At 58.5% G+C, this 57671-nt stretch carries 49 protein-coding genes and 1 rRNA gene (1 of these 50 running past the window's edge); 21 read left to right on the top strand and 29 right to left on the bottom strand.

Features of this window, described 5'->3' with window-relative positions; genetic code table 11:
• A protein-coding gene (locus BMZ66_RS24985; RefSeq protein WP_143079988.1) for a PorT family protein crosses the window boundary here: on the top strand, positions 1–664 show its final stretch. 1091 nt of this gene lie to the left of the window's left edge; 664 of the gene's 1755 nt are visible here — the last part of the coding sequence; the start codon falls outside the window, past its left edge; the stop codon is at positions 662–664.
• Between the two features lie 17 nt (positions 665–681).
• Here the strand turns inward: BMZ66_RS24985 and hutI are convergent, their stop codons facing one another.
• Positions 682–1956: an imidazolonepropionase gene (gene hutI, locus BMZ66_RS00240; RefSeq protein ID WP_092668004.1), complete on the bottom strand. Its 1275-nt coding sequence runs from the start codon at positions 1954–1956 to the stop codon at positions 682–684.
• Between the two features lie 59 nt (positions 1957–2015).
• Entirely contained in the window at positions 2016–3137 is a 1122-nt protein-coding gene (locus BMZ66_RS00235) for a spore photoproduct lyase family protein (protein ID WP_092668003.1), read from the bottom strand.
• A gap of 193 nt (positions 3138–3330) precedes the next feature.
• On the opposite strand from BMZ66_RS00235, the gene BMZ66_RS00230 reads away from it, so the two are divergent.
• Positions 3331–3864: a 2'-5' RNA ligase family protein gene (locus tag BMZ66_RS00230; protein ID WP_092668002.1), complete on the top strand. Its 534-nt coding sequence runs from the start codon at positions 3331–3333 to the stop codon at positions 3862–3864.
• A gap of 341 nt (positions 3865–4205) precedes the next feature.
• Here BMZ66_RS00230 and BMZ66_RS00225 read toward each other — a convergent pair whose 3' ends face one another.
• The 4 genes from BMZ66_RS00225 to BMZ66_RS00210 all read right to left on the bottom strand — a co-directional run bounded on the left by BMZ66_RS00225 (position 4206) and on the right by BMZ66_RS00210 (position 9169).
• Positions 4206–6089, bottom strand: coding sequence for a gamma-glutamyltransferase family protein (locus BMZ66_RS00225; protein WP_092668001.1), 1884 nt, complete (start codon positions 6087–6089; stop codon positions 4206–4208).
• Between the two features lie 138 nt (positions 6090–6227).
• Complete coding sequence (locus BMZ66_RS00220; protein WP_092668000.1) at positions 6228–7775, bottom strand: glycosyltransferase family 39 protein; 1548 nt, start codon at positions 7773–7775, stop codon at positions 6228–6230.
• 78 nt (positions 7776–7853) lie between these two features.
• Positions 7854–8870 carry an alpha/beta hydrolase family protein gene (locus BMZ66_RS00215; RefSeq protein WP_092667999.1) on the bottom strand — a complete coding sequence of 339 codons (1017 nt, stop codon included), beginning with the start codon at positions 8868–8870 and terminating at the stop codon, positions 7854–7856.
• 53 nt (positions 8871–8923) lie between these two features.
• Positions 8924–9169: a hypothetical protein gene (locus BMZ66_RS00210; RefSeq protein ID WP_092667998.1), complete on the bottom strand. Its 246-nt coding sequence runs from the start codon at positions 9167–9169 to the stop codon at positions 8924–8926.
• 54 nt (positions 9170–9223) lie between these two features.
• Between BMZ66_RS00210 and BMZ66_RS00205 the strand changes: the two genes are divergently transcribed.
• On the top strand, positions 9224–10573 hold the full coding sequence (locus BMZ66_RS00205) for a YfcC family protein (RefSeq protein WP_092667997.1): 1350 nt from the start codon (positions 9224–9226) through the stop codon (positions 10571–10573).
• Positions 10574–10770: 197 nt separating this feature from the next.
• Here BMZ66_RS00205 and BMZ66_RS00200 read toward each other — a convergent pair whose 3' ends face one another.
• Entirely contained in the window at positions 10771–11178 is a 408-nt protein-coding gene (locus BMZ66_RS00200) for a DUF6960 family protein (protein ID WP_092667996.1), read from the bottom strand.
• 131 nt (positions 11179–11309) lie between these two features.
• The gene (locus BMZ66_RS00195; RefSeq protein WP_092667995.1) at positions 11310–11987 is read right to left on the bottom strand and encodes a hypothetical protein; all 678 of its coding nucleotides are present in this window, start codon (positions 11985–11987) and stop codon (positions 11310–11312) included.
• A gap of 198 nt (positions 11988–12185) precedes the next feature.
• On the opposite strand from BMZ66_RS00195, the gene BMZ66_RS00190 reads away from it, so the two are divergent.
• Positions 12186–14075: an alpha-amylase family glycosyl hydrolase gene (locus tag BMZ66_RS00190; protein ID WP_234794923.1), complete on the top strand. Its 1890-nt coding sequence runs from the start codon at positions 12186–12188 to the stop codon at positions 14073–14075.
• 111 nt (positions 14076–14186) lie between these two features.
• Here BMZ66_RS00190 and BMZ66_RS00185 read toward each other — a convergent pair whose 3' ends face one another.
• Positions 14187–14816, bottom strand: a complete 630-nt coding sequence (locus BMZ66_RS00185; protein ID WP_092667994.1) for a nitroreductase family protein — start codon at positions 14814–14816, stop codon at positions 14187–14189.
• Between the two features lie 230 nt (positions 14817–15046).
• Between BMZ66_RS00185 and BMZ66_RS00180 the strand changes: the two genes are divergently transcribed.
• The 7 genes from BMZ66_RS00180 to trpS all read left to right on the top strand — a co-directional run bounded on the left by BMZ66_RS00180 (position 15047) and on the right by trpS (position 22220).
• Positions 15047–16885 carry a glycosyltransferase gene (locus tag BMZ66_RS00180; protein WP_092667993.1) on the top strand — a complete coding sequence of 613 codons (1839 nt, stop codon included), beginning with the start codon at positions 15047–15049 and terminating at the stop codon, positions 16883–16885.
• A gap of 40 nt (positions 16886–16925) precedes the next feature.
• Positions 16926–17669, top strand: a complete 744-nt coding sequence (locus tag BMZ66_RS00175) for a hypothetical protein (RefSeq protein ID WP_143079987.1) — start codon at positions 16926–16928, stop codon at positions 17667–17669.
• A gap of 114 nt (positions 17670–17783) precedes the next feature.
• On the top strand, positions 17784–18623 hold the full coding sequence (locus BMZ66_RS00170) for a DUF4198 domain-containing protein (protein WP_214606933.1): 840 nt from the start codon (positions 17784–17786) through the stop codon (positions 18621–18623).
• A gap of 70 nt (positions 18624–18693) precedes the next feature.
• On the top strand, positions 18694–19068 hold the full coding sequence (locus BMZ66_RS00165) for an STAS domain-containing protein (RefSeq protein WP_046246220.1): 375 nt from the start codon (positions 18694–18696) through the stop codon (positions 19066–19068).
• Between the two features lie 172 nt (positions 19069–19240).
• Positions 19241–20152, top strand: a complete 912-nt coding sequence (locus BMZ66_RS00160; protein WP_092667990.1) for a ribonuclease Z — start codon at positions 19241–19243, stop codon at positions 20150–20152.
• 104 nt (positions 20153–20256) lie between these two features.
• Positions 20257–21003, top strand: coding sequence for a queuosine precursor transporter (locus tag BMZ66_RS00155; protein ID WP_092667989.1), 747 nt, complete (start codon positions 20257–20259; stop codon positions 21001–21003).
• 242 nt (positions 21004–21245) lie between these two features.
• Positions 21246–22220 (top strand): tryptophan--tRNA ligase, encoded by a 975-nt coding sequence (gene trpS, locus BMZ66_RS00150; protein WP_092667988.1) that lies wholly within the window; start codon positions 21246–21248, stop codon positions 22218–22220.
• A gap of 182 nt (positions 22221–22402) precedes the next feature.
• On the opposite strand, the gene BMZ66_RS25915 is transcribed toward trpS, so the two are convergent.
• The 5 genes from BMZ66_RS25915 to BMZ66_RS00125 all read right to left on the bottom strand — a co-directional run bounded on the left by BMZ66_RS25915 (position 22403) and on the right by BMZ66_RS00125 (position 26832).
• Positions 22403–23407: a hypothetical protein gene (locus tag BMZ66_RS25915; RefSeq protein ID WP_234794922.1), complete on the bottom strand. Its 1005-nt coding sequence runs from the start codon at positions 23405–23407 to the stop codon at positions 22403–22405.
• A 63-nt stretch (positions 23408–23470) separates the two neighbouring features.
• A complete protein-coding gene (locus BMZ66_RS00140; RefSeq protein ID WP_092667987.1) occupies positions 23471–24616 on the bottom strand; it encodes a CaiB/BaiF CoA transferase family protein in 1146 nt (381 codons plus the stop codon).
• A 210-nt stretch (positions 24617–24826) separates the two neighbouring features.
• Positions 24827–25516: an ATP-binding cassette domain-containing protein gene (locus BMZ66_RS00135; protein WP_092667986.1), complete on the bottom strand. Its 690-nt coding sequence runs from the start codon at positions 25514–25516 to the stop codon at positions 24827–24829.
• Between the two features lie 196 nt (positions 25517–25712).
• Complete coding sequence (locus tag BMZ66_RS00130) at positions 25713–26051, bottom strand: hypothetical protein (protein ID WP_143079986.1); 339 nt, start codon at positions 26049–26051, stop codon at positions 25713–25715.
• Positions 26052–26097: 46 nt separating this feature from the next.
• Positions 26098–26832, bottom strand: a complete 735-nt coding sequence (locus BMZ66_RS00125; RefSeq protein WP_092667984.1) for a class I SAM-dependent methyltransferase — start codon at positions 26830–26832, stop codon at positions 26098–26100.
• 246 nt (positions 26833–27078) lie between these two features.
• On the opposite strand from BMZ66_RS00125, the gene BMZ66_RS00120 reads away from it, so the two are divergent.
• Positions 27079–28785, top strand: a complete 1707-nt coding sequence (locus BMZ66_RS00120; RefSeq protein WP_177204613.1) for a DEAD/DEAH box helicase — start codon at positions 27079–27081, stop codon at positions 28783–28785.
• 80 nt (positions 28786–28865) lie between these two features.
• Here BMZ66_RS00120 and BMZ66_RS00115 read toward each other — a convergent pair whose 3' ends face one another.
• The 6 genes from BMZ66_RS00115 to BMZ66_RS00090 all read right to left on the bottom strand — a co-directional run bounded on the left by BMZ66_RS00115 (position 28866) and on the right by BMZ66_RS00090 (position 37443).
• The gene (locus tag BMZ66_RS00115; RefSeq protein ID WP_143079985.1) at positions 28866–29249 is read right to left on the bottom strand and encodes a hypothetical protein; all 384 of its coding nucleotides are present in this window, start codon (positions 29247–29249) and stop codon (positions 28866–28868) included.
• A 131-nt stretch (positions 29250–29380) separates the two neighbouring features.
• The gene (locus tag BMZ66_RS00110; protein WP_092667981.1) at positions 29381–30277 is read right to left on the bottom strand and encodes a 1,4-dihydroxy-2-naphthoate polyprenyltransferase; all 897 of its coding nucleotides are present in this window, start codon (positions 30275–30277) and stop codon (positions 29381–29383) included.
• Between the two features lie 239 nt (positions 30278–30516).
• Positions 30517–31101 carry a glutathione peroxidase gene (locus tag BMZ66_RS00105; protein ID WP_092667980.1) on the bottom strand — a complete coding sequence of 195 codons (585 nt, stop codon included), beginning with the start codon at positions 31099–31101 and terminating at the stop codon, positions 30517–30519.
• A gap of 73 nt (positions 31102–31174) precedes the next feature.
• Positions 31175–31756: an LOG family protein gene (locus tag BMZ66_RS00100; protein WP_092667979.1), complete on the bottom strand. Its 582-nt coding sequence runs from the start codon at positions 31754–31756 to the stop codon at positions 31175–31177.
• 132 nt (positions 31757–31888) lie between these two features.
• Positions 31889–33685: an arginine--tRNA ligase gene (gene argS / locus BMZ66_RS00095; RefSeq protein ID WP_092667978.1), complete on the bottom strand. Its 1797-nt coding sequence runs from the start codon at positions 33683–33685 to the stop codon at positions 31889–31891.
• Between the two features lie 191 nt (positions 33686–33876).
• The gene (locus BMZ66_RS00090) at positions 33877–37443 is read right to left on the bottom strand and encodes a PAS domain S-box protein (protein WP_177204527.1); all 3567 of its coding nucleotides are present in this window, start codon (positions 37441–37443) and stop codon (positions 33877–33879) included.
• Between the two features lie 323 nt (positions 37444–37766).
• Between BMZ66_RS00090 and BMZ66_RS00085 the strand changes: the two genes are divergently transcribed.
• Positions 37767–38933 carry an alpha/beta hydrolase family protein gene (locus BMZ66_RS00085; RefSeq protein ID WP_234794921.1) on the top strand — a complete coding sequence of 389 codons (1167 nt, stop codon included), beginning with the start codon at positions 37767–37769 and terminating at the stop codon, positions 38931–38933.
• A gap of 71 nt (positions 38934–39004) precedes the next feature.
• Here BMZ66_RS00085 and BMZ66_RS00080 read toward each other — a convergent pair whose 3' ends face one another.
• Positions 39005–39979 (bottom strand): arginase, encoded by a 975-nt coding sequence (locus BMZ66_RS00080; protein ID WP_092667975.1) that lies wholly within the window; start codon positions 39977–39979, stop codon positions 39005–39007.
• A gap of 325 nt (positions 39980–40304) precedes the next feature.
• Here BMZ66_RS00080 and BMZ66_RS00075 point away from each other — a divergent pair, with 325 nt between their 5' ends.
• Both BMZ66_RS00075 and BMZ66_RS25425 read left to right on the top strand, forming a co-directional pair.
• Positions 40305–41702 (top strand): type III PLP-dependent enzyme domain-containing protein, encoded by a 1398-nt coding sequence (locus BMZ66_RS00075; protein ID WP_092667974.1) that lies wholly within the window; start codon positions 40305–40307, stop codon positions 41700–41702.
• 95 nt (positions 41703–41797) lie between these two features.
• Positions 41798–41953, top strand: a complete 156-nt coding sequence (locus tag BMZ66_RS25425; protein WP_177204526.1) for a hypothetical protein — start codon at positions 41798–41800, stop codon at positions 41951–41953.
• A 93-nt stretch (positions 41954–42046) separates the two neighbouring features.
• Here the strand turns inward: BMZ66_RS25425 and BMZ66_RS00070 are convergent, their stop codons facing one another.
• Complete coding sequence (locus tag BMZ66_RS00070; RefSeq protein WP_092667973.1) at positions 42047–42562, bottom strand: D-glycero-alpha-D-manno-heptose-1,7-bisphosphate 7-phosphatase; 516 nt, start codon at positions 42560–42562, stop codon at positions 42047–42049.
• A 74-nt stretch (positions 42563–42636) separates the two neighbouring features.
• On the opposite strand from BMZ66_RS00070, the gene hemG reads away from it, so the two are divergent.
• The 3 genes from hemG to BMZ66_RS00055 all read left to right on the top strand — a co-directional run bounded on the left by hemG (position 42637) and on the right by BMZ66_RS00055 (position 45975).
• Entirely contained in the window at positions 42637–43974 is a 1338-nt protein-coding gene (gene hemG, locus BMZ66_RS00065; protein ID WP_092667972.1) for a protoporphyrinogen oxidase, read from the top strand.
• A gap of 122 nt (positions 43975–44096) precedes the next feature.
• Positions 44097–44840, top strand: coding sequence for a polyprenol monophosphomannose synthase (locus BMZ66_RS00060; RefSeq protein WP_092667971.1), 744 nt, complete (start codon positions 44097–44099; stop codon positions 44838–44840).
• 208 nt (positions 44841–45048) lie between these two features.
• On the top strand, positions 45049–45975 hold the full coding sequence (locus tag BMZ66_RS00055; RefSeq protein ID WP_092667970.1) for a TerC family protein: 927 nt from the start codon (positions 45049–45051) through the stop codon (positions 45973–45975).
• Positions 45976–46278: 303 nt separating this feature from the next.
• On the opposite strand, the gene BMZ66_RS00050 is transcribed toward BMZ66_RS00055, so the two are convergent.
• Positions 46279–48396 (bottom strand): transglycosylase domain-containing protein, encoded by a 2118-nt coding sequence (locus tag BMZ66_RS00050; protein WP_177204525.1) that lies wholly within the window; start codon positions 48394–48396, stop codon positions 46279–46281.
• A gap of 164 nt (positions 48397–48560) precedes the next feature.
• Here BMZ66_RS00050 and purB point away from each other — a divergent pair, with 164 nt between their 5' ends.
• From purB to BMZ66_RS00035, 3 genes are read left to right on the top strand one after another with little or no spacing between them, the layout of a single operon-like run.
• Positions 48561–49901, top strand: a complete 1341-nt coding sequence (gene purB / locus BMZ66_RS00045; RefSeq protein ID WP_092667968.1) for an adenylosuccinate lyase — start codon at positions 48561–48563, stop codon at positions 49899–49901.
• A 58-nt stretch (positions 49902–49959) separates the two neighbouring features.
• Positions 49960–50463, top strand: a complete 504-nt coding sequence (locus tag BMZ66_RS24980) for a DUF6252 domain-containing protein (RefSeq protein WP_143079983.1) — start codon at positions 49960–49962, stop codon at positions 50461–50463.
• Between the two features lie 48 nt (positions 50464–50511).
• Positions 50512–51627: a glycosyltransferase family 9 protein gene (locus BMZ66_RS00035; protein WP_177204524.1), complete on the top strand. Its 1116-nt coding sequence runs from the start codon at positions 50512–50514 to the stop codon at positions 51625–51627.
• A gap of 45 nt (positions 51628–51672) precedes the next feature.
• On the opposite strand, the gene BMZ66_RS00030 is transcribed toward BMZ66_RS00035, so the two are convergent.
• From BMZ66_RS00030 to rrf, 6 genes are all read right to left on the bottom strand, one after another.
• A complete protein-coding gene (locus BMZ66_RS00030) occupies positions 51673–52827 on the bottom strand; it encodes a glycosyltransferase (protein WP_092667963.1) in 1155 nt (384 codons plus the stop codon).
• A gap of 90 nt (positions 52828–52917) precedes the next feature.
• Positions 52918–53895, bottom strand: coding sequence for a glycosyltransferase family 2 protein (locus tag BMZ66_RS00025; RefSeq protein ID WP_092667961.1), 978 nt, complete (start codon positions 53893–53895; stop codon positions 52918–52920).
• On the bottom strand, positions 53888–54424 hold the full coding sequence (locus BMZ66_RS00020; protein WP_092667958.1) for a DUF4199 domain-containing protein: 537 nt from the start codon (positions 54422–54424) through the stop codon (positions 53888–53890). Before BMZ66_RS00020 ends, BMZ66_RS00025 begins: the two co-directional genes overlap by 8 nt.
• 23 nt (positions 54425–54447) lie before the next feature.
• A complete protein-coding gene (locus BMZ66_RS00015; protein ID WP_092667955.1) occupies positions 54448–55005 on the bottom strand; it encodes a DUF4199 domain-containing protein in 558 nt (185 codons plus the stop codon).
• Positions 55006–55080: 75 nt separating this feature from the next.
• On the bottom strand, positions 55081–57150 hold the full coding sequence (locus tag BMZ66_RS00010; protein WP_092667953.1) for a BatA domain-containing protein: 2070 nt from the start codon (positions 57148–57150) through the stop codon (positions 55081–55083).
• Positions 57151–57406: 256 nt separating this feature from the next.
• Positions 57407–57518 (bottom strand): 5S ribosomal RNA (gene rrf, locus BMZ66_RS00005).
• Between the last annotated feature and the right edge of the window lie 153 nt (positions 57519–57671).

Here is a 57671-nt window from a genome sequence, read left to right as displayed (position 1 = left end):
GCAGGCGGCCTTGGGCAACTCGCCCTATGTAACACCATCGGCCTTTAGCCGCTTCCTCGATAATGTCGCACCCAATCAATTAGCTCAAGAGGAGAAAGCCAGCGCAGGGTTTGGCATTCAGGTGCAGGCCCACCGGATGCTGAATGGCCGCTGGAGCCTCAGCACTGGCTTGGGCTATCAGGAGTATGCGACCCAAACCACTTACTACTATTATCAACCGGTAACTACCGGTGTTCCTGGCCTCGGCTCTACTCCTATTTCTCCGGCCAGTATCGGGCCCAATCGGCTTACTCACCGCGATATCTACCGCTTCCTGACGGTGCCGGTGCGGCTGGGCTATGGCCTTGGGCAGGGCAGCGCCAGCCGCTGGTATTACGGCGTGCTGGCCGGCGCCGACGCTGCCATTTACGTCGGTGGCAAGAGCACCGGGGCCGATACTTCTCCCCGAAACTGGAGCAGCAGCGGCGCGCCGTACCGCCCTGTCAGCCTTAGCATTAGCGCGGGGCTCGACTTACGGTATCGGGCTACTTCTCGTGTAGAGCTGTTGGCACAGCCCACGGCTACTTACTTCGTGAACTCGCTGATGAAATCAGATTCGGAGCTAACGCCACGCTACCTTGTGGGCACGGGGGTTCTGTTTGGCCTTTCCTACGGGCTGCGCTAGCGCACAAACTGGCTGGCTTACGCTATCAGGGCACCGCCAATTACCACGTCGCGCACCGGATTCTCGCCCAGCCAGTACGGGACTTCAGCCACGCTGCTCACGTTTAGCACCAGCACATCGGCCCGCTTGCCGGGCTCCAGGCTGCCGCAGTCGTGCTGCTGTGCAATGGCCCAGGCGGCGTTGAGCGTCACGGCAGCTACTGCCTCCTTCGCGGTAAGGCCCATTTTGAGGCAGGCCACGGAGAGGGCGAGCCAAAGATTTTTGCTGGGGCAGGAGCCGGGGTTGAAGTCGGTGCTCACTGCTACCGGCAAGCCGCTGTCGATGAATTCGCGGCCGTCGGCAAACTTCTGCTGCCGCAGGAATAGCGGCACCAAGGGCAGCAACACCGCCACCGTGCGGCCAGCCGTCTGCTGCGCAATACGGGCCGCCGCGTCGGGCATGAGGTAGTCGCAGTGGTCGATGCTGGTGGCTCCTAGTTCGGCAGCCATTTCGCAGCCGCCCAAGTCGTGGAGCTGTTCGGCATGAATCTTTAGGCCAAATCCCATTTTGTGGGCCTGCTCCAGGTAGTACCGCGATACGTCGAGCGGGAAAGCCCCGTCCTCGCAGAAAATATCCACGAAAGCAGCTTCTCCTTTCAAATCCGAGAGCACCTCGCGCAGGATAAAATCGACGTAAGTCCGCGGGCCAGCCTCCTTGAACTCGGGCGGCACCACGTGCGCGCCCAGAAAGGTGGGCACCACCCGCACGGCCTGCTGCTGGCCGGCCTCGCGAGCCACCCGCACGAGGCGAAGCTCGGTGTCGCGGTCGAGACCGTAGCCGCTTTTGGCTTCCAGGGTGGTCACGCCGTAGCGGCGAAATCCTTTCAAGTGGTGCAGGGAATGGGCCAACAATTCTGCTTCAGAAGCGGCGCGGGTGGCCCGCACCGTGCTCAGGATGCCGCCACCCCCGGCCAGGATGTCCAGGTACGACTCGCCGCGCAGCTTGCGCTCAAATTCATCGGCCCGATTGCCGCCGAATACGAGGTGGGTGTGGCACTCCACCAGACCGGGCATAACCACGCAGCCGGAGGCATCGATGAGGCGGGTGTCGGGGCCGAGGTGGGCCAGGTTCAGTTTGCTCATGCGACCCACGGCCACAATCTTGTCATCAACGCACGCCACGTAGCCCTGCTCGATGATGGTCCAGCTGCTCAGGTCGGGGCCCGCCAATGGGCGGTCGGGGGGCCCGCCGGCCAGCGTCAGGACTTGCGCGGCGTGTTGAATGAGCAGCGTGTAGGGAGCGAAATCGGACATGGCGCGGACAGAGGGTGGGCTGGCAAATTACAACCCATCCTCTGAGTCCAAAGCCTGGCTTAAGTCCAGTACTGCACCGGCGCGTGTGGGAAGCGGCGCTGCCACTCGGTGTAGAACCACGCCTTCATGACCTTCATCTGCTCGGGCTGGTACACGTATTTAAGGCCACCAAACTTGTTGCGCTTCACGGCGCGGCCCTCCTCTTCGAGGTCGAGGCTGGTGTTGGGGTACCATTGCAGGAGAACGTCCTTCGAGCCCGGTGTGAAGCGGTGCGTGATGAGCTCCACGGTGAGGTCGCAGTCGAAATCGAACGCCACTTGCAGGCGGTCGAGCAGCTCGGTGTAGTGCTGCTGCCAGTCGGGAATGGGCATAATGGGGGCCAGCACCACGCCCACCGGGTAGCCAGCGCCACCTGCAGCCACGGGCAGAGCAAGCTTGCGCATGGCCTGAATCCGGGCCTCGACGGAGGCCGTACCACCCTCCAGGCGCCGGACCACAGGCTCGGCATTAAGGGAAAAGCGGGCGCGGGTGCGGCCGTGGTGGGGCACATCGAGCAAGGGGCCGATGTGGTCGTATTTGCTCACAAAGCGCAGCTGAGCGCCTTCGCGGGTGCTGAAATGGCGCACGGCCTCGGCCAAGCTGCCGGTGAGGTGCTCGATGCCCAGCACGTCGGTGTAGCAGCTGGCTTCGAAGCTCACCACGCGGCCGGGCTGCTCATACGTAGTGGTGTTGGCCAGCAGCTGGGGCAGGTTGGCAAAGGCCTTGACCACGGGCGGGCCGCTGAGGCTGCCGGCCAGGTAGCAGTACTGGCAGTGGGCGGGGCAGCCTTCGGCCAAGTTCAGCTGCCAGTCGGCCGAGGGGGGAGTGGGCTGCAGGCGCAGGGCCCCGGGGGGCGCCTTTACTATAGCCAAAGTGTTTTTGGCGGTGCGGTAAGTGGCGCGCACATCGTCGCCGCGCAGGCCGGTGAGGCGGTTGCTTTTCAACAGCTCCACTTCCAGGTTTTGGGCCGATACGCGGGCCAGGATTTGCTGGCCAAACTCCTCGTCCAAAGCATCGGGTGTGAACACCACGCGCTGCGGCAGCCAGAGCTTGGCCGAGTGCGTGCGCGGGGCCAGAGCGGGCGCGGGCTGGTCGGTGAGCAGGGTGTCAGAAATGGAAACGAGAGAGCCAGCAGTGAGCATAAAATCGGATTGGTGACGGATATTTTAGTAACGCTTTCCACCCCGAATTAAGTCCTCAAAATGCGTCTTTTTGGGCTTTTTTGGCAATATCCACACATGCAAAACCTTCTGCATTGCCGGTAGTTAGCCCGAGCCAAAATCAGCGAATTTTAACCGCTTCACGTAATTCTAGACGCTTCGTTTTCTTCTGCCCATGTCCTACCCCACTGCTGCCCCGCTCATTCTGACCCTGGCGTTGGACGATGCGGCCCAGACCTACTTCAACGCCCTGCGGCGCGAGCATTTTCCGCCCAAAATCAATTACCTGGCGGCGCACCTCACCCTCTTCCACCACCTGCCCGGCCGTGACCTTGAGGCCGTGGTCGAGGAGCTGCGCAGCTGCTGCCTGGCGCAGTGCGAACTTATGCTGCAAGTCACGGGCCTGCGCTCGCTGGGCCGCGGGGTGGCGTTCACGTTGGAAAACGAGGAGCTGCGCGCCTTGCACCGCCAGCTGCAACAGACGTTTTCGGCCCACCTCACACCCCAGGACCAGCAGAAGCTGCAGCCCCACGTCACCATTCAAAACAAGGTGGAGCCTGCCGCGGCCCGGGAGCTGCTGGCCCAGCTTCAGGCCGACTTTGCGCCTTTTTGTGCCGTGGGCACTGGGCTGCAGCTTTGGGCTTATCAGAATGGGCCGTGGGAGGCGCTGGAATATTTTCCGTTTAAGGCCGCGGTCAGCGTGTTGTAGCTGAGATTGATGCGAGCTTTTTATTGAGCTCGGCTTTTCCAGCGTGTCTGAGCTGTTTGGGAATACAAAAAACCTATCATTCTGAATAAAGCGAAGGGGATTGGAGCAGTGCCAGCATCGGTGGGCAGTAGCGCGAACTCTGTAGTTCGCGTCCCCGGCGGAAACCCGAACGAATTTAATGGCGCGGGGACGCGAACTACAGAGTTCGCGCTACTGCCCACTTACACCAAAACCACGCTAAGCCCCTTGAATGGCCAATATTCGGACGTGATAAGGTCCTTCGCTCTGCTCAGGATGACAGAGGTTCAAAAAATCTCCTCAGTAAGTTCTACCCCTTCCTCCTACCACCCAATTCCATAATCCTCGCCGTGGTTGCTGGAGCCGCCCCAGAGGCTGCCGTGCTGCCAGTCGAAGTAGATGGCATTGATGGGGCCGCTGGTGCGGTCCTCAAAAGTCATGGTGTAACCCAGCTTTTTAAGCTCTTCCCGCACCTGTTCGGGGGTGCTTTTATTGAGTAGTATGTGGCCGGGCTTGGGTTTGCGGTCGTCGGTTTTGGAGCCGCCCAGCGAGAGCCACAGCTGGTTGGTGTTGAAGTTGGCGGCCTCGGAGGCTTGCTGCACGGTCATGCCGAACTCTACTACATTGAGGAAAAACTGCAGCAGGTTCTGGTCCTGAGTGTCGCCGCCTTGCACGGCGAATGACAGGAAGGGCTTGCCGTCTTTGAGGGCCATGGAGGGCGTTAGGGTCACGCGGGGCCGCTTGCCAGGGGCCACTACGTTAAATGGGTTTTGAGTGGGTTCCAGCACGAAGCTTTGCATGCGCTGGCTCATGCCCACGCCTGTGTTGCCGGCCACGCAGGCCGGCAGCCAGCCGCCGCTGGGCGTGATGGACACCACCCAGCCTTCTTTGTCGGCGGCTTCCATGGTGGTGGTGCCCAGCCACAGGCGCTCCTGGTATTCGGCGGCAGGCGAGTTGTTGCTGCCCAGGTCGTGCTTGGGGGCAAAGTTGCGTTTTGTGGTGTCCATTTCATAACCCCGGGCCTTGAGTTGCTTGAGGTAGGGGTTTTTCTTGCCCTCAAACGGGTAAGGGTCGCCGGGGCCGATGCGGGGGTCGTTTTGCTGGTATTGGATGAGGCGGGCCCGCTGCTTGGCGTAGGCCTTGCTGAGCAGGCCCTTCATGGGTTCTTCGGGAGCGGCGTAGTTGTCACCGTAGTAAAAGTCGCGGTCGGCAAATGAAAGGCTCATGGCCTGGTACACCGTGTGGATGTACTTGGAACTGTTGTAGCCCATGGCCTTCAGGTCGAAGTTCTCCAGAATGTTGAGCCCCTGCAGCATGGCGGGTCCCTGGGTCCATTGCTGCAGCTTGTACACGTCCACGCCTTTGTAGTTGACCATGAGCGGCGCCTCTTCCAAGGGTTTCCAGCGGGCCAGGTCTTGCATGGTAATCAGTCCGCCCTGCTCTTTCGAGCCGCGCACAAATTCCTGGGCAATGTCGCCAGTATAGAACCGGTCGTAAGCGGCCATGATGGCATCTTTCCGGCTTTTACCCTGTTTTAAGGCTGCTTTTTCCGCGTCTACCAGTTTGGTCAGCGTTTGCAGTAGGTCTTGCTGCACAAATATTTCGCCGGCCTCGGGTGCTTCCCGCTCCTGGCCGGGGTGCGTCAGAAACAGTTTTTTGCTGTAGGGCCATTGTTTCAGCAGCGCTTTGTTTTTCTCGATGCTGTTGGCCGTCTGCGCCTCAATGGGGTAGCCGGCAGCCATTTCCATGGCCGGGGCCAGCACCTGCTCCAGGCTGAGAGTGCCGTAGTTGGCCAGCATGTGCATGAGGCCGCCCGGGGTGCCGGGCGTGGTGGCGGCCAATGGGCCGTTCTCAGGCGGAAAGTTGTACCCTTTGCTTTTAAAGAACTTGGGAGTAGCTCCGGTAGGCGCCACGCCCATGGCATTGATGGCAATGACCTTTTTGGTGTTCGGGTTGTAAATCAGCGCCTGGGTTTCGCCGCCCCAGCTCAGCACGTCCCACATGGTGCAGGTGGCGGCCAGCATGGCGCAGGCCGCATCGACCGCGTTGCCGCCTTTTTGAAACGTCATGGCCCCAGCCGTCGCGGCAAGGGGTTTGCCCGTTATCGCCATCCAGTGCTTGCCGTGCAGCGGGGGTTTCTGGGTTTGTTGGGCGAGACCAGGCAACGAAAAGGCAACCAATGCCAAGAGTACGTAGAGCCGTTTCATAAAATCAACGTCGGTAAAGCGTTTGTGAAGCTAAATGTACTGGAAACCAAAGTCACGGCTTTTAGCTGCTGAAGGAAGCTCAGCAGTTACGTTTTGGGCAATTCGTAAAATCAGGGGCAGTGGTCAGCGCTTAGAGGTTTACCGAGCACGGGCAAGCTTGGCTTCGCCTTCCCACAACCCCAGCGCGGTGCGCCGCTCACGCGCTATCAGGTTCAGCACGGCGCTGTCGGGGCGAATGCCGATGGTGATGTGTGTGCCTTGCTCGCGAGCGAAGGAGTCGGTGACGGTGCCAAACCGACGGTACGCGGCAAAATGCGGGGCGATTTCATCGTCGGGTTCGTCGTCGACAATAATGATGGCCTGACACTGGCCCACCGGCGGGTACCAGTATATAAAGCTGCCGTTGAGGCTGTTGGCGGCAGGCAGGGCGCGGTGGCGGTTGTAGTAGTTGATGGCACTGGCCTGGCCGTAGTTGGCGCAATGGATGAGGGTGTGGCGCTGGACGGAATCGGGCAGGCTGCGGTAGGCGGCCCAGGTTTTGTCGGCCATTTCGCGCCAGCCCAGCATGTCGGCGTAGTCCTGGGGCAGCTGGTGCTGCTGGCCGTCTTCCCAGCGGTACACGCCCAGGCTTTCGTATTTGGGGCGCAGCGCCGCCATGGCAGCCGGGCTGCTCAAGGGGTACACCAGCGGCAGAAACGCCAGGTGGCAGGCCAGCGGCACGGCCAACAGTACCGGCTGCGCCAGCCGCTTCCATCGAAACCGGGTCAGCAGTTGCTCCCACCACACGGCCCCGAACGCGAACAGCACCGGGTAATAGCCCAGAGCGTAATAATCCTTACCGTGCAGCGCGGCCAGCAGGCCTACGCCCAGCACCGCCACCAGCCCCACCGCTCGGTACGGCCGAAACTGTCGCGCTAGCAGCACGCCCAGCAACCCCGGCACCCAAATCAAGAGCGCCGGAAAACACATCCGCAACTGGGTTCTCCAGAAATCGGCGGCTTCAACGTGCACCAGCTGGCTTTCCTTCAGCAGGGCCATGTGGTACAGAAAAGGAATGCCGTGGCTGATTTGCCACCCCAGATTTGGCAGCCACAGCAGCAACGCCAGGCCCGCCGCTCCCCAAAAGTGGCGGTTGGTCAGCAGCCGCCGGGCTGGCGTGAGCAACAGCGCCCCGCCCAGCGCGGCAATGAAAAACAGCGTGGTGTATTTGTTCAACAACCCGAAACCCAGCCCCAGGCCCAACAAATACAGGTAGCGCGGCCGCTCCTCCTGAAAAAAGCAGACCAGCCAATAAAGGCACGCCAAAAACCCAAATACCTCGAACGAATTGGGCTGGAACAACAGATTCAGCCGCGCAAATGCTGTGGTCAGATAGCAAATACCTGCCAGGGTTTGCGCAAACCAACCACCGCCCAACCGCCTGGCCAGCCGCACCACCAGGTAAATAGTGGCCGCGCCCCAGAGAAACGGCCAGAATTTCACCCAGCCCTCGGCCCCGCCCAGCGCCATCGTGGCCCATCCCTGCGCCGCAATGAGCGGCGGCACTTCCAGGTAGCCCCAGGCCAGGTGCTGGCCGTGGTTGAGGTAGAGGTATTCGTCGCGCTGCAGCTCATAAGCGGGGCTGATGAGGAAGTAGCCCAAGATAAATTTGAGCAGGGCGAAGGCCAGCGGGAGGAACCGTTTCATGCGAAGCAAGGTAGGAAGAGTTGCCGCGTAACCATAGCGGTTTGCGCATATAACCTTTCCTTGCTTCGGCAGGCAACCCTACTTCATAATTCCGGCCCAGTGCAGAAAGTCCCTCCCCACTTTATCCCAATACCAGTCATCGTAGTTAATCTGTCCGTCTTTAAAGCCGAAGAAGTTGTGCTCGCGGCCAGGATACGCGCGAAAGGTGAAGTTGGCCTTGTGCAGCCGCATGGTTTCCAGCCGCAGGTAGTCGTTGGCCACCGCAGCGTGGTCCCGGGTGCCGTAACCAATAAATACTGGCACTCGCGCAGCGAGCAGAAAGGGCAGTAGTGACTCCCCAAACGAATACACGTTTTTGTTGCTGTCCGCATACTGACGGCAGTCGGACTGCGTGGGACTGTCTACTCCTCGCTGCCACTTCGCGAATCCTGCTTCGGCGTCGGCTGCGGTGCTTTCAGTGTCGTTCGGGTCGCGGGCAACTTCGGTGAGGGCCCGACCCAGGGGGCTTCCGCTCAGGTACACGGCGTGGCTCACCAACCCCGGCACGGCCGCCAGCCGCGCCACCACCGCGCTGCCCTGCGAGTGGCCCCCAACCAGCACCCGTGCTTTATCCACCCAAGGCTGCTTTTTCAAATAGCGCAGCACGGCTTCTTCGCGCCGTGCGTAGTACTCGAGATGATTCCGCTCGCAGTAATACGGCGTCAGGCCCCCCTGCGAAAACATCTTGTTGGGGTCACGCCCTTCCACATCTGCCATTAGCGGAATGCCAGGTTTCCCAATAATGGCCAGGTGGCAGGTAGCAGCCAGCGAGTCGAGCCCGGCCTTGCCCGCAAACGGAAACACGCTATAGGGCCCCTGCTTATCGTATAGTATCAACGGCTGTGGCAGCGAGCCTTGCAACCATAGTAGCAGCGGCTTGCGTACCAACTCCTCGCCTTTTTTGGCCTTCACCAACACATTCACGCTGTCTTTGCCAAACATCACCACCTGGTGGCGGTAGCCAAAGTCCTCGGGGGTGCGGGGTTTGGCGTTTTGAGCGGCCGCAGGCAACTGCAGCCACCCCAGCAACACGGCAATCAGGAATAACACCCGCATTCGGTTCTTCAATTCAATCTTCCTGGCAACGTTATCCAGGCGTAGCAAGGACGCTAAAGATTGCCCGGCAGTCGCACCAGTTTCAGATAATCGCTCAATCCGTTCGGCGTTTGAAACACGTGGATGAAGAGAATCTGCTCCTCTCCGCGGCTGCGCCAAATCTCCGCATAGAAGCCCTCCACGGCGAACAGCGTCAGGTCGAAGCTGTCCTCCTGGCGCTCGGCCAGGCGGTGGCCGTGCCGGGCAAGGTGCTCGGCCTGGCGGCGCTGGTGCAGGGCTTTGAAGTCCGTAATGGTCATGGGTGCGGAACCGTGGTTTTGCAAAGTTCGTGCGGAGCCGCCCTACTTTGTGCCATGAACACCTTTCGCTTTCCCCACCCGCTGGTGCTGCTGGTGGGCTTCATCATACTGGCGGCAGCGCTGAGCTACGTGCTGCCCGCCGGCCGCTTCGACCGCCAAAAAGACCCCGTGACCGGCCGCGACGTGGTGATTGCCGGTTCCTACCACCGCGTGCCCTCCACGCCCGTAGGCCCGCTCGAGATGTTGGTAGACATTCCCAAAGGACTGGCCGATGCCGCGGCCGTGGTGTTCCTCATCTTTCTGGCCGGCGGCGCCTTCACGGTAGTGGACCAAACCGGAGCGCTGCGCCACGGTGTCGACTGGCTGCTGACCCGTGCCCAGGGCCGCGAAGTGGTGGTGATACCGCTCGTGAGCATTCTTTTCGCCACCATGGGCGCCCTCGAAAATATGGGCGAGGAAATCATCCCGCTGGTGCCGGTGCTGCTGGTGCTGATGCGACGACTGGGCTACCCTACTCTCACGGCCGTGGCGGCCAGCGCAGGGGCAGCGTTTGTGGGTGCCTCGTTCAGTCCCATCAACCCGTTTCAGGTGGGCATTGCCCAAAAGCTGGCGCAGCTGCCGCTACTCTCGGGCGGCGCCTGGCGCATGGCCTTCCTGGCCGTGGCCGTCACCATCTGGATAATCGGCACCATGCGCTACGCCACTCGCCACCGCGTACAGCCCGAAATCACGCCCGATGAAATTGAGGCCGACCGGCGCGGGGCCGGGCGCCACGGGCTGGTGCTGCTGCTGATGCTGGTTACGTTCGCCGTGTTTGCCTACGGTGTATTGAAGCTGGGCTGGGACTTCGAGCAGATGTCAGCGCTGTTTTTCGTGCTGGGTGTGAGCGCCGGTTTACTGGGCGGCCTCGGCGCCACCGGCACTGCCGAGGGCTTCGTGGCGGGCTTCCGTGACATTGCCTTTTCGGCCATTCTGATTGGTTTCGCCCGCGCCATTTTCGTGGTGCTGGAGCAAGGCAACATCGTGGATACCATCGTCAATGGCCTCGCCTCGCCCCTGGCCCACCTGCCCGTCACTTTCGCCGCGCTGGGCATGATGGCCGTGCAAACGGCCCTGCACGTGCCCGTGCCCAGCGGCAGTGGGCAGGCCACCCTCACTATGCCCCTGCTCACACCCTTGTCTGACCTCATCGGCCTCTCGCGCCAGGTAATGGTGCTAGCGTTTCAGTACGGCGCCGGCCTCTGCGAGCTGATTACGCCCACCAATGGCACCCTCATGGCCATGCTGGCGGCGTGCGGCGTGCGCTTCGAGCAGTGGCTCAAGTTTGTGTGGCCGCTGTATGGAATTTTGATTCTGTTGGGCATTGCCAGTGTGGTGGGCGGCATTGCGGTGGGACTGAAATAGGGCGCGTCGCGTGGTGGAAACCTCACCCCCGGCCCCTCTCCCGCGGAGAGGGGAGCCATAGCACAAGAAATCAGTAACTTTTAAAACTAAAAGCCCCACTGCTAATTGCAGTAGGGCTTTCGGTTACGGTTGGATTCGTCAGGCTCCCCTCTCCGCGGGAGAAGGGCCGGGGGTGAGGTTCCCCGCGTAAGAGCCACCTAATCAGCCCGCAGCTCCGAAGCTTGAAATATGCGCGGCAGCTTGCGCTTGCGCTCCACAATCTGATACGACGCCGTATCAGTGCTCTCATCCCAGAATACATCCGACACGTGCCCGAAGTGGCGGTATTGCCCCGGCTCGGGCGTCACTTCCTCCACCGAATCGCCGAAACTGAACTTGGGCTTGTGGTAAATTTCCTTGAACAGCTCTGGCCGCACCAGAAACTGCTGCTCGTCGTAGCGGATGGTGACCCACTCCCCTTCTTCGTCCTCGCTGATTTTCTCAAACAGCTTGCCCACCGGCTCCAGCAGCTCAAACGAGCGGCGGTTGGCAGGATGAATATACCGGAAGCCGTACTCAGGCGACCAGCCGTAAAGACCAAAAATGACAGGTTTGGGACGACGCATTCTTCTTTTTCAGGGACCAAATTATTCAGAGAGTCCACAACAAACTGAAGGCCAAAATTGCTCATTCCCGCGCCAAATCCTTGCACATTGTAGCCCTGTTTTGTCGTAATTCTCACAGTAGCTGTGCGCTGCTAGCTGTTGATGGCTTTGCGCAGGTGGGCCAGCAAGCGGTCGCGGTGGGCGGGGCCGTCGTGCAGTTTGTCGAATGCGATGCGGTGCTCTTTGCCATCGGTACGGCGCACCACTACGCCGGTGGCCCCGTCGGGGTCGGCGCTGGCGATATCCGACCAATTCAAAGTATGCTCCTTGCCAAAGCGGCCCGTGCGCACGGCAAAGCCATCGGCGTGCAGGTGCAAATAGGTGCGGCCGGTGAGCTGCTGCATCCGGAAGGCCAGTACCACATACGCCACCCCCACGGCGGCATACACCCACGGCAACGCATGGAACCGCGGCGCAGCGCCGGCCAGCTCGGCCTCGTGGTGGCGGTGCCAGATGTGGTAGCTCTCAATGAAGAGAATAGCCGCCGCCGCCAGCTCCAGCCACGCCACCCGCTCGGTATGAAACGGGTTGTGCCGCAGGTGCCGCAACTCCCGCACCAGCAGGCTCAGGTAGGCCACACCCACCATTATTTCGAGGGCGACGAGTAACGAAAAAGGCTCCCGGCCCGAAAGAATGGGCACCACGGCGAGCACAAAGACGATGGCCGGCCCGATGTGCCCCAGAGATTTAGCGACCTGGCGCCGAAGATGGCGCTGGTGAAAAAGCGTGGTGCGGGCCTGCGTTTCGGGCGTGGGGTTGGCAGCATTCATGCCCGAAAGTCGGCAAAAAAATACCGGCGCTGCAAGGCCCCTGGCCGGCCCCGCCACACGGGCCAGGCAGGGAGTGCTTTGTAGGTGGCATACGGAGCCATTTTGGCCGAAACCCGGCCGTTCTCGTATTGTCGAGCTATCACCGTCCTGCATCGGCCGTATTTTCGGCTGCCCGGGCGGCGAACTTCTTATTCTTCAATGCCTCCCGCTCACGCTTCCGTACCCGGCCGCGCCAAAGTCGCGCCTCAACCCCCTGTTAAAAAACCAACCAAAAAAGCTCCTTCGCTGCCCTCTGCTACCCTGCAGCCGGGCATGGGCGCCATGCCCCACGCCGCCGGCACCACGTTCCGCGTGTGGGCGCCCCACGCCGAAGCTGTAGCCGTTATCGGCTCCTTCAATGACTGGGATGCTTCGCGAAACGCCCTGCAGCTGGAGGGCGACGGCTACTGGGCCACCGACGTTGCCGGCGCTGAGCCCGGCGACGAATACAAATACCACATCACCTACCAGGGCAAGGAGTTTGACCGCAACGACCCCTATGCCCGCCAGGTGACCCATTCGGCCGGCTCCTCGGTGGTGCACGACCCGCATTTTGACTGGGGCAACGACAACTTCCAGATGCCCGCCTGGAACGAGCTGGTGATTTATGAGCTGCACGTGGGCACCTTCAACGCCCCCAATGCCAGCCATGTGGGCACGTTCCTCAGCGTGGCCGAAAAAATGCCTTACCTGCGCGACTTGGGCATCAACTGCATCGAGTTGCTGCCGGCTACCGAGTTTCCGGGCAGCCGCTCGTGGGGCTACAACCCTTCCAACCCCTTCGCGCTGGAAAGCGACTACGGCGGGCCAATGGCTTTCAAGGAAATGGTGAAAAAAGCCCACGAGCACGGAATCGCCGTGGTGCTCGACGTGGTGTACAACCACTTCGGCCCCGGCGACCTCGACCTGTGGCAGTTTGATGGCTGGAGCGAAAACGACGGCGGCGGCATTTACTTCTACAACGACTGGCGCGCCCACACACCCTGGGGCGACAACCGCCCCGACTACGGCCGCCCCGAGGTGCGCCAGTACATCCGCGACAACGCCATGATGTGGCTGCACGACTACCGCGTCGACGGCCTGCGGGCCGATGCCATTGCCTTTGTGCGCAACGTGCACGGCGAAGGCGACCCCGCCGCCGACCTGCCCGATGGCTGGAGCCTGATGCGCTGGATAAACGAGGAGATTGACCGGACCATGCCCTGGAAAATCACCATTGCCGAAGACATGCGTGGCAACTCCAGCATCACCGAAACCATCGAGAAAGGTGGCCAGGGCTTCAACTCGCAGTGGGACAACCAATTCCTCAACCCCATTGTGCGGGCCCTCACCACGCCCGAAGACACCGACCGCGACATGCACGCCGTGGCTGAAGCTCTGACCGTCAGCTACAACGGCGATGCTTTCCGCCGCGTCATCTACACCGAAAGCCACGACGAAGTAGCCAACGGCAAAGCCCGCCTGCCCGAGGAAATCATGCCCGGCGACGCCGCCCACTGGTTCCCGAAAAAGCGCGCCACCCTGGGCGCGGCCCTCGTTCTCACCGCCCCCGGCATCCCCATGCTGTTTCAGGGCCAGGAGTTCCTCGCCGATGGCGCCTTCGTCGACACCGAGCCCTTGGACTGGGAGCGCGCCGAAACCCGTGCCGGCCTCGTGCACCTCTACCGCGACCTCATTGCCCTGCGCCGCAACATCCGCGGCAACTCGGCGGGGTTGGGCGGCCAGCACACCCACGTCTTTCACCTCAATAACGCCAACAAACTCGTCGCCTTCGCCCGCTCTACCGGCCAGGAAGGCCCGGGCGAAACCACTGTCGTCGTTGCCAACTTCGCCAACAAAGTATACGAGGGCTACACCATTGGCCTGCCCGGCCCCGGCCATTGGCAGGTGCGCTTCAACAGCGACTGGCAGGGCTACGACGGCGAGTTTGGGGATTTTGAGAGCTTCGGCACGGAAGCTATTAAAGGAGAATACGACGGCTTCAAGTGGCACGGCACCATCGGAATTGCGCCGTATGCGGTGCTGATTTTGTCGCAGGAGCAGCATTAAACTGTTACTGCCTCGCTTGGACACAAAAAAGCCACTACAGAAACGTAGTGGCTTTTTTGTTGGAGAATGTTAGGCCCACTTTACTTCCGAAAGCGAGCCTTCGAAACCTACTTATACGTCGGCCTGGTCGTAGCGCTCGTCCTGCAACCCGGGCCAGCCGCCTTCAAACACAAACTCTGCCAAGGGCTTGCGCGTGCGGGCAGCGGTTTCCTTATCGCGCAGCGCATCAGATAGAAGGCTGGCATCGCCGGGGTAGCCAATGGTGAACACGGCCACTGGCTCGTAGCCGGCGGGAATACTGAAGGCTTCGCGGATTTTATCGGTCGAGAAGCCCGCCATCTGGTGGATTTGCAGACCTAGCTCCGTGGCTTGAATGGCGAGCGTGGCCGTGGCCTGGCCCACGTCGTGCCGGGCCCAGGCGTTGGGGTTTTCATCGTGCGAGAAGTGGAGCTTGGCAATGCTCACAACCAGAACGGGGGCGTTTTTGGCCCATACCTGGTTAAATTCGCCCATGCTGTTCAGTATTTTATTGTAGGCTTCGGCGCTGGTTTCGCGGTTGCCCACGAGGTAGCGCCAAGGCTGCTCGCCAAAACAGGAAGCAGCTGAAGACGCCGCTGCAAAAACCTGCTTCAGGGCATCGGCGGGCACGGGTTGGTTGGTGTAGGCGCGGGGGCTGCGGCGCTGCGTTAGCACCGGCAGAACAGGGTGTTCGAGCGTGAGAATGTTGGTGGTATCGGCCATGTGGCAAGTTCAAATGGGGTGGGGCAAGCCGTGAGCTCGCCGCCAGTGTGAGGATTGATTGTAGCGCGCTTAACAACTGTCGCGCTCCGAAGTTTTGGCGGCCAAGGCCGCATCACATTGCCCGCGTCTTCGACCAAAGGCCGAAAAAAATCGTTTGCAATGGCATCTAAGCGCTGATAAGCTTTACCTTTCGCCGCGTTCCCTTCTCTGTCATTTCGCCTCCTTCCTCTATGCAGCCTACGCCTCACGCCCCAGATGCCCTGTTTCCCGACGCTTTATTAGTAGAGGTGGCCTGGGAAGTCTGCAACCAGGTTGGCGGCATCTACACCGTTATCCGCTCCAAGGTGCCGGCCACCGTGCCCGCCTGGGGCGACCGGTATTGCCTGCTGGGCCCCTACTTCCCCAACCAGGCACAGGGCGAGTTTGAGCCGCTTGATGACTTGGCCATCCACACCGCTTCCGACCCGTTTGGCGCGGCCGTGCGCACCATGCGCGCGCAGGGCTTCGACGTGCAAATCGGCACCTGGCTCGTGACCGGCCGCCCTCGCACCGTGCTCATCAATCCGTTTCAGGCCTACAGCCAATTGGGCCAGCTCAAGTCCGACCTGTGGCAGCGCCACGGCATTCCGGCGCCCGACAACGACGACCTACTGCACCAGGTAATTGCCTTCGGGCACCTGACCACCATCTTCTTTCAGCACGTGGCCGCGCAGTTAGAAGCCCAACAGCGGCTGCTGGGGCACTTCCACGAGTGGATGACCGGCGTGGCCATTCCCGAGCTGCGGCGCCTGCAGGTTCCGGCTCATTTGCTGTTCACCACCCACGCCACCCTGCTCGGCCGCTACCTGGCCATGAACGACGCCAGCTTCTACGACCACCTCATGTGGGTAAACTGGGAAGCCGAGGCCAAGAAATTCAACATCGAGCCGGCCGTGCGCATGGAGCGCGCCGCTGCCCACGGCAGCCACGTCTTCACCACGGTGAGCGAACTCACGGTGCGCGAGTGCATCTATTTATTGGATAGGATTCCGGATGCGGTGCTGCCCAACGGCCTCAACATCGAGCGGTTTGTGGCCCTGCACGAATTCCAGAACCTGCACCAGCAGTACAAGGCCAAAATTCACGAGTTCGTGATGGCCCACTTCTTCCAGTCGTACGCCTTCGACCTGGACAAGACGCTGTATTTCTTCACCTCGGGCCGCTACGAATACCACAACAAAGGCTTCGACCTGACCCTCGAAGCCCTAGCCCGCCTCAACCACCGCCTGCAGGCCAGCGGGCTGGAGGGCCAGGTGGTAATGTTCTTCATCACCAAGCGCCCCTTCACCAGCATCAACCCACAGGTGCTGGAGCGGCGCGCCATGCTCGACGAAGTGCACGAAACCTGCCAGGCCATTGAGCGGCAGGTGGGCGAGCGGCTGTTTTACGCCGCTGCCTCCAGCCCTGACCACAAGCTGCCCGACATCACGAGCATGGTCGACGACTATTGGAAGCTACGCTACCGCCGCACCCTGCAAAGCTGGAAAACCAACGCGCTGCCCTCGGTCATCACCCACAACTTGGTGAACGACCAGGACGATGATATCCTAAACTTCATGCGCCGGGCCCAACTGCTCAACCACCGCCACGACCGGGTGAAAATGGTGTATCACCCCGATTTCGTGTCGCCGTCTTCGCCCCTGCTGGGCATGGAATACGGCCAGTTTGTGCGCGGCTGCCATCTGGGCGTGTTCCCCTCCTACTACGAGCCCTGGGGCTACACCCCGCTCGAGTGCGTGGCCCGCGGCGTGCCCGCCATCACCTCCGACCTTTCGGGCTTTGGCGACTACGTGCTCCAAACCATTCCCGACCCCGAACAGAAAGGCATTTTCGTGGTGCACCGCCAGGAAAAATCCTTTGACGAATCGGCCGAGGAGCTTTGCAACATGCTCTGGGACTTTGTGCAGCTCAACCGCCGCGAGCGCATCATGCAGCGCAACGCTGTGGAAAGCTCCGCCGAGCTCTTCGACTGGAAAAACCTGCGCGTGCACTACGACCGCGCCTATGCCCTGGCGCTGGAGCGCCGGTAAGACTAATTAATGCGCCTCGCAGTAATTACATACGCTGATTATGCAACTGTCTTTTTCGGATAAAGCCAGCGTTTTCTTCATCAACCCTTACGCTCGGCCAGCAGCATTATTTGCTTTAGTGGGGGTGATGTTGTTCTTCGCATTTCTTCCGAAAACCGACTTTCGCAGCCCCTATTTTCAGTTTGGTTCAATTGCCACAGCCTACGGCTATGTATTAGGAAAAGAGAACACCAATAACCACTATAACGACCGTCCTATTCAAGAAATAACTTACCAGTATAGTATTGGTAACGAAAAATATACATCAAGCTCTTTTTCCAGTGTCTTAGACGTAACTAAAGGCGATGAGGTGTTGATTGAATATTTAGTTAACACGCCAAATTATTCACGCATTAAAGGGTCTGATGGTGCCCCGTTTCCCCTTGAGACCATTCTATTCATTAGTTGTTTCGCGGTTATAGGGCTAGGGTGGACATACCGAAATCTTCTTCGGGCTCAGCGAATTCTGGCCATATTAGACGATACGCATGTTGTTGTAGGTGCTCGTGGACAGGCAGATAGCACCAACGAAGAAATCAATGACCGAACAGTTTATATGCTAAATTATAATTACCAAGTCAACGAACAAGATTATACGCATAGCTTTAAAACGCAACATCCTGGAGATTTTCGCGAGTTTGAGACTTTGCTTAGTAACCGCTCTCTCCCGAGTAGCGCAGTGATGGCATCTAGCTTGCCTGTAAAGATTAAAATGAAGCTTCAGGAAAAATTGCGGCTATCGTAACAGCGGCTAGCATCAGCCTATCATTAGCCTTTTTATTGTTGAATTTCAGTTTTTTACACCTATCAACTAATAAAAATGCGAAACAAAATCTACTTGGTTTCAGCAGCAGGCTGCATGCTTTTTACTACGGCATTTGCCCACGAGTGCTGGCTCGAAGCACCGCGCTTCCGCCTGCAGCCCGGCCAAACGATAAGCATCCGGCCCCTGGTTGGTGAAGATTTTAAGGGCGAACCGTGGACCAACAAGGCCGAGAAGGTGATGCGCTTGGTTCGCTACGGCCCCACCCCGACCGACTCCACTGCCCTCACCCCCGCACCCGGCTTCGCGCCCGCTGATACGTTTCGCACCACTTTCGCCTTTGCCGAGCCGGGCACCCATTTGGTGTTGCTGCGCTCCACAAATTCTTTTATCGAAATGCCCGCCGCGGAGTTCACGGCCTACCTCCGCGAAGAAGGCCTCGACTATGCCCTGAAACTGCGCCAAGAGCGTGACCAGCAGGCCCTACAGGGGCGCGAAACCTACCGCCGTTGTGCCAAAGCCTTGGTGCAAGTAGGCGATGCCGCCACCGCGCCCATGGCCACCGATAGTGCCTGCCGACGCATTTATGGCCTACCGCTGGAGCTGGTGCCGGAGCAGAACCCCTACCGTCTCGCCGCCAACAAGGCGCTGACTGTGAGGGTGTTGCGCGCTGGCAAGCCCGTGCCCGGAGCCGCGGTCCAGATATGGCAGCGCCAGGCCGGTGGCCTGCCTACCACACATTTTACGGTGCGTTCTAACCAAAACGGGCGTGTGTTGTTACGTCTGTCAGGGCCCGGCCCGTACTTGCTGGCAACGGTGAGCATGACCGAGGCCCCGCCCAAGCTGCGCGACCGCGCCGATTGGCAGTCGACCTGGGCATCCTTAACCTTTGCCGGACCTAGCGCGGTTACACGAAGGACCGCCGCAAAACATTAGCCAACTTCGCCTAAGTTTTTGGGTTTTTTCTTTACCTTCGCCGTTCTCTTACCCTCCTTGCCTACGCTGTATGAAGTACACGATTGATAAAAAAGAAAGCTACACGATAATCACCATTGAGGAAAAGAAGCTCGACACCACCGTTGCGCCCGACCTCAAATCGGAATTTGTGAAGCTTAACGCTGAAGGCATTAACAACCTGATTCTCGACCTTACTAACGTGAAATACACGGATTCGTCGGGCCTCAGCTCCATTCTTATTGCCAACCGCCTGTGCAACTCGACGGGTGGCCTGCTGGTTCTGACTGGCCTGCAAGACCACGTGCTCAAGCTCATCACCATCAGCAAGCTGGAGTCGGTACTCCACATTTTACCTACGGTGGAAGAAGGCATCGACCGGGTATTTTTGCACGCCATTGAGCGCGACCTGACGGACAAAGAATAGCTTTTTTTAGCTTCTAGCGGGTGCCTTGATGCGCCACTTGGCTGTTAGCTGTTAGCCTTCTTTCGGGAGAGCTACGGCTAGCAGCCAATTTCATTTTATCGTTGGCCTTGCAACGCATCACTTTTCCCACCAACAAAAGCTAACAGCCAGCAGCTAATAGCTAAAGCTCCTTGTGACTTTTGAGTTGAAGATTTTGGGCTCGGCCTCGGCCACTCCGGTGCTTTCCCGCCACCCCACGGCGCAAGTGCTCACGGTGGGTGCCAGCAACTATTTAATTGATTGCGGCGAAGGCACTCAGTGGCGAATGCTGGAGCACCGCGTGCGGCCGCACCACCTGCGGGCCATCTTCATCTCGCACCTGCACGGCGACCACTACTTTGGGCTGTTTGGCCTGCTGGGCACCATGCACCTGCAGGGCCGCACCCAGCCGCTGCACATTCTGGGGCCTGCTGGGCTCGATGAGGTGCTGTGCACCCAGACTCGGGTTTCGAATATGCAGTTGGGGTTTGCCATGGATTTTACGGTGGTCGACACCGAAGCCCACGCCGTGGTGTATGAAGACGAGCTGATTACAGTGTCGTCGCTGCCCATGCGCCACCGCATTCCCTGCGCCGGCTACCTCTTTGCCGAAAAGCCCCGCCGCGCCAACCTCCTCAAAGACAAATTGCCCGCCGGCCTGCGCCCCGACCAGCTCGCCCGCCTGGCTCACGGCGAAGACCTGCCCGCCGACAGCGAACAGGCCGGCCTCCGCCACGCCGATGTAGCTGGCCTGCCGCCAGTGCCGCGCCGCTACGCCTTCTTCTCCGACACGCTCTACACCCCTGCCTTGGCCGACCTCATTCGCGGGGCCGACCTGCTCTACCACGAAGCCACCTTCCTGGAAGACCTCAAGGAGCGCGCCGCCCAAACCCACCACAGCACCGCCCGCCAGGCTGCTCAGCTCGCCCACGATGCGGAGGTCAAACACCTGTTGCTGGGCCACTTCTCGGGGCGCTACAAGGCCCTGGAGCCGCTGCTGCACGAAGCCCACGAGGTGTTTCCGGCTACTGCGCTGGCCACCGAGGGGCTGGTTGTAAGTTTGTAGACTGCTTTTAGCTCGCGCGTTGTTGGGACTTGGCAACAACAATTTTCGGCCGAGCTGTCTTACCACACCAACGACTCTTTCTTCTCTACAGCCGGAGTTTCTGCATGCCCACCTACGCTCACAAAAAACAGCAGCTCTACCTGGTTCTCAGCGGCATCTTCATCGTGAATGCGCTGCTGGCAGAAATTATCGGGGTTAAGATTTTCTCGGCCGACAAGCTCATGGGGCTGCCCGGCAACCTCACGGCGGGCGTACTTATCTGGCCAGTGGTTTTTGTAACTACCGACATCATCAACGAATATTTTGGCAAAGCGGGCGTGTTGCGGATAAGCTACCTCACGGTGGCGCTTATCCTGTTTGCCTTCGGCATCATTTTCCTAACCACGACGCTGCCGCCCGCCGATTTCTGGCTTGCGGTGAACAAGACCGATGACCTTGGAAGGCCCTTTGACATCGAATACGCCTACGACAGTATTTTCCGGCAGGGACTGGGCATAATCACCGGCTCCATCGTGGCGTTTGGCATTGGCCAGGTGCTCGATGCTTCGGTGTTTGCCGCCATTCGCAAAGCCACGGGCGGGCGCTTTGTGTGGCTGCGCGCCACGGGTTCTACGCTGATTTCTCAGCTGGTCGATTCCTTCGTGGTGCTGTATGTCGCCTTTTACCTATTCGGCAACTGGTCGATGGAACAGGTACTGAGCGTGGCCAACACCAACTACTGGTACAAATTTGCGATGGCTATTCTGTTGACGCCAGTTATCTACCTAGCCCATTATCTCATCGACAAATATTTGGGCCAGGAAGAAAGTGCCGAGCTTCAGCAGGAGGCCGTGGCGGATGTGAGCGTGTAGCGTTTTACCTTCACTCCATGCGCCTTTTTGCCCTCCTGATAGTGTTGGCCTAACCGGTCTGATGGCATCCACTTTCAGCAGGCGGCGCTACCTTTTTTCAGTAGCAGAGCCGACCTTACTCATTTACTGAAAACGGAAGCTATCAATCTCCAATCACTGCGTGGCGCCGTTTACGCGCTCAACAACAACTTGCCATTTCCTTTGCCGCCAGCGCCTAGCCGGTAAATCCAATTTCTTTTTTTATGTCCCGCATTCTTACTGGCATTCAAAGCACTGGCCGCCCCCATTTGGGCAACCTGCTTGGCGCCATCCTCCCGGCCATCGAGCTGTCGAAAAGCCCGGCCAACGACTCCCTGTATTTCATTGCTGACCTGCACTCGCTTACCACCGTGCGCGACCCAGAACTGTTGCGGGCCAACACCTACGCCGTGGCCGCCGCGTGGCTGGCCTGCGGTTTCGATACCGAGAAAAACCTGTTCTACCGGCAGTCCGACGTGCCGCAGGTAACCGAGCTGACCTGGTACCTGAGCTGCTTCACGCCTTTCCCGATGCTGGCCAACGCCCACTCGTTCAAAGACAAGTCGGACCGGCTGTCGGACGTGAATGCGGGCCTCTTCACTTATCCGGTGCTCATGGCCGCCGACATTCTGCTCTACGATGCCGAAATCGTGCCCGTGGGCAAAGACCAGATTCAGCACCTGGAAATAGCTCGCGACATTGCCGCCGCCTTCAACGCACGCTACGGCGAGACGCTGGTGCTGCCCCAGGCCCGCGTCGATGCCCAGCTCATGACCATCCCCGGCCTCGACGGCCAGAAGATGAGCAAGAGCTACGGCAACATCATCGACGTATTTGCGCCGGAAAAAGAGCTCCTGAAAACCGTCAAGAGCATCGTATCGGACAGCACGCCGCTGGAAGTCCCCAAAAACCCCGACACCGATACCACCTTCAAGCTCTATTCCTTGCTGGCTACCACCGAGGAAACGGCCACCCTACGCGCTAACTACGAGGCCGGCGGCTACGGCTACGGCCACGCCAAAAAGGAGCTGTACGAGCTGATTTTGCGCCGCTTCGCCACAGAGCGTGAGCAGTTCACCTTCTTCATGAACAACCTACCCGAACTGGACGCCCAGTTGGCGATTGGGGCCCGGCGTGCCCAGGAATACGGCGCGGGCGTACTGGCCAAAGTGCGGCAAAAGGTAGGCTATGGTTTCTGAACCACGGATTTATCGGATTCAACGGATTGGTCGGATTTCGAGGACGATTGCAAAAACAAAGAAGGCCACTCAGATGAGTGGCCTTTTTCTGTTAACCGGCAGTCAAATCACAAACGAATTTTTGACTAATCGTAATCGTCCTCGAAATCCGCCTAATCCGTTGAATCCGATAAATCCGCGGTTCAGATGGCTTGCTGCGCCGAGAAGCTGAAACCGACTTTACTTCCGCGGCTCACCTGCTGGTTTTCCAGTTTCTGCTTCACGCTGATGCGTTGAATCTCGGGCAGCGGCGGCGCAATCAGGTCGTTATTCACGGCGGCAATCATGGCGCTTTCCACGAACAGGCGCATGGCGTCGGTAGTGATTTTGTTGTCCGACATGTCGTTGTTGGGCAGTTCGAGCTGCTGCACGCCTTCGAGGTAGTAGTGGTTGTCGATGTTGACGAGCAGGCGACCGACCAGGTAACCGGGGTCGTTGAGACGCTGATACTTAATGCTGTCGGCCATGAAGTTATAGGCCATGATGTGGCCGAAGAAACGACGCCGAAAATCTTCGTTCACGTAGGTGCTGCTCATGGGGCCGTAATCGTCGGCGAAGGTCACCACGTTGGAGTGCATGACGAACACCAGCAAGTCGCCCGAAAACTTGATGTGATACTCCATCTCGTTGATGGGACGGTACTCAATCACCACGCTCGCATCGAGGGAGGTGAGCTTGCGAGCCAGCTCTACCACCAGTTCCTGCGTCACGAGGCGCAGGCAGTCGAAGGCCGCTTGCGTGTTGCGAAAAATGGCTTGCTTGGCGGTTGATTTCTGCTTGAGGCCCTCGAATATCTGGTCGAGGCGGTCGGCAGGGGCCGCGGTGGGCGAGCCAGCTTCGGCGGTGGGGAGGTTGTCGGTGGCCGTGGCGCCGGTGTGGCCTTCATCGAGGACTACGCCGGGCTCAGCACCCTTCTTTGACTTGCGTGCTTTAGATGGCTTGTTGGCCGGGGCCGGGGCTTCTACTAGGTTGGAAGCTCCGCTGCCAGCCACTTCGGCAGAGGTAAACAGCTCGGGCTCGGCGTTGGGATTGGTGGTTGATTTGGCCATGCGATGGAGATGGTGCAGCGTCCCGAACAACAGACGCGCGAAGGGATACAGCGAAGGTAAGCAGAACAGGAAATACCGTTCGGTTTGGTTGTTTTGCACCAGGAGGTACGATAAAAAGCAGGGCCTTAGTTGCAAAAACCATCACCGGGCAATGGCTTAGTTTTACTTGTGGGGCAGCTTACTCAGTGTGGACGGGGCACTTAGCTCAGTGGCTACCTCCCACCCCGAGCTATGGAATGCTACCGTGCGCAGGCCCGCCCTCACGCCCGCAGCCCCGGGCAGTAGCATGGCCGCGGCCGATGGATGGGCCAGGGCCTCTCCTACCGTGCGCACGGCACCGGCCGGCACGGCTCGCCGCTCAAGCTCGGCCAGCAGCTCGTCGCCGTTTGTGGCAGCAATGCAGTCGGTAAGCAGGCGTTCCAGTTCGGCGCGGTGCGCTACCCGGGTGGCGTTGGTAGCGAAGCGGTTATCCGTTGCCCACTGCGCTTGGTGCAGAGCAACACAAAGCTGACGGAACTGCCCATCGGACCCCACGGCCAACACGAGCTGGCGGCCGTTGGCCGAGCCATACACCGTGCCATAGGGAACGATACTGGGGTGGCCGGAACCCATGGGCCTGGGGTCGTGCCCCGTCACGAGGAAGGTGGCGGCCTGGTTGGCGAGGGCCGCCAGCGCGCTGTCTAGCAAGCTCACGTGCACCAATGCGCCAATGCCGGTTCGTTCCCGCTGAAACAAGGCCGTGAGCAGTCCTTCTTTCAGCTGATGCGCCGCCAGCAAATCCACCATGGCCACCGGCATCTTCTGGGCTGGCTGCCCGGGGCCGGCGGCGTTGAGGTACATGAAACCGGCCTCTGCCTGAAGCACGGCATCATACCCAGCGCGGGCGTTATCGGGGCCATAACCGGTGAGGTGGCCGTAAATGAGGCGCGGGTTATTGGCTGTTAAGCTAGCGTAGTCGGCTTTGAGCTTCTCGGCATCGCCGGGCTTGTAGCTGGCCAGCACAATGTCTGCATCGGCAGCCAGAGCTTGAAGTTTGGCTTGGCCAGCGGCAGTAGTCAGGTCCAGTACCAGCGACTGTTTGCCCCAGTTGGAGGCCGCGAAGTAGGCTGAAACTGAAGCTTCTTTAGCTGCTTCCGGCGCAGCAGTTTCGGCGGTGGTTTTCCAGGTGCGGGTGACGTCGCCGGCAGGGCTTTCTATCTTCAGCACCTCTGCTCCAAGCTCCGCGAAGAATTGCCCAACCTGTGGCCCGGCCAGCACGGAGGCGAGTTCAATGATGCGGAGGTGGGCGAAGGGTAAAGGAGAAGACATTACTGTAAGTTGAGAATAGCTGCAAAGGCGATTACTACTCGTTTCATGCTATTTGACTTATCGCAGTTGCCCGGCTAGTTGGGCAACCGTGCCCGGTAGGGACTTTGCAGTTCGCAACCCCGCGCCACTTGCAAGTTGTTCGGGTGTCGTTCAGGCACGCGAACTACAGAGTCCCTGCCGGGCACGGTCGCGCTACTGCTGAGAACTACTTTAGGACGCCAGATACCCGTAGTCGCGCAGCTGAGCCCGCGGGTTAGGGCCTAATTTTAGCAACCGGCCTTGGTGCAGCAAATAAACCACATCGCACAGGGAAAGCACTTCCTCGTAGCGAGGGTCACTCAGCAGCAGGCCTTTGCGCTGCTTGGCTTGCTGCATCTCTACGGCCAGGGTTTCGAGATGCACGGGCATGATGCCGGTAAATGGCTCGTCGAACAGCGAGAACGCAGTGCGGGCATGCAGCATCAACAGCACTTGCAGCAGCCGGGCCGTGCCGCCCGATAACTCGCTGGGACAGGCGTCGAAGTGGGTTCGTAACTCAGGAAAGTTGGCTGTGGCCTGGGCGAGGTCGACCCGCAAGAGCCGGGCAGATTTCCGCAAAGACAAGTTTGCCGGCAGCATGGGCACCTGCGGAAGGTAGTTGAGCAGGCCCGGGATTCGAAAAGCCGGAACCGTGCGTTTGCCGTCGACCCGCACCGAGGCATCGGCCACGGTGCGAGCGCCAAAAACCGTTTGCAGCAGCGACGACTTGCCACAGCCGTTGCGCCCCAATAGCCCCACAATTTGCCCGGTTTGCACTCGAAGGTAAATGTCGGTCAGAACTTCGCGCGAGCCGAACGATAAACGAATGCCATCGGCCTCCAGCACGTGAGTCGCTTTGGGACCGGCTAGTTTCTGCAGCATCTTAGAGGTTGTTTGATTTAATTTTGATGGCTCTGATGGCGCGGGGCTGTGCCCCGCGCCGCTCACTAGCGGGCCTCTGGCCCGCGCAAGTTGGGGGGTGTCAGGAGGTCTTATTCAACGACCACAGACCAGAGGCCTGCTAGTAGCCCGTCACGGGGCACCGCCCCGCGCCATCAGAATTAACTTAAACAGCTTCTTAGGAATATAGAACCGTTACGGCTCGCGCCAGGGCTAGGAAGACCAACGTATCCAGCACGCCCACGCCAGCCCATAAACGGCGGCGACCCATACCCAAATAATTATAGTAGAACCAGTACTGATGCGGGCGCGTCCGTTCGGTCAAATACCAGACCACCGGCCCGGTCAGCAGCTTCAGCAGCACCAGCCGGGGCAACAGCACGCCGATGGCCTGCCCCTCGTGCAGCAGGGGCAACAGCGCAACGCCCAGCAGCAAGACGCTAATACCCAACGTAAACGGCGCGATGCCGCGGTAAAACAACAGCACGGCCCGCATCCAGGTAAACAAAGGCGTCATCAAGGTTGGGGAATGGTACGGCGTCAACGGACTTTCGCGCCGATTATTACAGTTTCCCACTGCGTGCAAACACTGGAAACACGACCTTCCGCTCGCCGGGACCCCAACGCTGCGTCAACTCCGCAGCAATTAGTTCAACGGCATCTTCGCTTGTTTCATGCTGGTACTTAACTACGCTCGACCACGTGCGCAGGTACTGCAAGAACCACTCAGCCGACCACTGCCGCTGCACCGAAAAACGCGCTCGCTGCACCTCGGCAAATGGGAAGGGAATGCGCGCGTACTCGTCGTCGATATGCCAGCGGTTGACGTCCCAATACTGCCCCATCACTTCATCGTGAAAATACCGAATGAGCCGGTCAATTTCTGGGCTGACTTGCACCAAGCCGTAGCCCCACTCGGCCAGCAAAGCCCCGGCGCGGGCCACCCGGCGCACCTCGGCGTGGTAAGCAGTTGCGTCGAACCAGTGCACGGCCTGCGCCACGGTAATGAGGTCGAAGCGTTGGTTGGGGAAAGGGGTCTGCTCGGCGCGAGCGGTTTGGTAATGAAGGTTGGCACGTGGAGTGGCTTGCGCCAGCTGCTTTTCGCTGAGGTCCGTGGCATCGACCCGAACAAAATGGTCGGCTAGCACCACAGCTACCTGGCCGTTGCCAGTGGCGCAGTCCCAGGCCCGTTCCCGGCCTATCACCTGGGGCAGCAGCCAGGCGTAGAACTCAGCAGGATAATCGATGCGGTAGCGGGCATAGTCGGCAGCCTGCGTGGAAAAACGGTCGAGGGACATGAGGCGCGGGGCAACCAAGCATTGTCTTGGCGTGTTGCAAGAACGAGATTCTTTGGACTTACGCACTAGCTTGCCTGGTGCGGCCTCCGTTTTACTATGGTTGGGGTTCCATCGTATCTTTACTCCAAATCAAGCGGTTCGCTGGCCCGGCATCACGGTCAGCCCAATATTTCACTACAAACAAGCTGAACCTTGACGTTTCACGAATTTAAGCTTCACGACGACCTGTTGGCCGGCGTAGATGCCATGAACTACCAGCAGGCCACCCCCATTCAGGAGCAGGCCATCCCCAAAATCATCGACGGTAAAGACCTCATTGCCTGCGCCCAAACCGGCACCGGCAAAACCGCCGCTTACCTCCTGCCGCTGCTCGACAAGATTTCGCACGCCAAGCACGGCCACACCACCACCCTCATTCTGGTGCCCACCCGCGAGCTGGCCACCCAGATTGACGAGCAAGTGATGGGCTTCGGCTACTATGTCGAAGCTAGCAGCATTGCCATTTACGGCGGTGGCAAGTCGGAGAACTGGGAGCAGCAAAAGCGCGCCCTCACTTCCGGTGCCGATATCATCATTGCCACCCCCGGCCGCCTCATTGCCCACCTGCAAATGGGCTACGTGAAGTTCGACCAAATCAAGTACCTGGTGCTTGACGAGGCCGACAAGATGATGGACATGGGTTTCAGCGATGACATCCTGAACATTGTACGCCAGCTGCCCAAGGAGCGGCAGACGCTGCTGTTCTCGGCTACCATGCCCAGCAAAATCCGCGACTTCTCCCAGCAGATTCTCAAGAACCCTGAGGAGATTCGCCTGGCCGTGTCCAAGCCCGCCGCCGGCATCGACCAGCAGCTCTACATGGCCTTCGACCGCCAGAAAATCTACGTGCTCGAGCACATCATCAAAACCCAGGAAGTGCAGAGCATGGTGCTCTTCACCAGCCAGAAGGCAGCGGTGGGCGGCATTGTAAAAGCCATCAATAAGCTGGGTTACGAGGCCCGGGGCATCAGCTCCGACCGCACCCAGGAAGAGCGCGAGGAAATCATGCGCGCCTTCAAAAACAAGCAGTTCCCCATCCTGGTAGCCACCGACGTCCTCAGCCGCGGCATCGACATCGACTCGCTGAGCCACGTGGTGAACTACGACATCCCCCGCGCTGCCGAGGACTATGTACACCGAATAGGTCGTACCGCCAGAGCCGCTACCAAAGGCACCGCCATCACCTTCATCTCCGACCAGGACCAGGACCGGGTGGTGAAGATTGAAAAGCTCATCGAGCGCGACCTCGAGAAGCGCAGCATCACCGAAGAGCTGGGCCTGGGCCCAGCTCCAGAGTTCGACCCTAAGCGCTTTGCTGGCCTGGGTGGTAAGATTGGCGGCCGTCCGGCCCGCGGCGGCCACGGTGGCAGCGGCGGCGGCTCTCGCGAAGGCGGCCCGCGCCGCGAAGGTGGCAAAGGCCGCGATGGTGGCCGCGACCGCGACGGAGCCCGTCCGCCCCGCCGCGACGCCCCCGACCCCAAAGACCCCAAGCACATCGAGCGCATGGCCAACGCCAAGAACGCCCTCGCGGCGCTTGATGCCGGAACGGCCCCCACCGTGCCTTACCAGCGCCCGCCCCGTGAGCCCCGGCCCGAAGGCGAAGCCCGCCCCGAGCGCCGCCCGCGCCCTGAGGGTGAACCGAAGGACGGGGCCAGCCAAAGCCGCCCCCCACGTGAGCCCCGCGCTCCACGCCCGGAAGGTGAGCCCCGCCCGCCCCGGGAGCCACGCCCGGAAGGGGAAGCCCGTGCCCCTCGCCCGCCCCGTGAGCCTCGGGCCGAAGGTGAGTCGCAGGAGCCACGGACTGAAGGCGAACGCCGCCGGAGCCGCGGCGGCCGCAACCGCAAGCGCGGTCCCAAGCCAGAAGGCAGCAGCGAAGTTGCTACGCCAGCAGCGCCTAATCCTGCTGCTGAATAGATAACCAGCGTCAACAAAAAAGCCCCGTTTGCATAAACGGGGCTTTTTTGTTGACGCTGGTTTAGTCAAGGACAAGGTGCTTACTTTTTTATCGAGCGCACCAGCCCCTTCATAAACTGGAAACCCCCAAAAATAATCGCACCCCAAGTCATGAAGTATGAGCCTCCTTCTGACGCCATGGAGTAGGTAACACCCGTGACGAGCAATCCGCCCCCCAGCCAAAGCCCGCCGTGCAGCATGTCTTTGCGAGCGGCTTCCCGGTACACCTTCTGGTATTCGGGCCGCAGTTCGCTCACTACGGTTTCAGCAACCTCCTTGGTCACCCCTTGCTCTTCGAGATAGAAATGAATTTGGGCGTCTGACTTGCCGGCTTGCATTTGCTGCGCGGCTAATTGGAACAACTGGTCAACTGCCTGCTCCTGCTCACTTTGTTGTGGCTGTAATAAGTCCTGGGTGATTTCCATTGTGATAGAGTGTAAAGAGTTGTCGCTTGATAAATTTAAGTATGTGAATTTTGCTGTTAAGCTACACATAATCCATTTCATCAGCAAATGCTCCGCGCATCACACACCAAAATAAACACCTCAACCCAATGCTATCCTAACACCTGCCCCACGCCAAATAAAACCGTAAAAACCAGCGTACTGAGTGCCATTTGCTTAAGCAGTGGGTCAATCTGCATGGACTCCTGCCGCTGCCACACCTGAATGGCGTTAAAAGCAAAAAGCGGGATGGCCAGTGCAAATAGCCACTGCCAGGGCGAGCGGTACGTGAGAGCCACAAACACCGTGGCGCAGCCCACTCCCAGCACCAGCAGCAGCCAGTGGTAGCGCCGGGCATGCGCGGGCCCCAGCCGTACAGGAATCGTGATTTTACCCGCGAGCACATCGGAGTTGATGTCGCGAATGTTGTTCACATTGAGCACTGCGGTGGCGAAGCAACCCAGCGCCGCAGCCGGCAGCAAGGTTGCCAAAGGAAGCGTGCGCGCCTGTAGAAAATAAGTGCCGCACACGCCCACCAGGCCAAAGAAGATGAACACCGATATGTCTCCCAAACCCGCGTAGCCATACGGCTTAGAACCAGCGGTGTAGTTCACGGCCGCCCAGATAGCAGCCAGCCCCAGGGCCAAAAAGCCCAGGAACAGACCCAGCCCCGCCGCGCCCAGCGCCACCCACAGCAGCGCAAGGCCGCTGAGCAGTGACAACGCCCCGCAAATCACCATACCGCGCTTCATCTGGGCGGGCGATATGGCGCCGCTCTGCACGGCGCGCTGCGGGCCTTGGCGATGCACGCTGTCGGCCCCGTTTTGCGAGTCGCCGTAGTCGTTGGCGAGGTTGCTGAGCACTTGCAACAGGATGGTGGTGAGCGCGGCCAGCGCCACTACCAAACCATTGAACTGCCCGGCCGCGGCCGCCAGAAAGCCGCCCGTGAGAATGCTGGCCAGCGCCAGTGGCAGCGTGCGAGGACGAAATGCAGAAATCCAGGGCGACATATTTTGTTTGTAGTGGTGTGCAACAAGAACGTCATACCGAGCGGAGCGAAGCAATTCTACCGCACGATTTTACTCAATCGGTCGTCATGCTGACGAAGGAAGCATCCCATCTTGGCTGACCAAATGGTTCGAACCAGATAAGATGCTTCCTTCAGCATAACAGACGGAACAGGCGAAGCGGTAACGATGCGTTGGCTTCGCACAGCATGACGTGCTTTCTACTTCGACAGCAGGGAAAACTACTTCAGGATATCCGCGATCAACTCGGGGTTAAGAGGCTTTACATCAGACTTGTAAAACTTCGCTACACGGCCGTTTTCATCGACCAGGTACTTGCAGAAATTCCAGTTGGGGGCGCTGTCTACGGCACCGTTCTGTTTCTTGTCGGCCAGGAATTTGAAGAGGGGCGCCGTGTCGGCACCACTCACCGACACCTTGCTGAACAAGGGGAAGGTGACACCATAGTTCTTCTCGCAGAAGGTGGAAATCTGGGCTTCGGTACCGGGCTCCTGGCCGCCGAAGTTGTTGGCCGGGAAGCCCAGCACGGTCACTTTGTCGCCGTGCTTTTTGTAGAGCTCTTCCAGGTCTTTGTACTGCGGGGTATAGCCGCACTCCGAGGCCGTGTTCACAATCAGCAGCTTTTTGCCTTTGTACTGGCTCAGGCTTACGTCTTTGCCATCGATAGACTTCACGGTGAAATCGTAAACAGAGCCGGTTGCAGTTTCAGCAGAAGTGTTCATAAGAGGGGGTTGGGCTGGCTTGGCTACAAGAAACACCACCGTAGCGGCAGCGGCGACCAGCGTGAGAAGAATGATTTTTTTCATGAGAGTGATGGCAAGTCTTACCTAACGCCTGCGTAACCTGGGGCACGCCTGCTGGGTTTCGGGCCGCGGCTAATTATGTAGTGGGCACGGTGAGCCACTTCTCAAGCTGCACCGGCTGGTAAGAAGCCAGCTGAACCAGCAAGTCGGCCGGGTCGGCGGATTGCAGTAGCTGGTTGCGGTTTTCGGAGCGCAGCAGCTGGTCGTCGCGCATGCGGTCGAGGGCTAGCAGGAGGTGGTCGTAGTAGCCATCCACGTTCAGTACGGCTACTGGCTTGCGGTGCAGGCCAAGCTGGCCCCAGGTCAGGACTTCGAACAGTTCTTCGAGGGTGCCGAAGCCGCCGGGCATGGCCACGAAGGCGTCGGCGCGGTCAGCCATTAGCAGCTTGCGCTCGTGCATGCTTTTCACCACGTGCAGCTCGGTGCAGCCTAGGTGAGCCAGTTCTTTATCGGCCAGGAAATCTGGAATTACTCCCACTACCCTACCGCCATGGGCCAGCACTGCATCGGCAATGGTGCCCATCAGACCAACCCGGCCGCCGCCGTACACCAGCGTGAGGTCGTTGGCGACCATGGCCGCGCCCAGCGCTTGCGCTTGAGCTATATAGAGCGGGTTGGTTCCGGCACTGGAACCGCAGTAAACGGCAATACTTTTCATATTTTAGAACGGTGTAGAGACGCGACACTTCGCGTCTCGTCGTTGAACGATGACGTTGAATGGTTCAGACGGCGCGGTTCCAGAGACGCGAACCGAAGGTCGGCGTAGCCAAGTGCCGCGTCTCTACACCAACTACATGCGCTCGGGCACCTGCATCCCCAGCAGACCAAGCGAAACCTTAATCTGCTCGCCTACCCGCGCCGACAGCGCCACCCGCAAGCTGCGCTTGGCCACATCCGTTTCCTGGAAAATAGAAACCTCAGCGTAGAAGCGGTTATAGGCTTTGGCCAAATCGTAGGCGTACTGCGCAATCACGGCAGGCGACAAATTGCGCGCCGCGTCGGCCACTACCGTGGCGTAGCGGGCCAGCTCCTGCACCAGCTCACGCTCGGTGCCGTCGAGGCTGGCGATGCTGCTCCAATCGGCGTCTTCGCTGATGCCGAGTTCTGCAGCTTTGCGCCGGATGGCAGCAATGCGGGCGTGCGAGTACTGAATAAACGGCCCCGTGTGCCCCTCCAGGCTCACCGACTCCTCGGGGTTGAAGAGCATGCGCTTCTTGGGGTCGACTTTGAGCAGATAGTATTTCAGCGCGCCTAGGCCCAGGATGTGGTAAAGCTCCTCCAATTCAGAATCAGAGAGGCCTTCGGTCTTGCCTTTTTCGAGGGTGGCGGCTTTGGCGGCAGCTATTACGTCGCGCACCAGTTCGTCGGCGTCGACCACGGTGCCTTCGCGCGATTTCATTTTGCCCGAAGGCAGGTCCACCATGCCGTAGCTGAGGTGATGGATGGCCTCGGCGTAGGGCTTGCCCAGCTTGCGCAATGTCGCTTGCAGCACCTGCATGTGGTAGTTCTGCTCGTCGGCGATGACGTAGATGCTGGAGTCGTAACCGAAATCCTGATACTTCAATTCGGCCGTGCCCAGGTCCTGGGTAATGTAGACGCTGGTGCCGTCGGCGCGGAGCAGAAGCTTCTCGTCGAGGCCCTCGGCCTGCAGGTCGACCCACACCGAGCCGTTCTCTTTTTTAAAGAACACGCCTTTTTTCAGGCCTTCTTCTACCCGCTCCTTGCCCAGCAGGTAGGTGCCCGACTCGTAGTAAAACTTGTCGAAATCGACGCCGATGGTGCGGTAGGTTTCATCGAAGCCTTCGTACACCCAGCCGTTCATCTGGCGCCAGAGGCTCACCACGTCCTCGTCGCCAGCTTCCCAGGCTTGCAGCATCTGCTGGGCCTCGGTCATGAGCGGGGCGCTTTTCTTGGCCACGTCAGTAGCCACGCCTTCGGCTTCGAGCTGCTTGATTTCTTCGCGGTAGTGCTTCTCAAACAGCACGTAGTATTTGCCGGCGAGGTGGTCGCCCTTCATGCCAGCGCTCTGCGGCGTTTCGCCATGGCCGAAGCGCTGATAGGCAATCATCGACTTGCAGATGTGAATGCCGCGGTCGTTCACCAGGTTGGCTTTGGTGACGGTGGCGCCGGTGGCTTTCAGAATCTCGGCCACTGAGTAGCCCAGGAAGTTGTTGCGCAAGTGGCCCAGGTGCAGGGGCTTGTTGGTGTTAGGCGAGGAATACTCAACCACCACATTGCGCGGAGCGTCGGGCATGGGCACGGGGGCCTCGGCGGGCTGCGCACGCAACTGGTTGAACACCTGCAGCCATTCCGCGTCGGCGATTTCCAGGTTGAGGAAGCCCTTCACCACGTTGTAGCCGCTCACGCGGGGCTCGTTGGCTTTCAGCCACTCGCCCAGCGCCTGCCCAATTTGCTCGGGGCCTTTGCCCAGCGCCTTGGTGAGAGGAAACGTGACCAGGGTGAAGCTGCCGGCAAACTCCTTGCGCGTGGGCTGAAGCGTGAGGCTGGCGGCGGGTATTTCAACGCCAAATACTGCCGTGGCGGCAGCCTGCAAGGCGGTTTTGAGAGAGTTTTCTAGTTGTTGCACGGGGCAAAGGTACGGGCGAGGTGCGGCCGGGACTAGTGGGGCCGTGTTGGTTGTGCTTTTAGTATTTCGGCGAGCGGGCTTGCGGCTCAACCTCAGGTGTCCCGTTGGCCCTTGGAGTAGCCTTCCTCACAGGGGATGGTATCGGCGAGGCGCTCCGGTTCAGCTACTGCCGCTTACAAGTCAGGCGGCCCTTAGCTAGGCACAGGCCCGGCAGCCGTTAAATCCAGTAGCGTTTGGCAGAGGTCGTCTTCGTCGTAAGGCTTGGTGATGCAGGCATTCATGCCGGCCGCCAGATAGGCCATGCGGTCAGACTCGAAAGCATTGGCCGTCAGGGCAATTATTGGAATATTGGCACGCATCACATCGGCACTCGCTCGGACGGCGGCAGTGACTTCCACGCCGCTCAGCCCCGGCATTTTTATATCCAGAATGGCCGCATCAAACACTGTGGCGCTCAGCTCAGCCAGCGCGTCGGTGCCGTTGCTGACGGCTTTTACCTGCACGCCCCTGTTTTCCAGCACCACCACCGCAATCCACTGGTTGACGAGGTTATCCTCGGCCAGGAGCACGCGCAGCCCCCGCAGGCCCTCGTAGGAGGGAGTGGGCGCAACCAGCTGCTGCTCGGGGGTAGTGGTGGCGGGCCGGGGCAGTGTGAGCGTGAAAGAAAACGTGGTGCCTTCGTTGGGCTCGGTGCAAAGCAGCAGCATGCCCCCCATTTGGCTTACCAATTGCTGGCTGATGGCCAGGCCGAGGCCCGTGCCTCCAAAGCGGCGGCTGGTCTCGGCGCTGGCCTGCGCAAATGCTTCAAAAATGTGCCCCTGCTGCTCGGGCGCAATGCCCATGCCGGTGTCTTCTACCCACAGCCGCAGGCTAAGTTCGGCGGGCGTGTCGCGCAGAACATCGGCACCGAGCCGCACGTGCCCTTGGTCAGTGAACTTGATGGCGTTGGAGAGCAGGTTGAGCAGCACTTGGTGCAGGCGGTACGCATCGCCCATGACTCGCGGCGCCGCGGTGCGCAGGGGCTCAACTATAAGCCCCAGCCCTTTTTCTTCGGCCAGCGCGGCTACCGTTTGGCCGGCGCCCTGCAGGGCCACGGCCAGGTCGAAGGGGGCGTGGTCGAGCTGCAGGTGCTGAGTCGTAATTTTGGCCATGTCCAGCACGTCGTTGAGCAGGGACAGCAGGTGCCGGCCGGCGTGCTGCATCGTGTTCAGGTATTCGCGTTGCGACTCGGTGAGCTCTGTTTTTTGCAGCAGCGACGCCATGCCCAGCACCCCGTTGAGGGGGGTGCGGATTTCGTGGCTCATGCGAGCCAGAAAAGCCTCTTTGGCCTGGGCATTTTCCTCGGCTTCCTGCTTGGCATGCTGCAGAGCACGCTGAGCCAGCACGCCCGTGGTCACGTCGTAGCCCGAGGCCACGATGTAGGACGGATAGCCTTCTTCCATCACCTGGTAGGCGTAATACTGCAGGTAGCGCCGCTCCCCGGCGCTGGTCCACACGGTCATCAGGCGGGGTTGCTGCTGCAGGGGCTTCTGGCCTTCCAGATAGGCCTGCAGGGAGGCGTGGTGCTCGGGCGGCAGGGCGTCGTAGAGGGTGCGGCCCAGCATTTTGGCGGCCGGCATGCCCATGAGCCGCTCTATGGCGGGGTTCACTGAGAGCACGGTGCCGTTCAAATCGTGCGTGCAAATCAGCGCCTGGGAATAATACACCAAGTCGTGGTATTGCTTTTCGCGGCGCTCCAATTCCTGGCGGGCCTGCTTCACCGCCGTTATGTCGGTGGCCACGGTGAGCACGCCGAGCTGGCCATCGGCGCGCCGCAACGGCCGCTTGTGCACCTGAAAATACAGTGTTTCGCCCGTGGCCAAGGTAAACGGCAACTCCTGGGTTTGAGCCAGCTGCGTGGTGCGCACCAGCTCCGTGAGGTGCCGGGCCTGCTGCAGCTCTTTCCGCACGGTGGGGGTGGCTTCGGGCTCACTCCAATGCTGGCTGTGCGCGAGCATGGCATCAAAGGCGTGGTTTGAGAAGGAAACGCTGTTGTCGGGGTCTACTAGGTAAAGCGCATTAGGCAAGGCATCCAGAATCTGCCGAATAAAAATTTGCTGCTCCTGCAGCATCACCTGCACCTCGTGCTGCAGCTTCTCGGCCGTGTAGCGAGCCGTAATGTCGAGGCCCGACCCCACCACCAGCCGCAGCGAGCCGTCGGCATTGAACACGGGCCTCAGGTTGCGCAGTATCAGCTGCGGGCGCTGGTTGCGGCCCGTGCGCATCTCCTCCCACGTCACATCCGTCTGGGTGCGCACCGCTAGGTCAAAGTACTGCTCCCGCTTCTGGGCCAGTTCCGAGAGCTGGTGCAGCTGCCGAAACTCGAAGTATTCGACATTGGTCATGCCAATGATTTGCCGGCGCACCTCAGGGTCGGCCACCGAAGAAGGGTTGACGAACAGAAAGCGGTGCTCGGCGTCGAATATGGCCACATCAACCGGCAGCAGATTGAGAATCAACTCGTAGAATTCCTGCTGGCGGGCCATTTTTTCTTCGGCCTGCTTGCGTTCCGTTATGTCGATGCCCGAGCAGATGACCCGCAATACCCCGTTGGGGCCACGCATGGGCCGGTAGCGCAACAAACTGTATTGTGGGCCGTGCGGTCCCACGCGCGTTTCTTCCCAAGCTACTTCCCGCTGCTCGCGCAGCACCTCGGCAAACTTTTCTGCGCGGTTGCGCATCACGGCTTCCGGGCGCAGGCGGTACGCACAGGCTTCCTCGTTGGTCTTGCCTATCATCCAGGCCCGCACTATGGGGTCGGGCTCAATCACCGGGTTAAGAAACAAGTAGCGGTGCTCGGCGTCCAGCACCGACACCGCGGAGGGCACCTGCTCGAGCACGCTTTCGTAGAACGCCCGCTGCTCGGCCAGCTGCTGCTCGGCCAGTTGCCGCTCCGTAATGTTGGTGAGGTAAAGCGTGGCAAACGGCTGGCCAGCCAGAACCACCGCCGTCGACAAGTAGTGCTCCTCAGCCACAGTCAACTCCTGTTGGAGAGGCGCTTGAATTCGCAGGGCTTCGCGCACTAGGGCGAGGATGCCCGACGGCAGGTCAGCTTCTGCCGTCTCGGCGGCCAGGGCTTGCAGCAGGGGCTCGGCGGCCGGGTTTGCATACACCACGTCCCCGCCCGCCGTCAGCCGCAAAACCGGGTTGGGGTTCTGCTGCGAAATGTAGGAGAGGGTGCGCACCTGCCCTTCGCGGTAGTGGCGCTCGGTCACGTCACGATAGCAAATCAGCCGGCCCGCCTGTTGGCTATCCAGCACCAGGTAGTCCAGTTCAATTACCCGCCCATCGGACAGCATAAATTCTTCCTGCAGCACGGTCTTGCCAGCAGCGTGCACGGCACCCACCCGGGCTGTAAAGGCGGCTGGGTCCAGAAAAGCGCCTCGGATTTGAACCGCCGCGTGTGGAATTGGCGGGCCGCCCTCAGTGGGGCCGGCCACGGGCGGCAGGCCAAACAACTGCCAAAAATGCTGATTGACAAACTGAATCTGCTCGTCATTATCCACCAGCACCAGCCCTGCCCGTTGGTTTTGCACCAGGGCCGTGAGTTGAGTTTGGTGGCGCTGGGCATTGCTTGCCGCCGTGGCCAGCTCTTGTTTGAGGGCCGCTACTTCGGCCTGGGCCGCCGCCAAAGCACCTTCGGCCTGTTCGCGGCGGGCACGCTCATCGGCTAGCTGCGCTGCCCAGTCGGCATTGGAAGGAGAAGACGGCGTATTCATGGCCGGTCGCAGTGAGAATTGAAAAAGCCAGGAGGCCAGTACGGCCATACATATTGCACTAGCGGCAATGCGGCTTGTCTTCAACGGAAGCTCCACCTTAAGCAAAGAAAGCAGGTTTCGCCTGATAACCGCTCCTAGCCGCCCCTTCGGAGTGCGGTATTCTTTAGCTCGGCTATTGACTTTCTAAAGCCACTTCAACCCTGCTTCCCAACCATTGGTGCGGAACGCCTGCGCGAGGAAATGACGTTAGGCTTCTGATTATGTTCCGCTAACCCTCCTCGTACGTGTCTTTATTCCCGTCCCCGCTCCTTTCAAAATTTCACTTGGCCTGGCTGTTAGTGGCCTTATTAGGTGCCCCGGCCTGCAAAAGCAATTCCCCAGAGCCCACCACCGAAGCTCCCGCTGCCGAAGCGTCGGTCCTCACCGGCAGCACCCTCATTGGGGAGTACAGCACCTCCGTGCTGGCCGGCCGGGTGCAGGGCGTGCCCCTGGCGGGCAGCTTGGTGCGCTACCCCATCCGGGCCTACCGCCTCACCTACCGCACCAAAACGCCCGAGGGCACCGAGACCACCGCTTCGGGCGCGGTGCTGGTGCCCGTAGGCGCCGGGCAGCTGCCGGTGCTCAGCTACCAGCACGGCACCCTGGAGCCGCGCAGCGAAAGCCAGGCCCCCTCCTACTACGCCACTGGCAGCGATGTCTGGTCGGTGGTGTCGGTGCTGGCCTCAACGGGCTACGTGGTGTCCGCGCCCGACTACCTGGGCTACGGCGCCTCCAAAGACCTGCCGCACCCCTACGAGCACGCCGCTTCGCTGGCCTCTACTTCGGCTGATATGCTGCGGGCTACCCGCGAATTCTGCCAGCAGCAAAAAGTCGACGTCAACCAAAAGAATTTCCTGCTCGGCTACTCGGAAGGCGGCTACGCCACCATGGCGCTGCACAAGCTGCTGGAAGAAAAATACGCCACCACCTTGCCCGTGACCGCCAGCGCGCCCGGCGCGGGGGCTTACCACAAAACCGCCTTTGCCCGCTACATCCTGGGCGCCACGCAACCCCTCAACTTCCTCACGACCTACGTGTGGGTGTTGCGCACCTACGACCGCATCTACGCCCTCAACCGGCCCTTTTCTTTCTACTACCAAGAGCCCTACGCCACTCGCCTGCAGGCCGACCCATTTGCGCCCGTGCCCAGCCAGCAAAGCCAATTATTTGCCCCCGGCTTCCGCCAAGCCGTGCTGAACAACACCGACGCGTCCCTGGCCGCAACCCTCGCCGACAATGACATCTACGATTGGAAGCCCCGCGCCCCGCTGGCCCTCTTCCACGGCACCGCCGATGACTACGTGCCTTTCTTCAATTCGCAGGATGCTTACGATGCCATGCAGAAGCGCGGCGCCACGCAAGTAGAGCTGCGCCCCATTCCGGGCGGCAACCACTTCACGTCGGCCACGGCTTACACGCTGGGCGCCTATGCGTTTATTAGGCAGTTTTGAGGTCAACTATACGTTAAAAAGAGAATGAGAAAGGCCCGTCCGGTAATCCGGACGGGCCTTTCTCATTCTCCTTACCGACTCACTACCTCATCCAGCCGCAGGCGTCGCTCAATGGCTTCGGTGGATGCCTCCAGAATATTGAAAGCATTCTTGGCCATGGTGTTTTCACTGTCGAGGGTCGGGTTGATTTCCACCATCTCAAAGCAAACCACCCGGTCGTTTTCGAGCAGGGCGCGGCACAGAGCAATGGCCTCGGGCACATCAAGACCAAGCTCCACGGGCGTGCCGGTGCCTTTGCTGAAGCGCGAATCCAGCGAGTCAACGTCAAACGAGATGTACACCATGTCGCAGAATCGCAACCGCTCGTAAATCTCGCGCGACACCTGGCGCGGGCCCTTGGCCCGGAACTCGTCAAGCTTATAATTCTTGATGCCCAACGAATCGATGATGGCATTTTCTTGCTCCTCGGTGTCGCGCACCACCACGTACACCAGGTGCTCAGGCTTCATTTTAGGGCCCGGCTCGCCCAGGTTCTGCAGGCGACGCCAGAAAAACTCGGTTTCGGGCTCGGGCACGTTGCGCTGGTGCGTGAGGTTGTCGACGCCCAGGGCCGCGGCCAGGGGCATGCCGTGCACGTTGCCGCTGGGCGTGGTGTAGGGCGAGTGAATATCAGCGTGGGCGTCAATCCAAACCACGCCCAGGGTCTTTTGCGGGTAGGTAGCCTTGATGCCGGCAATGGTGGCGTTGGCGTTGCTGTGGTCACCGGCCAGCACCACCGGAAACTCGCCAAACCGCAGGGTTTGCTCTACAGCGTTGGCAATGCCCTTTTGCACCGTGTATATAGAGTCGATGTATTTGGCAAAGGGGAAGTGGTTTTTATCAAACAGCACGTGGTTCAGGTCGGGTACCACTACGGAGTTGAACCGGCTGAAATAATCACAGCCTTTGTTGAGGCAGGCCACGCGTAGCGCGTCAATGCCCATGCTGGCACCGCGCGTACCCGCTCCAAGCTCGGAGCGTACTTCCAGTAATTTTATGCGTTTCATCGGGTGGGAATTTGGGTAGCGTATGGTGCATCGTTCCAAATTCTCCATTTAACACCTGTCATTTAACAATTAACAGTTGTTCCAGCTGCCTTATGGGCCTCCCGAACAGGGGTTAAATGTTAGATACTATTGTTAAATGAAAAACTTCGAGCGCTGCCTTGCGGCGGATATGCTCCACCGTAGCCAAGTCGCTTTATTCCATCGTCACGATGCGAGGGGAGCCGCCGGAACAATAGCTTGTTCTCTGGCCTTATATCTCCACCCCGGCGGTACTTTTGACCCGCCGACTGCAAAGGTCGGCTTTTCCCGCCGCTTTTAAAAACCGATGGATACTTATCACGACCTAATTTCCCAAACCTTCGACTTCCCCACGGCCGATTTCACCGTGCAAGAACACGAGTTGCGCTTCCACGACATCGACCTCATGGGCCTGGTGGCAAAGTATGGCACCCCGTTGCGCCTGACCTACCTGCCCAAAATCAGCTCCCAGATTCAGCGGGCCAAGAAGTGGTTTGCCGATGCCATTGAGCAGACCAACTACCAGGGCACGTATTCCTACGCCTACTGCACCAAGTCGTCGCACTTCCGCTTCGTGCTGGAGGAGGCCCTGAAAAACGACATCCACCTCGAAACCTCGTCGTGGTTCGACATCAGCATCATCCGCAACCTGCACGCCCAAGGCAAGGTCGACAAGCAGAAGCACATCATCTGCAACGGCTTCAAGCCCGAGGCTTACAAAAAGGAAATTGCGGCGCTCATCAACGACGGATTTGTGAACTGCATGCCCATCATCGATGCGCCCAACGAAATCGATTACTACCACGAACACGTGCGCGAGAAAGTGAATCTGGGCATGCGCCTGGCCTCCGACGAGGAGCCGCGCTTCCAGTTCTACACCTCGCGCCTGGGCATCCGCTACTCCGATGCCATCCCGCTCTACGAGAAGCGCATCAAGGAAGACCCGCGCTTCGAACTCACCATGCTGCACTACTTCATCAACACCGGCATCAAGGACACGTCCTATTATTGGTCGGAGCTGAGCCGCTTTGTGCACAAGTACTGCGAGCTGCGCAAAGTGTGCCCTACGCTGCATACCATCGACATTGGCGGGGGCTTCCCCATCCAAACCAGCATCCAGCCCGAGTACGACTACCCCTACATGGTGGCCGAGATTCTGCGCACCATCCAACGCATCTGCGCCGAGGAAGGCGTGCCCGAGCCAAACATCTTCACCGAGTTTGGCATCTTCACGGTGGGCGAAAGCGGCGCCATCATCTACAGCATCCTCGACGAGAAGCTCCAAAATGACAAGGAGCTTTGGTATATGATTGACGGCTCCTTTATTACCAACCTGCCCGACACCTGGGCTCTGAATCAGCGCTTTATCATGCTGGCGCTAAACGGCTGGAACAAGGGCTACAAGAAACTGCAGCTCGGCGGCCTCACCTGCGACTCGCAGGACTACTACAACGCCGAGAAGCACATCTACCAGGTGTTTTTGCCCGAGCGCAAGCCGGCCGATGCCCAGCCGCTCTACGTGGGCTTCTTCCACACCGGCGCCTACCAGGAAAGCCTGAGCGGCTTCGGCGGCATCAAGCACTGCCTCATTCCCGCCCCTCAGCACGTAATTCTCGACCGCGCGCCCGACGGCACGTTAACTGACACGGTTTTTGCTCCCGAGCAGGATGCCGCCAGCATGATGCGGATACTCGGATACCAATAATCCAATTTTTGCGTCAGTATTTTTCTTAGAATATAGGGTTGGCTGCTTATCTTTGAAGCCAACCTCGCCATCCCTCACTCGTTTCTTTATAAATTATGAAAAAGTTCGTTCTGCTCGCTGCTGGTTTTGCAGCCCTTACCCTGGGCGCTTGCAACCGCCAGAAGTGCCCTGCTTATAGCAGCACCAAGGAAGCCAACCGCGTTTCCTCGCCCATTATGGCCAGCACGGCTACGCCCGCAGCACGGCAGTAGGTTCTTAGAATTAGAATTATAAAAGCCGGCCTTCTCCTGCGAGAAGGCCGGCTTTTTATGTTTTTGCAGAGCTGCTTGCTAAAGCATGATGTTCTAAACACCCAGGATAATCACCGTAGCTGCCTGCAGGTCAGCTACCCGAGGGGTGAACTCTGACGCTTCAGATTCGCCCACCATGATGCCGCGCACGCCTACTTTGGCACCGGCTTCCATGTCGCGATACCGGTCGCCCACAATCCAGCACTGCGAAACATCGAGGTTGAACCGCGCTACGGCCTTCTCAAACATGCCCGAATCGGGCTTGCGCAGAATGGATTCGCTCACGCTGGGGTGGGCGTCGCTGAAGTACAAGGCATCGAGCACATGGCCGCAGGCATCCTGCAGCTTGGCATGGCAGGCCAGCACATCGGCTGCGGTGTAAAGCTTCTTGGCAATGCCAGCCTGGTTCGTAACTACGATTAGATAATAACCTGCCGCCTTCAACCGCGCCAAGCTTGCGGGCACACCGGGGCAAATGTGGAATTCTTCCGGCTTCCACACGTAGTCCCCCATTTCCTCGTTCAAAACGCCGTCCCGGTCAAGAAATATTGCTTTGTTTTTTGTTATCATCGGGGCAAAGCTACGGGCAGGCAAGCCGCGGCACCGCGGCCCTAACTTTGCGCCTCCCCTCTTGCTACATCCCTATGAAAATTGCCATCATCGGCGGCGGCATCAGCGGCCTCACCCTCGCCTGGTACCTGCAAAAGGCCGGCGTGGCCTACGACCTGTTCGAGGCCGACCCACGCGCCGGTGGCAACCTCCAAAGCTGGACCACCCCCGAAGGCTATTTGCTGGAAGTCGGCCCCAATTCCCTGCAGCTTAGCCCCGAGATAGAAGAACTGATAGCCGACCTCGGCCTAACCGACCAGATTCAGGATGCCGCCGCCGTAAGCCAGCAGCGCTACGTGCTGCGCGACGGCCGCTACCAGGTACTGCCCGGCTCGCCCCCTGCCCTGCTCACCAACGGCTTTTTCAGCCTCAAGGCCAAGTGGCAGCTGCTAAAAGAATTCCGCCGCCCCGCCGCGGCTCCCGACGCCAACGAAACCGTGGCTCACTTCTTTCGCCGCCGCTTCGGCTCCGAAATCCTGGACTACGCCGTCAATCCTTTCATGGCCGGCATCTACGCCGGCGACCCCGAACGGCTGCTGCTGCACAAAACCTTTCCGCAGCTGGCCGCCCTGGAGCAGGAACACGGCTCGGTGCTGCGCGGGCTCGCCAAGAAGGGCAAGGGTGCGGGCCGCCGCCGCATTGTCACGCTCAGCAAAGGCCTGCAAACCCTGACTGATACGCTCGCGGCACGGCTTACCAACTACCAGCCCGGTACTGAAGTCAAGGCCATCTTTCGCGCCACCGATGGCACCTACCAACTGGAGCTGGCCAGCCCACAGGGCCTGGCAGCGGCTCCCGGCTACACCCACCTGGCTGTGGCCCTGCCAACATACGCCCTGGCTCCGCTCCTGGAGCCCTTGTTTCCACAAGCGGCGGCCGCCCTGGCCGCCGTGCACTACCCGCCCATGAGCGCCGTGTACTCGGCCTACGACCGGGCGGCCGTGACGCATCCCCTCAATGGCTTCGGAGCCTTGCACCCAAAAGTTGAAGGCGCCTACGCCGCCGGTTCCATCTGGACCAGCGCCATTTACCCGCAGCGGGTACCGGCCGGGCAGGTCCTCTTCACCACGTTTGTGGGCGGTGCGCAGTATGAGGCGGCCGCCACGGAGCCCGAGGAGGCTCAAAAAGCCGCCGTGCACGCCGAACTAAGCAAATTCTACGGCATCACCGGGGCTCCGCGTTGGCAAGGCCGTTACTTCTGGCCGCGCAGCATTCCGCAGTTCGATGAACGGATTGTGGGCGCGCACGCCGCCGCCGCCGCCCTCGAAGCCGAAAACATCTGGAGCGTTGCCAACTGGCGGGCCGGCGTGGGCGTGCCCGATTGCGTGCGACATGCCCGCCAAGTTGCCAGCACTTTATCGGCTGAGAAGTAGGCAGTCGCAAACCGACAACTTATCGGGAAAAGTCTAAAATATTATTATTTGGTCTCGAAATAGTGACCCATAGGCCTGTAAGGGCATGCAGCTTCGTGCCCCTTAACCCTATCTTTGAGCCCATGAGTGAAGGCCTCGTCCTAATTCCTACTTACAACGAGCGCGAAAATGCGGAGCTGATAATCCGGAAGGTCATGTCGCTTCCGCGAGCTTTCGATGTATTAATTATCGACGACGGCTCTCCCGATGGCACGGCTGCCATTGTAAAAGAACTGCAGAGCGTCTTCTCCGGACGGCTGTTTTTAGAAGAGCGCAAAGGCAAGCAAGGTCTGGGCACGGCCTACATCCACGGCTTTCGCTGGGCCCTGGCACACGGCTACAGCTATGTATTTGAGATGGACGCCGACTTCTCGCACAACCCCGACGACCTGCTGCGCCTGCACGATGCCTGCGTGCAGGATGGCTTCGACATGGCCATTGGCTCGCGCTACATTCAGGGCGTAAACGTGGTAAACTGGCCCATGTCGCGGGTGCTCATGTCCTACTTCGCGTCGTGGTACGTACGCCTGGTTACGGGCATGCCCATCCGCGACGCTACTGCGGGCTTCAAGTGCTACTCGGCCAAGGTGTTGCGGGCTATCGATTTGGATAACATTGACTTTGTTGGTTATGCTTTCCAGATTGAGATGAAATGGCTGGCTTACCAGTTGGGCTTCCGCATCAAAGAAGTGCCCATCATTTTCACCGACCGCACCCGGGGCACCTCCAAAATGTCGAAAGGCATTGTGGAAGAAGCTTTCTTTGGCGTGCTTCAGATGAAAGCCACCAGTTGGTTCCGGCCGCTCAAGCCAGTTGGCAGCCGGTAAAAAAGCAGGTTCAGAGAACATTTGGGCCCGTCATTCTCTTATGGGTTTGCTGGAGTGGCCGCCCCGAGACGGCGGCCCCCAACCACGCGGAGTGCCACCAACGGCCGCTCTGTTATTGTGCTGCTCCTGAGTGGGCGGCTTTATTCATCATTTCTTCCGGCCGATACCCCAACCAGCTTGCTAGCCTCGGCGTATCTTGCCCCAACGCATGGAAAATACCCCCCTGTTTTGGTTTATATTTAACATTTTCGTAATCGGGCTGCTGCTGCTCGATTTGTTGGTGTTCAACCGCAAAGCCCACGCCGTAACCCTGCGCGAAGCATTGGGCTGGAGTGCCTTTTGGGTAGCGCTGTCTCTTTGCTTCAATTTCCTGGTATACCGCACCATGGGCCACGAAGCCGGCCTGCAATGGCTCACCGGCTACCTCGTGGAGAAAGCGTTAAGTGTCGACAACCTATTTGTCTTCCTGCTCATTTTCAACTACTTCAAAGTTCCTGCCGAGTATCAGCACCGCATTCTGTTCTGGGGCGTGTTGGGCGCTTTGATTTTGCGGGCCGTGTTCATATTGATTGGCGGCGCGTTGCTGGCCAAGTTCCACTTTCTCATCTACATACTCGGGGCCTTTCTCATGTATACCGGTATCCGGATGGGCCTGAGTGGCGACGAGCCCGAAATTGACCCTGAAAATAACCCGGTGGTGCGTTTCCTGAGCCGCCACTTGCCTATCACGCGGCAGTTCGAGGGAGGCAAATTCTTTGTCCGCCGCGACGGGGTGCGGTTTGCCACTCCCCTGTTTGTGGTGTTGATAATGGTGGAAACCACCGATGTCGTGTTTGCCGCCGACTCCATCCCCGCCATTCTGGCCATCACCCGCGACACTTTCATCGTGTTTACCTCCAACGTATTTGCGTTGCTGGGCCTGCGCGCCATGTACTTCGCCCTGGCCAGCATGATGCGCCTGTTCCACTACCTGCACTACGGCCTCTCGCTAATTCTCGTGTTCATCGGGGCCAAGATTTTGCTCGAAAGCATCTTCCCTATCCCCATGCCCATTGCACTGGGCGTGGTGGGTGGCCTGCTCCTCCTGAGCGTGCTGGCATCGGTAGTGTGGCCGAAAAAAGAGGTCGAAGCCTAGGCGTTTCAAAAAGCCGCATGCATCAGCATTAGCCTTACCTAAAACCTAGCCCAGCACAAACCGTCATGCCGAGCGCAGCCGAGGCATCTCGCGTGGGGTAGTAACTCAATCGTGAAGACAGATGCGAGCGAGATGCTTCGGCTGCGCTCAGCATGACTCTGTGGTTAGTTTTAAATTTTTAAATAGCTTCAAAAAGAAAGCCCTTCGCTGGTGTAGCGAAGGGCTTTCTTTTTCTATCAGCAACTCAAGCATCTTTTGCTTCACGCACGCGTGGAGCTTTGCGCTCGGCGCGCCTGGCTGGCTCTAGCGTGGCGCCCGGCCCACATCCACACTGGGCGCACCGGTGTTCACACCGGCATCGGCTCCTGTGTTCAATAGGTCCAGCAGGTTGAGAGGCTCGAATTGGCTTGAATCGGCCTGCGCTGTGATGCGGGTAGTATCCGGACGCGGAGCAAAGTTCATGTACCTACGCGCCGGACCGTTGAGATTTAAGTTGTAGGCCATATTATCCCGGTCGTTGTTCGTAATAAGGCCGCGCGTGGCCATGATATCGGCTATCAGACGGAAGAAATAGCGGGTGCTGCGCCGCAAATCGCCGTAAGCATCGAAGGAAGACTTAGCATACTTAGGCTTAGGAATAATGCTGGCCAGGTACAGACTCTCCGACAAATTAAGTTCGCTGGGCCGCTTGCCATAGTAAAACAAGGCCGCGTCTTTCACGCCGTACACGCCACGCTTGCCGCTGGGCCAGCGGTACAGGCTAGGGCCCCACTCAATAATGTTCAGGTAAACCTCGAACATGCGCTGTTTGCTGGCCACGTTCATGTTTTCGAGCAGCCAGACAATTAAGGCTTCCTCCATTTTGCGCGCTACGGTCTTTTGGCGCGTCAAAAACACGTTTTTCACCAGCTGCATCGACAGTGTACTGCCGCCCCGGGCAAAGCGCCCCTCTTTGATGTTTTGAATGGCTGACTTCACAAAAGCTTTCTCCATGAAACCTTTGTGCGTGAAAAAGCGCGGGTCTTCGGCCGTCGTGATGGCGTGAATCAGGAACGGCGACACGTCGTTATAAGACACAAAATCGGGGTTTGGCGGCCCCACCAGAAAGGTGCGCACCGAGTCGCCCTTGTCGTTGTACACCGTATGCTTAAACGGTGTGTTCAGCTTGTTCAGGTCTTCCTCGCCAAAGCTGGTCAGCTTGAAGTTGTTGCCCTTCAGGCTGGAGTCGAACTTGAGGCTGTCTACCTGGGCCATGTCGAGGCTGCCGCTCATGCGGTAGGTGAGCGTGCCGGTGCCGCGCACCCCGCGCACCTCGTCGAAAATGCCGGTGGGCAACGACGCAAAAAAGTCATTCGCTTCGGTTTCGGCCGAGGTAACCTTAATGGAAACGGCCCGGCTTGGCTTCATCCGCACGCTGATTTCGGGGTACATCACCAGCTTGTTCACCGTAACCTGGCTGCCCTTCTCCAGCGCGACCGTGCCACGGCCCAAAGTGGCCACAAAATCCATAGACCCGCTTTTTACTTCAATCTCATCGGCTGCCAGCTTGGGCTGATATAAGCTGAAATTGCGTGCCGCCACCGAGCCCCGAATCTTGAGCCGGCCGCCGGTTTCGTCCTTGTCAAAGTCTTTGCCATCGAGGCGCACCAATACCGTGTCGAAGCTCACCATGGCGCCGAAGCGGCGCGGCAGGTAGGGCAGCTGTATGGAGCTACCTCGGCCAAACACGCGGGCGGTGAGGGCGTAGTCGCCCGGCTCAATGTGCCCACTGATGCCTAGCTCGTTTACAACTGAGTCGATATTGGCCGTAAGCCGCCCCGAAATATCACCGTCTTTAATTCGCAGCTCCGGCAGTTGCATAATGGCCGTATGCCGCGGAGTGAGGTAGCTGACGTAGAAATCCTTGAAATAGGCTTCGCCGGGCACGTTGTCAAAGCTGGTTTCCAGCACTTGGTTTAGCAGCAGCCCGTAGTTGGTGCCTTTCGTCGTGTCAACGGGCACGGTGCTTTTCTTGTCTTTCTTCACCAAGAAGCCGTAGTTGTCGCCGGTAGGAGTTTTGCGGGCCGTGAGCCGGGCCGTCAAAATTTCGAGCCCACTGAAAACCGGTCGGCCCGCAAACAGCGAGCGCACACTCAAACTAGCCTGCAAGCGCTCAGCCGTAAGCAGCGTATCGGAGGGAGCGTTGCGCGGCACCAAGCTCATTCCGGCTATTTCCACCGTCTTGAAACCAACGAATTCGGCTGGGCCCAGGGTAAGAATAACGGGGTATTTACGTTCAATTTTGGCCTTGACTTCACTCAGGGCATAGGTAAGCAGCTGCTGGCGTTTCCACTGAAACACGGCGAACGCCACCAGCAGCAATAGGGCTAAGCCGCCTATTATGCCGAAAATAAGTCGTTTAGCGGAGGGAGATATGTACACGGAATGCAGTAAAGTGGGCGGGCTCGCCACCATCAAAGGTAAGAAAAACGGCCACGGGAAGCAGAAATAAACTTGCCACGGTGGAGGTACTATACGGGTAATGTGTTCGGTACGGGGAAGGGCAGGGTAGTGCAGCGCTGCATTCTGCCCGTACTTTTGCCGCCATGCCCAGCCCTCTTACCGCTCTTTCGCCCCTCGACGGGCGCTACGCCCGCGCCACCGCCCCCCTGGCCTCCCGCTTTTCCGAAATGGCCCTGATGCGCTACCGCGTACTCGTCGAGGTCGAGTATTTCATCGCTTTGGCGGAGTTGCCGCTGCCCCAGCTCCAAGGCGTATCAGCCGATGTTTTTCCGGCCCTGCGCCGCCTCTACGAAGCTTTTAGCGAAGCCGACGCCGAAGCCATCAAGGCCCACGAAGCCGTCACCAATCACGATGTAAAAGCGGTAGAATACTTCCTGCGTGACCAGTTCACGGCGTTGGGGCTAGAGGGATTTGTTGAATTCATTCATTTCGGCCTCACTTCGCAGGACATCAACAACACGGCCATTCCGTTGAGTTTCCGCGACGCGCTGATGGGCGAGCTTCTGCCGTCCTACGCGCAGGTGCGCAATGCCCTTGCGGCCCGGGCCCAGGAGTGGGCGGCGGTGCCCATGCTGGCCCGCACCCACGGCCAGCCCGCCTCGCCCACGCGGCTGGGCAAGGAGGTTGAAGTGTTCGTGGCTCGGCTTGATGCTCAGGTTGCGCTGCTGGCCCAAATCCCGTTTGGCGCCAAGTTCGGCGGGGCCACCGGCAATTTCAACGCCCATTTTGTAGCCTATCCTCAGGTCGAATGGCATGATTTCGCCAACACCTTCGTCACCGCTCGCCTGGGCCTCAGCCGCTCCTACCCCACTACCCAAATCGAGCATTACGACCACTTGGCTGCTCACTGCGACGCCCTCAAGCGCCTCAACACCATTCTGCTCGACCTGGCCCGCGACGTGTGGCAATATATTTCGCTCGGCTACTTCAAGCAAACCATCAAGGCTGGCGAAGTGGGTTCCTCGGCCATGCCCCACAAAGTCAATCCCATCGATTTCGAAAATGCCGAAGGCAACCTCGGCGTTGCCAATGCCCTCCTCGAGCACTTCGCGGCCAAGCTCCCCATTTCCCGCCTTCAGCGCGACCTCACCGACTCCACCGTGCTCCGCAATCTGGGCGTGCCGCTGGGCCACATCCTCATTGCGCTAGGCGCCTTGCAACGCGGCCTGGGCAAGCTGGCACTCGATGAAGCGGCCCTGCAGCGCGATTTGGAAGCCAACTGGGCCGTAGTGGCCGAGGGCATCCAAACCATTCTGCGCCGCGAAGCTTACCCCGACCCCTACAACGCCCTCAAAGCCCTAACCCGCACAGGTGAAGCCATTTCCGCCGACAGCATTCGGTCATTCATTGATACGCTCGACGTAGCCGAGGCGGTAAAGAGCGAGCTGCGGGCCATTACACCGGCCACCTACGTTGGTCGCTGAGTCCTGCTACAGTTCTTGTATTAAGTATAACGGCTGCGTTTATCACGCGGCTACATCAATGAATACCTTCCGTAGCATCTTTTTTAACCTAGTAGCCGGGCTTGCGCTGGCAGCTCAGGTGGCTTGCTCTTCTGATAATAAAACCAATCCAACCCCAGACCCTGCTCCAGGACTGAGTTGGACCGTCGATGGGGCCGCAGTTACCACCACTACGCTTCAGTCCCAAAACACCAGTGCTACGCTCTCCATCAGTGGCACGCTAAATCCTGCGGGGCCGGTCACCAGCTACGTGTCGCTTGAAATGCCGCGCGCCGTTGGCACCTATACCTTTAGCAATACCACCTCATCCTCAGCCTTTTACAGTACTAGTGGCCCGGGCACGCAAATGGTGTACTACGCTGGCGCTAACTACGGAGCCGGCACGGTGTCTGGCTCCGGTACCATCGTGGTTGCTACCCTTACAGCTACCCGCGTCACGGGCACGTTTGCCTTCACCGGCATCAATACCGCTACGGGGGCGTCCAAGCAAATCACCAGCGGTCAGTTCAGCGTGGGCTTGTAAGCTGTCCTTCTGGCTACTTTTGCCTTTCCATTCCTGCCCTGCGCTTCTGTGTCTCACCTGCTCGACAACCTCACCGTTCACCCCGATTGCCGCCATTTTCGCGGCGACTTGCCCTGCCGTCCCAACAAAACGCACGGCTACGTGTGCGAGAGCTGCCCGGTATATGCGCCCGTCACCAGCCGGGTGCTCATCATCAAGCTCGGGGCCATCGGCGATGTTATCCGCACCACGCCCCTGCTGCGGCGCTTGCGCCAGGAACGCCCCGGCTGCTTTATCACCTGGCTCACGCACACGCCCGCCATCCTGCCACAGGCAGAAGTCGATGAAATTCTAAAGTTTGACTTCGCCAGCGCCCTGCAGCTGCAGGCCCGTCAATTCGACGTGGTCATCAACCTCGACAAGGAAAAGGAAGCCTGCGCCCTGCTGAACACTATTTCGGCAAAAGAGAAATTCGGCTACGCCCTGCGCCCACACGACGGCGTGGCCTGGCCCCAGAACCAGTTGGCCGAGCACAAATTCCTTACTGGCCTTTTCGACCAAGTGAGTCAGGCCAACACCATGCCCTACGTTCAAGAAATATTCGAGCTCTGCGGCTTCGATTTCCGCGGCGAAGAATACGTTTTCGACACCCACGAAGACAAGGGCTTTAACTGGAACCAACTGCCTTCGAGCGGCCCCCGCATTGGCCTCAACACTGGCTGCGGCGACCGTTGGACCACCCGCCTCTGGAGCGACGAGAAGTGGATTAGCCTCATAACGCAGCTTCAGCAAGCGGGATACTCCCCCGTACTTCTGGGCGGCGAGGCCGAAGATGCGCGCAACCGTGTCCTGCACGCCACCACCGGCGCGGCTTATCTAGGCACCTTCCCCCTTCCCCAATTCATCAACCTAATGCATCAGATGGACGCCATTGTCACGCAAGTGACCATGGCCATGCACATCAGCATTGCCCTGCGCAAGCCCACCATCCTGATGAACAACATCTTCAATTCGCACGAATTCGACCTCTACGGCCGTGGCCAAATCGTGGGCCCCAATCGGGAATGCGTGTGTTTCTACCGCGGCACTTGCCAGCTCGGCACCAGTTGCATGGAAGACCTACCAGCCGAAAAAGTGCTGCAAGCAGTGGCGGCCACGCTTCCGGCTGCAACCATATTGCGCTAGCAAGCCCACGCCTCGGCGGCGCCCCTAGGGTTTCGCTAATTAGCTCTATAGTTCTACCGGTTTTGCCGCAGTCAAACCGGCAACTTGTTTCAGGGCGTTTACCATCAAAGGCCACGAAAACTGCTTCTTCTGCTCCCGCACCCCAGCCGTAAAAGCGCTTTCTCGCTGGTTAGTGTAAAAATCCACGATTGCATCAGCTATTTGCTGCGCCTTTGGAGCTACCACGTACCCAACCACCCCGTTCGGTATCAGCTCAGCTAGCCCCCCAACGTCCGTTACCAGCATGGGCCGCTCAAAGTGATACGCTATTTGCGACACCCCGCTTTGTGTGGCATTCTTATAAGGCTGCACAATTAAATCGGATGCACAGAAATAGTCCACAACCTTTTCGTTAGGAATAAAATCCGTGGCCCTAATTATTCTTTCCTCCAGATTAAAACGTGTAATTAATTCCTCATACGGAGCTGCGTCTTCATAAAATTCACCCGCAATAATTAATTTAACAGGCATAGCTGCAACACGCTGGTCTGCAAAAGCTTCCAGCATAATATCCAAGCCTTTATAAGCCCTAATAAAACCAAAAAACAACAAGTAGTTGCTTGTATCTGGCAGCTTCAATGCTTGAAGAGCATCAGCCTTATTTTTCACTGGCCCGAAATTATCATACAATGGGTGCGGCCGATACATTGCTGGTTTATTGCCAAATCCCAGCCGCTGCAAATCATTCAACACGCTGCGGCTCATAGTCACGAAACCATCGCACGCGCTCAGAAAATAGCGCGTAAAGGGCGCATCCCCCGGCCGCTTTTCGTGCGGAATCACGTTATCCGTAATGGCCACCACGCGGGTGTGCCCGTTGCGCCGCACCATCCGCGCCACCGTGCCCAAAGCGGGCCCCATAAAGGGCAGCCAAAACCGAAACACCACTATATCCGGTCGTTCCGCCTGCAACTTTCGTCCCACCTGCCACCACGACAAGGGATTAACGGAATTCAGACTCACCTCAATTTCCAAGTCAGCAGGCCCCGCCTCCGTACTAAACTGCGTCTGCCCAGGAAACAAGAAGTCCGGGTATTGCAATGAGAAAGTAACAATGCGGACCTCGTCACCAACTTCCTGAAAAGCCCTCGCCAGCCGCTCATTATAAGTAGCCAATCCACCTCGCAAAGGATACGCCGGACCAATAATTACAACCTTCATGAATTAATTAAAATGCAGGGAGCAGCGCGACTGAATTAAATAATTACAAGCCCACGTCTGCGCAAGCTAAGCTTCTATTAATTCGTCGCTTTAACGAATCTTCTCCCGCACCAAGTAGTCATTGCGGCGGGGCCCGTTCAATTGCACCATTTCCGCCAAAAAACCGGCTAAAAATAGCTGCACGCCCACTATCACGGCCACCAGTGCCATAAAGAACAAAGGTTGGTCAGTCACGTTGCGCGCCTTCAGGTTGTGGTAAGCCAGCCACACTTTTTCGCCGGTCAGCCACAGTGTGAGCAGCATGCCCAACAGAAAAGAGAGTGTCCCCAGTGTGCCAAAGAAGTGCATTGGCCTCCGCCGAAAACGGCTCACAAACGTGATGCTGGCCAAATCCAGGAATCCGTACACAAACCGCTCGAGCCCAAACTTTGTGACCCCGTACTTACGCTCCTGGTGCTGCACTATTTTCTCGCCAATGCGGCGGAAACCGTTCCACTTGGCAATGACCGGAATGTAGCGATGCATTTCGCCGTACACCTCAATGCTCTTCACCACGCGCTGGTCGTAGGCCTTCAACCCGCAGTTAAAATCGTGCAAGCGAATGCCCGAAATCCACCGCGTAGCTCCATTAAATAACTTGGTCGGAATAGTTTTGGACAGCGGGTCATACCGTTTCTGTTTCCACCCACTCACCAATTCAAATTTATCCTCCGTAATCATCCGATACAACTCGGGGAGTTCTTCGGGCGAATCCTGTAAGTCGGCGTCCATTGTGCACACCACTCGCCCACAAGCCGCTTCAAAGCCCACGTTCAACGCCGCCGACTTTCCATAATTCCGGTTAAAGCGGATGCCCCGCAAAGCCGCATCTTCCACTGCCAGAGCTTCCATCACCTCCCACGAATCATCAGTGGAGCCATCATCAATCAAGATGACTTCATAACTGAGGCCGTGGGACTGCAGCACCCGCGCAATCCAGCGCGTGAGTTCGGGCAGCGACTCTGCTTCATTGAGCAGTGGAATAACGATGGAAATTTCCACCGGAAAAGTGGCAGACGATTTATTCAAACTCGGGAGGATTGCGCTTTGTGAAGGCTGATACTATCAACCCAATGATAATGCCACCCAATAGGCCGTTACCTATGCCACCAAGCAGTGACTTTCCGAATCCCATCTTCATTTCACTGATTCGGGCGGTGCTTTTCTCTATTTGGTCATCGGGCACATTGTTTTGCTCCATGAAATCAACCATGGTTTGCTTCATGCGGTCCACAAAATCCGGGTCGATGTAATGCAGGTACACGTAGTTGAATAGCCCGGCCACTATTCCCGAAAACAACAGCATCACAACGGCAATGGTCAGCCCCTGGCTTAGCGTCATAAACCCTCCATTGTTGTTCTTGAAAGCCTTATGCGCAGTCACAATCCAGGCAATGCTTACAAATACCCCCCCTACCGACGCAGCAATGCCATACGCTATGAAGCCAAAGCCAGCAATTCGGGTGAGAAAATCCACCAACACCGCGGTGAGTGCAAGGACCAAGCCGTAGCGAATCCCGACTGCGAACGGGGTGACTTGTTGCGATTGAGCTTCCATAATAGAATGGCTGAGTAGGTAAGTTATTCCCGCAAAAAGATTCCTCCCGGTAGAGCAAGCGTCAGGCCTAGCAATACCAGCTGCGTGAAATTACTAACCGCCATATCTCCAATCGTAATTTTTTCCACGTTTTGAATTTGCTGCTGCATTTCCTGCTGGCTGAGCTTCACCTTCGGGTTCTCCCGCTGCTGGTGCCTTACAATTTCCAGTATCTCGGCCCGATTTACAGCCAAGGCTTTCTCACCAGCTACCCGCGCCATGCCAACCAAACTGCTCGCCGAAACAAGTGCCGCTACCAATACCGTCAACAGTCCTACACCCAACGAACGACCCAAACCCGGCTTTTCGGGCTTCAATTGCCGTCGCAGAACCCACTCGCTAGCTACCGCCGCTAGTGGCACAAACAGCTGAGCCATAATTTGCTTGGGCCCGAAACCATTGTTTCCCGTTAATTGCAGTCCGGCCATCCAAAGCGCGCAGACCAGACCCACTCCCACTCCAAAACGCAGCCCAATACGAGTCACCAATCCAGGAGACGGCGTCGCTTTAGGAGGATTGGGTTCAAAGGTCGTAGCAGCCATCAGCTTAATATCAGTTAAGGCGGCAAGTTACGCTGCGCAGGCTCGCCACTCTTTCAAATATTTCTTGTGCAGCTATTACGCCACTGCTTTAGCCTGCGCAGTGCCAATTCGCCGGCTAGCCAATCGAACCAACAACGCCTCTGCCAGCAAGCATGCTAAAGTAAAAGCTAAGAAATAACGCCACAGAGGCTGGCCAGTCTGTTCTGCCCTAAACTTCGCTAAGGCTGCCCCATCCGTGCCTCCCTCTAATACTTTAATATTGGGCTTATCAGGCCCAATCAATTCGCGCAGCTCCGCAGCCGTATAGGCAGCTAGCTCTGATTCTTTCTTATCCTGATTGAAAGCCAGCGTTGTCACCACCTTGCCTCGTCGCTGCACCTGGTAGAACCCTGGCGCATCCATTCCAACTGGCAAATCCAGTCGTACTTCCTGACCCAAAACGCGCTGCGTTGGAATCAAAGTCAAGCTGTCCTTCACCAATCGGAACCCAACTTCATCAGCTCCTCCCGCTGTGCTATTCGTTGCTTGAGAAATAGCCGGCAGCTTCAACCCCACCATCGCTTGCGTCAATCGATAAGCTGGAAGCTGCTCATTCAAGTAGCTGAGCATCGCCACACGGTACATCACCGGCACAAACAAAGCGTGCTGCACAAAGTCAGAATATTCCTTGGAAAAAGGGGCCGTGAACACGTACACCTTCCCTGCTCCACTTGCGAAACTCGACAAGTAGCTTTCTCCATCCCGCAATCGCAGTATATCAGTTCCAGTGCGCGACCACCTCAGTACCGGTGCCACACGGGGCATTGTCACTGCACGTTGTTGTGCACCAAATACATCCCTAAAAAAGGGTTCCTGCGCATTCGGCATAGCCACATCCCGCAATTCTGGAGTCGCAGTATTAGCACTCCACTGAGCACTACCCAAACCTAACTCCTTAAATAATTGCTGATAAGAAGCCTGAGCCGACACCATTGCTGTAGGGATAATTACAACGCTCCCCCCCCTTTTAACAACGGCTCGCAATCCTTCACGCAACCCCGCATCCACCTGATTTATTTCCCGCACTATCACCAAGTCAGCTTGTCGCAAAAGCCCGTAATTCAAGCTTTGCGGCTTAGAATGAATATACTTGAATAGGGGCTCATTACCATAAAGCGGCTGGGATGCAGGCTCAGCAGCAATCTCATGTACTTGAATAGCTGCGGCAGGTTGTAATGTGAAATAATAAGTATTATCAAAAGTAACAGGCCTGTCTTCTGTCACTACCTGACCCAAAGCTAGTTTCTCATCTTCGACCTGCACTTGCACTACTGTAGCCACTGCCTCACCTGGCTCAACGGTGACCCTAAAAGCAGCAACCTGCTTAGCATTGAGAAAAACCTTAACTGGACAGTCAACTGCGGCAAGACTCCCCCCATTCCGTAGCCTTACATGCAAGCCGATATTGGTACGCATGCGAACAAACGCATCATCAAGCCACACACTATCTACATAAACATTACCAATACTGTTTGTAGGTATGGGTACTAAAACCGTTTCGCTATTCTCAGGCAAATCCTTTAAAGAGCTACCATCAAACGCATTCTTTTGAAAGTCAGAGAAAATAAATAGTTTACCAGAAGAGCTTAAGCCTTCCTTCATTCCTCCAATATTAGATAGAGGCGCTTTTGATGTAAACTTCAACTCGTCTAGTGCTGACTGATATTCACTTAATGTAATCAGACGATTCCCACCATTTTTCAGTCTAAGCTTCGTTCCCGAAGAAGCTAATTTTCCCAAGTCCCGAGCTTCCTCAACCGCCTCTTTTAAGAGAGAGGATTGTATAGAACCTGGCTGCTGCATGCTGAAAGAATTATCAACCAGCACATCAGTTCCCACACCAGGCGAGGACTTTTCAACACCGGTGGCAGGAATGAATGGCTGGCAAAACATCAACACCAAGCTTGATATTGCCAAGACCCGTGCCACCAGTATTAACAAGTGCTGCACCTTTCTATGGCGAACAGTTACCATTTCAACTTCTCTTATAAAAGAAGTATTGGTAAAAAAGAGTCTCTGGGGTCGACGGAGTTGAAGTAAGTGAATCAAAACCGGTATGGCAATTCCCAATAACCCAAGCAAAAACCATGGATACATTAACTGCATACCGAATTATTTAATTTGCTTAATGGATGCTTATCATCTCCGAGAGCCTAACCTAGGAGCATACATGAAGTTAAAAGTTGCCTGTAAAACTATCAACAGCCATGTTAATTGTCTTGGTATGAACAAATCTTACCCCAGTTGCTATACCACAGGTAAAATAGAGCATTGAAGTAAAGGAAATCTCCCTAAGCTAAAACGCAGCGCGCCCCCCGCGGGCCGGTGACGGCGGGCGGGGGGCGCGGGGGTTGTAAAAAAAGGTTGGCGGCGACCGACTCTCCCACCGGTGAAGGCAGTACCATAGGCGCACCGGGGCTTAACGGCTCTGTTCGGAATGGGAAGAGGTGAACACCCGGGCTAAAGCCACCATTGCTGGCGGGGGGTGCGTGTGTTCTGGTTCTTCCTCGCGGAAGACGCACCCCTCAATAACGTTGACATAAGGGGACAAAAACGAAGCGCTGGTTGCGCGTTTGACGAAATCTATACACCGTAGTGTAGCTGCGAAGCCCTCGGCCACTTAGTAC

The organism is Hymenobacter arizonensis (genome assembly GCF_900115775.1).
GTDB lineage: Bacteria > Bacteroidota > Bacteroidia > Cytophagales > Hymenobacteraceae > Hymenobacter > Hymenobacter arizonensis.
The sequence above is the reverse complement of the archived record's forward strand: the minus strand, read 5'-3'. Positions and strand labels throughout refer to the sequence as shown.

Coding starts and splice junctions, on each gene's coding strand:
- BMZ66_RS00130 (WP_143079986.1), bottom strand. CDS start 26,051: ATGACGCCTTTGTTTACCTGGATGCGGGCCGTGCTGTTGTTTTACCGC.
- BMZ66_RS24980 (WP_143079983.1), top strand. CDS start 49,960: ATGAATACCTTCCGTAGCATCTTTTTTAACCTAGTAGCCGGGCTTGCG.
- BMZ66_RS00210 (WP_092667998.1), bottom strand. CDS start 9,169: ATGACCATTACGGACTTCAAAGCCCTGCACCAGCGCCGCCAGGCCGAG.
- BMZ66_RS00030 (WP_092667963.1), bottom strand. CDS start 52,827: ATGAAGGTTGTAATTATTGGTCCGGCGTATCCTTTGCGAGGTGGATTG.
- BMZ66_RS00010 (WP_092667953.1), bottom strand. CDS start 57,150: ATGCAGTTAATGTATCCATGGTTTTTGCTTGGGTTATTGGGAATTGCC.
- BMZ66_RS00020 (WP_092667958.1), bottom strand. CDS start 54,424: ATGGAAGCTCAATCGCAACAAGTCACCCCGTTCGCAGTCGGGATTCGC.
- BMZ66_RS00070 (WP_092667973.1), bottom strand. CDS start 42,562: ATGATAACAAAAAACAAAGCAATATTTCTTGACCGGGACGGCGTTTTG.
- trpS (WP_092667988.1), top strand. CDS start 21,246: ATGTCCCGCATTCTTACTGGCATTCAAAGCACTGGCCGCCCCCATTTG.
- BMZ66_RS00055 (WP_092667970.1), top strand. CDS start 45,049: ATGGAAAATACCCCCCTGTTTTGGTTTATATTTAACATTTTCGTAATC.
- hutI (WP_092668004.1), bottom strand. CDS start 1,956: ATGTCCGATTTCGCTCCCTACACGCTGCTCATTCAACACGCCGCGCAA.
- BMZ66_RS00195 (WP_092667995.1), bottom strand. CDS start 11,987: ATGAATGCTGCCAACCCCACGCCCGAAACGCAGGCCCGCACCACGCTT.
- BMZ66_RS00080 (WP_092667975.1), bottom strand. CDS start 39,979: ATGAAACGCATAAAATTACTGGAAGTACGCTCCGAGCTTGGAGCGGGT.
- BMZ66_RS00180 (WP_092667993.1), top strand. CDS start 15,047: ATGCAGCCTACGCCTCACGCCCCAGATGCCCTGTTTCCCGACGCTTTA.
- BMZ66_RS00165 (WP_046246220.1), top strand. CDS start 18,694: ATGAAGTACACGATTGATAAAAAAGAAAGCTACACGATAATCACCATT.
- BMZ66_RS00175 (WP_143079987.1), top strand. CDS start 16,926: ATGCAACTGTCTTTTTCGGATAAAGCCAGCGTTTTCTTCATCAACCCT.
- BMZ66_RS00060 (WP_092667971.1), top strand. CDS start 44,097: ATGAGTGAAGGCCTCGTCCTAATTCCTACTTACAACGAGCGCGAAAAT.
- BMZ66_RS00105 (WP_092667980.1), bottom strand. CDS start 31,101: ATGAAAAAAATCATTCTTCTCACGCTGGTCGCCGCTGCCGCTACGGTG.
- BMZ66_RS00230 (WP_092668002.1), top strand. CDS start 3,331: ATGTCCTACCCCACTGCTGCCCCGCTCATTCTGACCCTGGCGTTGGAC.
- BMZ66_RS00235 (WP_092668003.1), bottom strand. CDS start 3,137: ATGCTCACTGCTGGCTCTCTCGTTTCCATTTCTGACACCCTGCTCACC.
- BMZ66_RS00225 (WP_092668001.1), bottom strand. CDS start 6,089: ATGAAACGGCTCTACGTACTCTTGGCATTGGTTGCCTTTTCGTTGCCT.
- BMZ66_RS00100 (WP_092667979.1), bottom strand. CDS start 31,756: ATGAAAAGTATTGCCGTTTACTGCGGTTCCAGTGCCGGAACCAACCCG.
- hemG (WP_092667972.1), top strand. CDS start 42,637: ATGAAAATTGCCATCATCGGCGGCGGCATCAGCGGCCTCACCCTCGCC.
- BMZ66_RS00110 (WP_092667981.1), bottom strand. CDS start 30,277: ATGTCGCCCTGGATTTCTGCATTTCGTCCTCGCACGCTGCCACTGGCG.
- BMZ66_RS00075 (WP_092667974.1), top strand. CDS start 40,305: ATGGATACTTATCACGACCTAATTTCCCAAACCTTCGACTTCCCCACG.
- BMZ66_RS00115 (WP_143079985.1), bottom strand. CDS start 29,249: ATGGAAATCACCCAGGACTTATTACAGCCACAACAAAGTGAGCAGGAG.
- BMZ66_RS00220 (WP_092668000.1), bottom strand. CDS start 7,775: ATGAAACGGTTCCTCCCGCTGGCCTTCGCCCTGCTCAAATTTATCTTG.
- BMZ66_RS00190 (WP_234794923.1), top strand. CDS start 12,186: ATGCCTCCCGCTCACGCTTCCGTACCCGGCCGCGCCAAAGTCGCGCCT.
- BMZ66_RS00170 (WP_214606933.1), top strand. CDS start 17,784: ATGCTTTTTACTACGGCATTTGCCCACGAGTGCTGGCTCGAAGCACCG.
- BMZ66_RS00155 (WP_092667989.1), top strand. CDS start 20,257: ATGCCCACCTACGCTCACAAAAAACAGCAGCTCTACCTGGTTCTCAGC.
- BMZ66_RS00185 (WP_092667994.1), bottom strand. CDS start 14,816: ATGGCCGATACCACCAACATTCTCACGCTCGAACACCCTGTTCTGCCG.
- BMZ66_RS25425 (WP_177204526.1), top strand. CDS start 41,798: ATGAAAAAGTTCGTTCTGCTCGCTGCTGGTTTTGCAGCCCTTACCCTG.
- BMZ66_RS00215 (WP_092667999.1), bottom strand. CDS start 8,870: ATGCGGGTGTTATTCCTGATTGCCGTGTTGCTGGGGTGGCTGCAGTTG.
- BMZ66_RS00090 (WP_177204527.1), bottom strand. CDS start 37,443: ATGAATACGCCGTCTTCTCCTTCCAATGCCGACTGGGCAGCGCAGCTA.
- BMZ66_RS00015 (WP_092667955.1), bottom strand. CDS start 55,005: ATGGCTGCTACGACCTTTGAACCCAATCCTCCTAAAGCGACGCCGTCT.
- BMZ66_RS00135 (WP_092667986.1), bottom strand. CDS start 25,516: ATGCTGCAGAAACTAGCCGGTCCCAAAGCGACTCACGTGCTGGAGGCC.
- purB (WP_092667968.1), top strand. CDS start 48,561: ATGCCCAGCCCTCTTACCGCTCTTTCGCCCCTCGACGGGCGCTACGCC.
- BMZ66_RS00120 (WP_177204613.1), top strand. CDS start 27,079: ATGAACTACCAGCAGGCCACCCCCATTCAGGAGCAGGCCATCCCCAAA.
- BMZ66_RS00200 (WP_092667996.1), bottom strand. CDS start 11,178: ATGCGTCGTCCCAAACCTGTCATTTTTGGTCTTTACGGCTGGTCGCCT.
- BMZ66_RS00125 (WP_092667984.1), bottom strand. CDS start 26,832: ATGTCCCTCGACCGTTTTTCCACGCAGGCTGCCGACTATGCCCGCTAC.
- BMZ66_RS00140 (WP_092667987.1), bottom strand. CDS start 24,616: ATGTCTTCTCCTTTACCCTTCGCCCACCTCCGCATCATTGAACTCGCC.
- BMZ66_RS00205 (WP_092667997.1), top strand. CDS start 9,224: ATGAACACCTTTCGCTTTCCCCACCCGCTGGTGCTGCTGGTGGGCTTC.